This is a genomic window from Actinokineospora sp. NBRC 105648 (genome assembly GCF_030269645.1).
In the GTDB taxonomy this organism is placed as follows: Bacteria; Actinomycetota; Actinomycetes; order Mycobacteriales; family Pseudonocardiaceae; genus Actinokineospora.
This window is the reverse complement of the sequence record NZ_BSTR01000012.1, coordinates 112379-166795: the sequence shown is the minus strand read 5'-3', so window position 1 is coordinate 166795 and position 54417 is coordinate 112379. Positions and strand designations below refer to the sequence as shown.

57 protein-coding genes (1 of these 57 running past the window's edge) are annotated in these 54417 nt (G+C 69.9%); 29 read left to right on the top strand and 28 right to left on the bottom strand.

All coding sequences use genetic code 11. From position 1 onward, the window contains the following. The first annotated feature begins 140 nt into the window (after positions 1 to 140). Both QSK30_RS14255 and QSK30_RS14250 read left to right on the top strand, forming a co-directional pair. Positions 141 to 305, top strand: coding sequence for a hypothetical protein (locus QSK30_RS14255; protein ID WP_285503044.1), 165 nt, complete (start codon positions 141 to 143; stop codon positions 303 to 305). A 33-nt stretch (positions 306 to 338) separates the two neighbouring features. After that, positions 339 to 620 carry a hypothetical protein gene (locus tag QSK30_RS14250; RefSeq protein ID WP_285503042.1) on the top strand — a complete coding sequence of 94 codons (282 nt, stop codon included), beginning with the start codon at positions 339 to 341 and terminating at the stop codon, positions 618 to 620. Between the two features lie 40 nt (positions 621 to 660). Here the strand turns inward: QSK30_RS14250 and QSK30_RS14245 are convergent, their stop codons facing one another. Next, the gene (locus tag QSK30_RS14245) at positions 661 to 1407 is read right to left on the bottom strand and encodes a hypothetical protein (RefSeq protein ID WP_285503041.1); all 747 of its coding nucleotides are present in this window, start codon (positions 1405 to 1407) and stop codon (positions 661 to 663) included. A gap of 397 nt (positions 1408 to 1804) precedes the next feature. Then, on the bottom strand, positions 1805 to 2428 hold the full coding sequence (gene upp / locus QSK30_RS14240) for a uracil phosphoribosyltransferase (RefSeq protein WP_285503039.1): 624 nt from the start codon (positions 2426 to 2428) through the stop codon (positions 1805 to 1807). A gap of 924 nt (positions 2429 to 3352) precedes the next feature. Between upp and QSK30_RS14235 the strand changes: the two genes are divergently transcribed. Next, complete coding sequence (locus QSK30_RS14235; RefSeq protein ID WP_285503037.1) at positions 3353 to 4030, top strand: DUF1707 SHOCT-like domain-containing protein; 678 nt, start codon at positions 3353 to 3355, stop codon at positions 4028 to 4030. A gap of 861 nt (positions 4031 to 4891) precedes the next feature. Here QSK30_RS14235 and QSK30_RS14230 read toward each other — a convergent pair. Then, positions 4892 to 5539, bottom strand: a complete 648-nt coding sequence (locus tag QSK30_RS14230) for a TetR/AcrR family transcriptional regulator C-terminal domain-containing protein (protein ID WP_285503035.1) — start codon at positions 5537 to 5539, stop codon at positions 4892 to 4894. A 56-nt stretch (positions 5540 to 5595) separates the two neighbouring features. On the opposite strand from QSK30_RS14230, the gene QSK30_RS14225 reads away from it, so the two are divergent. The 4 genes from QSK30_RS14225 to QSK30_RS14210 all read left to right on the top strand — a co-directional run bounded on the left by QSK30_RS14225 (position 5596) and on the right by QSK30_RS14210 (position 9897). After that, positions 5596 to 6210 carry a DUF4386 domain-containing protein gene (locus QSK30_RS14225; RefSeq protein WP_285503033.1) on the top strand — a complete coding sequence of 205 codons (615 nt, stop codon included), beginning with the start codon at positions 5596 to 5598 and terminating at the stop codon, positions 6208 to 6210. A 443-nt stretch (positions 6211 to 6653) separates the two neighbouring features. Further along, positions 6654 to 7607, top strand: a complete 954-nt coding sequence (gene deoC / locus QSK30_RS14220) for a deoxyribose-phosphate aldolase (protein WP_285503031.1) — start codon at positions 6654 to 6656, stop codon at positions 7605 to 7607. Then, complete coding sequence (locus tag QSK30_RS14215; RefSeq protein ID WP_285503029.1) at positions 7608 to 9038, top strand: aldehyde dehydrogenase family protein; 1431 nt, start codon at positions 7608 to 7610, stop codon at positions 9036 to 9038. Then, on the top strand, positions 9031 to 9897 hold the full coding sequence (locus tag QSK30_RS14210) for an aldehyde dehydrogenase family protein (protein ID WP_285503027.1): 867 nt from the start codon (positions 9031 to 9033) through the stop codon (positions 9895 to 9897). The genes QSK30_RS14215 and QSK30_RS14210 overlap by 8 nt, the downstream gene beginning before the upstream one ends. Before the next feature lie 691 nt (positions 9898 to 10588). Here QSK30_RS14210 and QSK30_RS14205 read toward each other — a convergent pair. Together QSK30_RS14205 and QSK30_RS14200 are read right to left on the bottom strand one after the other, a co-directional pair. Beyond that, positions 10589 to 11167: a Fic/DOC family protein gene (locus QSK30_RS14205; protein WP_285503025.1), complete on the bottom strand. Its 579-nt coding sequence runs from the start codon at positions 11165 to 11167 to the stop codon at positions 10589 to 10591. Between the two features lie 27 nt (positions 11168 to 11194). Beyond that, positions 11195 to 11785, bottom strand: a complete 591-nt coding sequence (locus QSK30_RS14200) for a type II toxin-antitoxin system antitoxin SocA domain-containing protein (RefSeq protein WP_285503023.1) — start codon at positions 11783 to 11785, stop codon at positions 11195 to 11197. Between the two features lie 223 nt (positions 11786 to 12008). Between QSK30_RS14200 and QSK30_RS14195 the strand changes: the two genes are divergently transcribed. The 5 genes from QSK30_RS14195 (at position 12009) to QSK30_RS14175 (ending at position 16140) form a co-directional block, all read left to right on the top strand. Continuing rightward, a complete protein-coding gene (locus QSK30_RS14195) occupies positions 12009 to 12347 on the top strand; it encodes a hypothetical protein (protein ID WP_285503021.1) in 339 nt (112 codons plus the stop codon). Next, complete coding sequence (locus QSK30_RS14190) at positions 12344 to 13480, top strand: C40 family peptidase (protein ID WP_285503019.1); 1137 nt, start codon at positions 12344 to 12346, stop codon at positions 13478 to 13480. Before QSK30_RS14195 ends, QSK30_RS14190 begins: the two co-directional genes overlap by 4 nt. Then, a complete protein-coding gene (locus QSK30_RS14185) occupies positions 13480 to 13890 on the top strand; it encodes a YbaB/EbfC family nucleoid-associated protein (protein ID WP_352231574.1) in 411 nt (136 codons plus the stop codon). The genes QSK30_RS14190 and QSK30_RS14185 overlap by 1 nt, the downstream gene beginning before the upstream one ends. Before the next feature lie 238 nt (positions 13891 to 14128). Continuing rightward, a complete protein-coding gene (locus QSK30_RS14180) occupies positions 14129 to 14809 on the top strand; it encodes a YbaB/EbfC family nucleoid-associated protein (protein ID WP_285503017.1) in 681 nt (226 codons plus the stop codon). Positions 14810 to 14892: 83 nt separating this feature from the next. Further along, the gene (locus tag QSK30_RS14175; protein ID WP_285503015.1) at positions 14893 to 16140 is read left to right on the top strand and encodes a SatS C-terminal domain-containing protein; all 1248 of its coding nucleotides are present in this window, start codon (positions 14893 to 14895) and stop codon (positions 16138 to 16140) included. 73 nt (positions 16141 to 16213) lie between these two features. On the opposite strand, the gene QSK30_RS14170 is transcribed toward QSK30_RS14175, so the two are convergent. Continuing rightward, positions 16214 to 17335, bottom strand: a complete 1122-nt coding sequence (locus QSK30_RS14170) for an adenosine deaminase (protein ID WP_285503013.1) — start codon at positions 17333 to 17335, stop codon at positions 16214 to 16216. Between the two features lie 227 nt (positions 17336 to 17562). Here QSK30_RS14170 and QSK30_RS14165 point away from each other — a divergent pair, with 227 nt between their 5' ends. Further along, the gene (locus tag QSK30_RS14165; RefSeq protein WP_285503011.1) at positions 17563 to 18996 is read left to right on the top strand and encodes a coiled-coil domain-containing protein; all 1434 of its coding nucleotides are present in this window, start codon (positions 17563 to 17565) and stop codon (positions 18994 to 18996) included. 66 nt (positions 18997 to 19062) lie between these two features. Here QSK30_RS14165 and QSK30_RS14160 read toward each other — a convergent pair whose 3' ends face one another. Next, a complete protein-coding gene (locus QSK30_RS14160) occupies positions 19063 to 19194 on the bottom strand; it encodes a hypothetical protein (RefSeq protein ID WP_285503009.1) in 132 nt (43 codons plus the stop codon). Between the two features lie 141 nt (positions 19195 to 19335). Here QSK30_RS14160 and QSK30_RS14155 point away from each other — a divergent pair, with 141 nt between their 5' ends. Continuing rightward, positions 19336 to 19623, top strand: coding sequence for a hypothetical protein (locus QSK30_RS14155; protein WP_285503007.1), 288 nt, complete (start codon positions 19336 to 19338; stop codon positions 19621 to 19623). On the opposite strand, the gene QSK30_RS14150 is transcribed toward QSK30_RS14155, so the two are convergent. The 6 genes from QSK30_RS14150 to QSK30_RS14125 all read right to left on the bottom strand — a co-directional run bounded on the left by QSK30_RS14150 (position 19620) and on the right by QSK30_RS14125 (position 26373). Then, a complete protein-coding gene (locus QSK30_RS14150; RefSeq protein ID WP_285503006.1) occupies positions 19620 to 20900 on the bottom strand; it encodes a thymidine phosphorylase in 1281 nt (426 codons plus the stop codon). The two genes, QSK30_RS14155 and QSK30_RS14150, sit on opposite strands and share 4 nt — an antisense overlap. Position 20901: 1 nt before the next feature. Then, positions 20902 to 21297 carry a cytidine deaminase gene (locus QSK30_RS14145; RefSeq protein ID WP_285503004.1) on the bottom strand — a complete coding sequence of 132 codons (396 nt, stop codon included), beginning with the start codon at positions 21295 to 21297 and terminating at the stop codon, positions 20902 to 20904. Further along, complete coding sequence (locus QSK30_RS14140) at positions 21294 to 22550, bottom strand: ABC transporter permease (protein WP_285503002.1); 1257 nt, start codon at positions 22548 to 22550, stop codon at positions 21294 to 21296. Before QSK30_RS14140 ends, QSK30_RS14145 begins: the two co-directional genes overlap by 4 nt. Next, positions 22547 to 23665 carry an ABC transporter permease gene (locus QSK30_RS14135; protein ID WP_285503001.1) on the bottom strand — a complete coding sequence of 373 codons (1119 nt, stop codon included), beginning with the start codon at positions 23663 to 23665 and terminating at the stop codon, positions 22547 to 22549. The genes QSK30_RS14140 and QSK30_RS14135 overlap by 4 nt, the downstream gene beginning before the upstream one ends. Beyond that, positions 23665 to 25200, bottom strand: coding sequence for an ABC transporter ATP-binding protein (locus QSK30_RS14130; RefSeq protein WP_285502999.1), 1536 nt, complete (start codon positions 25198 to 25200; stop codon positions 23665 to 23667). Before QSK30_RS14130 ends, QSK30_RS14135 begins: the two co-directional genes overlap by 1 nt. 96 nt (positions 25201 to 25296) lie before the next feature. Then, on the bottom strand, positions 25297 to 26373 hold the full coding sequence (locus QSK30_RS14125) for a BMP family lipoprotein (RefSeq protein WP_285503088.1): 1077 nt from the start codon (positions 26371 to 26373) through the stop codon (positions 25297 to 25299). A gap of 589 nt (positions 26374 to 26962) precedes the next feature. Here QSK30_RS14125 and sdhC point away from each other — a divergent pair. Genes sdhC through QSK30_RS14105 form a run of 4 tightly spaced genes read left to right on the top strand, consistent with a single transcriptional unit; the run spans position 26963 to position 30409 of the window. Beyond that, the gene (sdhC, locus tag QSK30_RS14120; RefSeq protein WP_285502997.1) at positions 26963 to 27394 is read left to right on the top strand and encodes a succinate dehydrogenase, cytochrome b556 subunit; all 432 of its coding nucleotides are present in this window, start codon (positions 26963 to 26965) and stop codon (positions 27392 to 27394) included. A 2-nt stretch (positions 27395 to 27396) separates the two neighbouring features. After that, positions 27397 to 27807 (top strand): succinate dehydrogenase hydrophobic membrane anchor subunit, encoded by a 411-nt coding sequence (locus tag QSK30_RS14115; protein WP_285502995.1) that lies wholly within the window; start codon positions 27397 to 27399, stop codon positions 27805 to 27807. A 53-nt stretch (positions 27808 to 27860) separates the two neighbouring features. Continuing rightward, on the top strand, positions 27861 to 29624 hold the full coding sequence (gene sdhA / locus QSK30_RS14110; RefSeq protein ID WP_285502993.1) for a succinate dehydrogenase flavoprotein subunit: 1764 nt from the start codon (positions 27861 to 27863) through the stop codon (positions 29622 to 29624). Next, complete coding sequence (locus tag QSK30_RS14105) at positions 29624 to 30409, top strand: succinate dehydrogenase iron-sulfur subunit (protein WP_285502992.1); 786 nt, start codon at positions 29624 to 29626, stop codon at positions 30407 to 30409. The genes sdhA and QSK30_RS14105 overlap by 1 nt, the downstream gene beginning before the upstream one ends. Positions 30410 to 30545: 136 nt before the next feature. Here the strand turns inward: QSK30_RS14105 and QSK30_RS14100 are convergent, their stop codons facing one another. Further along, positions 30546 to 30911: a hypothetical protein gene (locus QSK30_RS14100; protein ID WP_285502991.1), complete on the bottom strand. Its 366-nt coding sequence runs from the start codon at positions 30909 to 30911 to the stop codon at positions 30546 to 30548. Between the two features lie 92 nt (positions 30912 to 31003). Here QSK30_RS14100 and QSK30_RS14095 point away from each other — a divergent pair, with 92 nt between their 5' ends. Beyond that, positions 31004 to 31852 (top strand): helix-turn-helix domain-containing protein, encoded by an 849-nt coding sequence (locus tag QSK30_RS14095; RefSeq protein WP_285502989.1) that lies wholly within the window; start codon positions 31004 to 31006, stop codon positions 31850 to 31852. Positions 31853 to 31854: 2 nt separating this feature from the next. Beyond that, positions 31855 to 32088, top strand: a complete 234-nt coding sequence (locus QSK30_RS14090) for a DUF397 domain-containing protein (protein ID WP_285502987.1) — start codon at positions 31855 to 31857, stop codon at positions 32086 to 32088. Positions 32089 to 32146: 58 nt separating this feature from the next. On the opposite strand, the gene QSK30_RS14085 is transcribed toward QSK30_RS14090, so the two are convergent. From QSK30_RS14085 to QSK30_RS14075, 3 genes are all read right to left on the bottom strand, one after another. Beyond that, positions 32147 to 32272 carry a hypothetical protein gene (locus tag QSK30_RS14085; RefSeq protein ID WP_285502985.1) on the bottom strand — a complete coding sequence of 42 codons (126 nt, stop codon included), beginning with the start codon at positions 32270 to 32272 and terminating at the stop codon, positions 32147 to 32149. A gap of 779 nt (positions 32273 to 33051) precedes the next feature. Beyond that, positions 33052 to 33246 carry a hypothetical protein gene (locus QSK30_RS14080; protein WP_285502984.1) on the bottom strand — a complete coding sequence of 65 codons (195 nt, stop codon included), beginning with the start codon at positions 33244 to 33246 and terminating at the stop codon, positions 33052 to 33054. Positions 33247 to 33437: 191 nt separating this feature from the next. After that, entirely contained in the window at positions 33438 to 34223 is a 786-nt protein-coding gene (locus tag QSK30_RS14075) for a helix-turn-helix transcriptional regulator (protein WP_285502982.1), read from the bottom strand. Between the two features lie 54 nt (positions 34224 to 34277). Between QSK30_RS14075 and QSK30_RS14070 the strand changes: the two genes are divergently transcribed. From QSK30_RS14070 to QSK30_RS14060, 3 genes are all read left to right on the top strand, one after another. After that, the gene (locus tag QSK30_RS14070; protein WP_285502979.1) at positions 34278 to 35150 is read left to right on the top strand and encodes an alpha/beta fold hydrolase; all 873 of its coding nucleotides are present in this window, start codon (positions 34278 to 34280) and stop codon (positions 35148 to 35150) included. Between the two features lie 75 nt (positions 35151 to 35225). Next, positions 35226 to 35876 carry a hypothetical protein gene (locus QSK30_RS14065; protein ID WP_285502978.1) on the top strand — a complete coding sequence of 217 codons (651 nt, stop codon included), beginning with the start codon at positions 35226 to 35228 and terminating at the stop codon, positions 35874 to 35876. An 85-nt stretch (positions 35877 to 35961) separates the two neighbouring features. After that, complete coding sequence (locus QSK30_RS14060) at positions 35962 to 36786, top strand: thioredoxin family protein (RefSeq protein WP_285502976.1); 825 nt, start codon at positions 35962 to 35964, stop codon at positions 36784 to 36786. Between the two features lie 284 nt (positions 36787 to 37070). On the opposite strand, the gene QSK30_RS14055 is transcribed toward QSK30_RS14060, so the two are convergent. The 6 genes from QSK30_RS14055 to fabI form a co-directional block, all read right to left on the bottom strand. Further along, positions 37071 to 37445 (bottom strand): hypothetical protein, encoded by a 375-nt coding sequence (locus QSK30_RS14055; RefSeq protein ID WP_285502974.1) that lies wholly within the window; start codon positions 37443 to 37445, stop codon positions 37071 to 37073. A gap of 398 nt (positions 37446 to 37843) precedes the next feature. Beyond that, entirely contained in the window at positions 37844 to 39106 is a 1263-nt protein-coding gene (gene serS, locus QSK30_RS14050) for a serine--tRNA ligase (protein ID WP_285502972.1), read from the bottom strand. A gap of 14 nt (positions 39107 to 39120) precedes the next feature. Beyond that, a complete protein-coding gene (locus QSK30_RS14045; RefSeq protein ID WP_285502971.1) occupies positions 39121 to 40158 on the bottom strand; it encodes a beta-ketoacyl-ACP synthase III in 1038 nt (345 codons plus the stop codon). After that, positions 40155 to 40724, bottom strand: coding sequence for a flavin reductase family protein (locus QSK30_RS14040; protein WP_285502969.1), 570 nt, complete (start codon positions 40722 to 40724; stop codon positions 40155 to 40157). The genes QSK30_RS14045 and QSK30_RS14040 overlap by 4 nt, the downstream gene beginning before the upstream one ends. A gap of 3 nt (positions 40725 to 40727) precedes the next feature. Then, entirely contained in the window at positions 40728 to 41207 is a 480-nt protein-coding gene (locus tag QSK30_RS14035) for a MaoC family dehydratase (RefSeq protein ID WP_285502967.1), read from the bottom strand. Continuing rightward, the gene (gene fabI, locus QSK30_RS14030) at positions 41204 to 42025 is read right to left on the bottom strand and encodes an enoyl-ACP reductase FabI (RefSeq protein WP_285502966.1); all 822 of its coding nucleotides are present in this window, start codon (positions 42023 to 42025) and stop codon (positions 41204 to 41206) included. The genes QSK30_RS14035 and fabI overlap by 4 nt, the downstream gene beginning before the upstream one ends. A 207-nt stretch (positions 42026 to 42232) precedes the next feature. Here fabI and QSK30_RS14025 point away from each other — a divergent pair, with 207 nt between their 5' ends. Then, entirely contained in the window at positions 42233 to 43018 is a 786-nt protein-coding gene (locus QSK30_RS14025; protein ID WP_285502964.1) for an AfsR/SARP family transcriptional regulator, read from the top strand. A gap of 304 nt (positions 43019 to 43322) precedes the next feature. Here QSK30_RS14025 and QSK30_RS14020 read toward each other — a convergent pair whose 3' ends face one another. The 3 genes from QSK30_RS14020 to QSK30_RS14010 all read right to left on the bottom strand — a co-directional run bounded on the left by QSK30_RS14020 (position 43323) and on the right by QSK30_RS14010 (position 46785). After that, positions 43323 to 44024, bottom strand: coding sequence for an HAD family hydrolase (locus QSK30_RS14020; protein ID WP_285502962.1), 702 nt, complete (start codon positions 44022 to 44024; stop codon positions 43323 to 43325). Positions 44025 to 44028: 4 nt separating this feature from the next. Beyond that, entirely contained in the window at positions 44029 to 44862 is an 834-nt protein-coding gene (locus tag QSK30_RS14015) for an AfsA-related hotdog domain-containing protein (protein WP_285502961.1), read from the bottom strand. Positions 44863 to 45192: 330 nt separating this feature from the next. Continuing rightward, positions 45193 to 46785: an FAD-dependent monooxygenase gene (locus QSK30_RS14010; RefSeq protein ID WP_285502960.1), complete on the bottom strand. Its 1593-nt coding sequence runs from the start codon at positions 46783 to 46785 to the stop codon at positions 45193 to 45195. A 237-nt stretch (positions 46786 to 47022) separates the two neighbouring features. On the opposite strand from QSK30_RS14010, the gene QSK30_RS14005 reads away from it, so the two are divergent. Then, a complete protein-coding gene (locus QSK30_RS14005; protein WP_285502958.1) occupies positions 47023 to 47463 on the top strand; it encodes a MarR family winged helix-turn-helix transcriptional regulator in 441 nt (146 codons plus the stop codon). 221 nt (positions 47464 to 47684) lie between these two features. Continuing rightward, positions 47685 to 48146: a MarR family winged helix-turn-helix transcriptional regulator gene (locus tag QSK30_RS14000; protein ID WP_285502956.1), complete on the top strand. Its 462-nt coding sequence runs from the start codon at positions 47685 to 47687 to the stop codon at positions 48144 to 48146. A gap of 202 nt (positions 48147 to 48348) precedes the next feature. Here QSK30_RS14000 and QSK30_RS13995 read toward each other — a convergent pair whose 3' ends face one another. Further along, on the bottom strand, positions 48349 to 49731 hold the full coding sequence (locus QSK30_RS13995) for a phenylacetate--CoA ligase family protein (protein ID WP_285502954.1): 1383 nt from the start codon (positions 49729 to 49731) through the stop codon (positions 48349 to 48351). Positions 49732 to 49744: 13 nt separating this feature from the next. Further along, entirely contained in the window at positions 49745 to 51109 is a 1365-nt protein-coding gene (locus QSK30_RS13990; protein WP_285502953.1) for an MFS transporter, read from the bottom strand. Between the two features lie 162 nt (positions 51110 to 51271). Here QSK30_RS13990 and QSK30_RS13985 point away from each other — a divergent pair, with 162 nt between their 5' ends. The 3 genes from QSK30_RS13985 to QSK30_RS13975 all read left to right on the top strand — a co-directional run. Then, on the top strand, positions 51272 to 52291 hold the full coding sequence (locus tag QSK30_RS13985; RefSeq protein WP_285502951.1) for a ketoacyl-ACP synthase III family protein: 1020 nt from the start codon (positions 51272 to 51274) through the stop codon (positions 52289 to 52291). A 256-nt stretch (positions 52292 to 52547) separates the two neighbouring features. Next, positions 52548 to 53765 (top strand): cytochrome P450, encoded by a 1218-nt coding sequence (locus QSK30_RS13980; RefSeq protein ID WP_285502950.1) that lies wholly within the window; start codon positions 52548 to 52550, stop codon positions 53763 to 53765. Between the two features lie 573 nt (positions 53766 to 54338). Beyond that, positions 54339 to 54417 carry the 5' end (the start) of an MFS transporter gene (locus QSK30_RS13975; RefSeq protein ID WP_285502949.1) on the top strand. It continues 1280 nt past the right edge of the window, so 79 of the gene's 1359 nt are visible here — the first part of the coding sequence; it begins with the start codon at positions 54339 to 54341; its stop codon lies off the right edge, out of view.

The window sequence follows — 54417 nt, the reverse complement described above, 5'->3', positions numbered from 1 at the left end:
ATGACGAGCTACATCGGCGCTAGACCTGCATGTGCTGGCTGCGTGAGCGCTTTCTGACCCGCAGAAGAAGCTTCAGCCTGGATGAAATGATCTTGCTCACGCCGAGGGCTCCTCGGCGGGGTGAAGCTGCGGGGTGCGAGTTGGCGCTAGCGCTGGTGCACGACCTGCGCGAGCAGCGGACGCCGTGGGACAAGGACGACTTGGCCGCGTTATACACCGACGTGCTGTCGGAGTTCGTGCTCGCGCGCGCGTCGGCGGGACTGACGACAGCACCATTCGCAACGACACCAGCCACTTGGAGTTGATGCGGGACTGGTTCCGGCCAGCCGTTGTGGGAGATGGAGCCCACCGACGCCGATGCCTACTTCTGCTGCGCGCTGCGCAGCGTCGCGCTGTGGACCCGTGTGGGACGAGCCAGCGTGCCCACGCTCTACGTCGACGCCCTCAAACTGCGCTACCGCGCCGAGATCTACAACCTGACCGGGCGGCCGGTGGAATGCCCGCTCGACGAGGTGAACCGACCGCGCCGCTCGGTCGAGCCGCGGCTGAGCATCCGCCGACCGAGGTCGAGATCGAGCAACTGTTGTCAGTGGTGCGCGGCAGCCGAACGGGTTCGATGACAAGCAAGAAGACTACTCATTGGGGACGTCGCGATGCCTGTCATCTAGTGGTACTTGGGCGCAATGGAGGCCGCTGCTTCAACCGGACTCGCAGCCTGATACCAGGCTTGATTCCTATCGCCGACAATTGGCGGTCGTCGCCTTTCTTGCCCTGTCGTTCCGCCCACTGCCATCCCATGTCAGGCAGTGGTTGGCCGGTGTGAGCCGACACCAGTTCCCACTTCTCGCCGTAGCTGAAGGCTGGAACCACAGATGCAAGGCCAAGCCAGAGTTCGTCCAGGAACTCCTGCACACTGGTGTGCGGGAAGGCGGGGACCGCGATGCCCTTCGGGAGTGGGCTGTCTTCGCGTAGCGGGCCGGTCTCAACGAACACCAGTGCCTTCTCGATGCTCTCGTGTGCGATGTCGAGGGCAGCCTGGACACTCTCCTCGATGGCCGAGCCTGGGAGCCTGTCGCGCAGTACCTCTTCGATCGTGGTCTGAACGACCGCATCGAGGCTGCGGAGTCTGCTGGCCCGCGCGACCGAGACCGCGTCGACGAAGTCGGCGACTCGCGTTCCGTCCGGGTAGTCGTTCGGGGCGTACAGCACGTACGGGCGAAACCACAGGATCAGGAAGAACGCGACCGCGATCCCGACCGGGAACGCCACTGAGAACACCGCAAGCAGTCCTTGGATCCAGCCCTCAGATTGGGTCGCGACAATCCCGACGGTCACCTCGGCCACGCCCAGGAAAGCCGCGATCACCCACAACGGGTTCATGCCATGGGAAGGCTCCAGTGCGGTCACCCTTGCCCCCTTCGAGATCGAGTGGGGGCTAACCATATCGCTTGAGGGGTGGCAGCCCGGCTGGATAGCAACCATGCGGGCGGCGGTCTGGGTCTGGTGACCGGCTCCGCGATCGTACTGACCGAGGTGGAGCGCTGTAGCGCCTGCGGCGGCGGTGTCTGCACGAGGGTGCGAGCAGCGCGGCCGCGGACACTTCGTTGACGTTCATCACCACTGATCTTCAAGCCGTTGGCACACAACGGGCTGACCGACCGCCACCAGCATCCAGCCGAAAGGCCCGACGTGATCTTGCACGTCACGTTCCCAAAGTCGCGAGTTCAACCCCGGTCACTTTCAGTCACACTAAGGTCATGCAGGACACTTGTTGGGTGTCACGAGGCGCATGGAATGTTGAGTATCAGACCGCGCCGTACTGGCGGTCGCCTGCGTCGCCGAGGCCGGGGACGATGAAGCCGGAGTCGTTGAGCCGGTCGTCGATGCTGGCGGTGACCAGGCGGACCGGCAGGTTGGCGCCGCTGAGCCGCTCGATGCCTTCCGGCGCCGCCAGCGCGCAGATCGCGGTGACGTCGGTGGCCCCGCGGTCGGTGAGCAGTTTGATCGTGTAGACCATCGAACCACCGGTGGCCAGCATCGGGTCCAGGACGAACACCGGCCGCCCGGACAAATCCTCCGGCAACGACTCCATGTACGGAGTCGGCTGCAACGTCTCCTCGTCGCGGGCCAACCCGACAAACCCCATCTGCGCATCCGGGATGAGCTTGTGCGCCTGGTCGGCCATCCCCAACCCCGCCCGCAACACCGGCACCAACAGCGGCGGATTGGCCAGCCAATACCCGTCCGTCCGCGCCACCGGCGTATGAATCCGCTCCACCCGCACCGGCGCACTGCGCATGGCCTCGTAGGTGAGCATCACCGTGAGCTCCTGCAACGCCGCCCGAAAGGTAGCGCTGTCGGTCCGGGCATCGCGCATGACGGTGAGCCGGGCCTTGGCCAGCGGGTGGTCCACGGTGAGCACGTCCATGGACCGAAACCGTAGCCCAGCGGTACGCGAGCGCGACGACCATCGTCACGGACATGGGGAAGTCCATGCGGGAAGTCGCCCAGGCGGGCGCCCTCGACGGGGGTGGATTTCCCCAGGTCCGTGACACCACTTGTCCGCGACGCCCCCGGCCCTATGGTCGACACCCACGGCCCGTGACACCGCAGGCCCGTGACGTCGCAGGCCCGTGACCCCGCACGGGCCTACGAGGCGGCGAGGTCGACAAGGGTCGGCATCGACAGGGGCAAGGGTTGGCGAGGATCGGCAAAGCCCGGAGGTCTGGGAGACCGCGACGCCACAAGGCCGGAGAGCGTGACGTCCGGGGGGCTGCCGGGGAGGGTCTACCCGGGGGGGCTGCCGCCGGGGTTTGCACCGCCGCGCGGCCGCGGACCCGCCGCAGGGATCACGGACCCTTCCGATCCGACACGGGGCATCTCACGCCACGGGGCATCGGCGGACCAGGTCCGGGCAGGTCCGGGCAGGTCCGGTCTACCCTGTCGGTCCAGATCGGGGGAAGGTCCAGATCGAGCGTGGGTCCGTACCTGGGTAGACCGAGTAAAGATCGTGAACCTGGGACTCATGTCATCGCCGGGTCTGGTCTATCGCCGGGTCCGGTCTTCTGTCATCGCCGGGTCTGGTCTTCGCCTCTCCCGCTCGCACCGACTTCTTGAGCAACGAATCGAACAGGCGTGCTAGTTCCGCATCCACATGGCTCGTTCGAGTGAATGCCTCGTACCCTGCCGGGTCGCCGGGGTGCGTGATCTCTGTTCGAACCGTGGCCGGTGAGCATCCGCTGGTCGGCGGCGTCGAACCGGAACTGCCTCGTCGCTACTCGCTACCATAGTCCGTTTACGCTGGTTGGGCTTCTGACCCATTAGGGGGTGCGATGGCGCTACCCTCGTGTGCGTGAGTGAGCAGCCCAGCCTTCCCGGCCCATACGAGATGCGTGCGTCGAACGACGACCGGGAGCGGTTCGCCAAGGTCCTGCACGATGCGATGGCCGAGGGCAGGCTGACGGTCGCCGAGCTCGAAGAGCGGCTCGACATCGTCTACGCGGCCAAGACCTTCGGTGAGCTCGAACCGCTCGTCCGCGACATCCCCGGCCAGCAGGTCGTCCCCCGCGCGGTGGCCCAGCCCGCGCTGTCGCCTGTCACCTCCACCTCCCCCCGGGTCGGTGGTCGGGGTACTTCCGCGAGTGCCATCGCCGTGCTGTCCGGTTCCGAGCGCAAGGGCATCTGGACGGTTCCCCCCACCTTCAACGCCGTCGCGATCCTGGGTGGCGTGGAGATCGACCTGACCCAGGCGACCTTCGAGGCGGGCGAAACGGTCATCCAGGCGTTCGCGCTGATGGGTGGCATCGAGATCACGGTTCCCCCGGACGTGACGGTCCACGTGACCGGATCCGGTTTCATGGGCGGCTTCGGCAACTCGATCCGCACCCAGGCACCGCCGGGGAGCCCGGTTGTCCGGATCACCGGGCTCGCGGTGATGGGCGGGGTAGAGGTCCGGCCGCCCAAGAAGACCAAGGAAGAGAAGAAGAAGCTCAAGGAGCAGAAGGAGGAGCAGAAGGAGATCACGGACTGACCTCCGTGGACACCTCCGCTCACACCAACCGAACACTCACGGATCCGCACGCACTCAGCCGCCCGATGCCTCAACCCAGCCGAAACGCTCGCTGACCTACCGGCCAGAACACCGCAGGCTCCACCAGAGCACGTTTGCAGATGTCGATGGCAAGGCTGTCGCCACCGGGCGGACGGCCGGACGCGCTGACGCGACCGGGGCCTTGCAGTCCAGCGCCACCAATATTGTCCTATTTGGACAGCCGAGCTGTGGGCGATCTGGACTCAGCACCGGTCGCGACCAGGGCAAACGTCAACTTGGCGGCAGGGAACCAAGGCCCGCTGCGGATGATCGACCTAATGCACCGGCTGAACCGCAGCAGAGAGGCCAACCACGCTGGTCCAGCAGCGGAGAAGCCAACCACGCTGACACCCGGCAGGATCCCGACCCCGCTGGTCCAGCAGCGGAGAGGCCGCCTCCCTGGTTCCGCAGAGGAAAAGCCGCCCCTCCCTGGTTCCGCAGAGGAGAAGCCACCCTCGCTGGTCCCGCAGCAGGGAAGCCGTCCTCGCTGGTTCCGCAGCGGTGAGGCCGCCCCGCTGGAAAGCAAGTCCCGCTACGGATGCTCGATCTAGTGGACTCGCTTCGTGTGAGGGGAGAGCACCGCTAAACTTGCCTGGTAGTGGGGATGCCCTTCACCCCACGCTCTTTCCCCACCGCGGTGCTCTAGGGGCCCCACACGAAGCGAGTTCACTAGATCGAGCCCAGGCTTCTAACCCGGGCAACCCAGGGCAGCAAAACCCACCAGACCGAGCCCACACCCGCGACCCGGACAACGAAGACGGCAACACCGAAGCGAGCCCACTCGGGCAAGAAGAACCAGCATCAAGCAGAACCGGCGCACCCGACCAGCAAAACCTGCAGCGACCACCGGAATTGATCTTCGGTGTTCCACCGGGCCACCACCGGCCAAGTAGCCGCGGTCAGCGGAAAGTACTGCGCGTCCATCTGGATCGCCATGCGCTCCGCGACCACCGCCTCCTCCCCGCGCCCGTTCAAGTCCGCCGCAGTAAGCGTCGCCGAGCCCAGCACGTGCACGATCACCACATAGGTAGCGCGGGCGGCGTCATCCGGCGCCAGCCCGGCCGCGACGAAGATTGCCAAGAGGCGCTCGCCGACAAGAGCCGCCGTAGGGCCGTCCATTGGCGCGGTGTGCAAGAGCGCCGCGGCACCTCGGCGACCCAAGAGCACCCCTCTTAGCGCGCACGCGTAATCCTCTACGCGCTTGCGCCATCCCTTGCGCCCCAACAACAAGTCCGGGTCTGCTTCGGCCAAGAGTCTGTCCACCAACGCGCGCTCCAAGGCAGCGCGGTCGGGTAGGTACGTGTACAGCGTGTTCGGCCGCACCCCCAGGTGTGCCGCCACCCCCCGGATCGAGGGGCTCTCCCCGTCGAACAGCTCCATGGCCGCGTCGACGATGCGGGTGGCCGACAGGCTGCGTTTGGGGCCTGGGCGTTGGGGCTTCTCTTCCACGGGGCATCACTGTACAGTGTGCAATATTGCACGCCGTACAGAGATAGGACTCGATCATGCTCCCCTTCCTCCTCGTCGCCGGTGCCGTCGGCGCCAACCTCGCCTTCGTGGGTCTCGGGGTGGTCTTCGGCTACCCGGACGTCCTGGCCAGACCCGCGCCGGAGGTCCTGGACCTGTTCGCGCAGCACCAGTTCGCCGTCTCGGCCCTGTTCGTGCTGCTGGCCGCCAGCGCGGGCCTGCTCGCCCCGATCTCCACCCGGCTCGCGGCCCGCGCCGCCAACCCCGCCAACCCCGCCGGGCTCGTGGTGGTCGGCACGGCGGCCGCCGCCGTGCAGGTCATCGGGCTGGTGCGGTGGCCGCTGATTGTGCCGTTCGTCGACGACCCGGACACCTTCCGCACCCTGTCCACCGTGCTCGGGACGAGCATCGGCGAGACCCTCGGCTACGCCCTCACCGCCGTCTGGACCATCCTGGTCGCGCGCCAGTTCGGCCTCCGCCCGCTCGCCTGGCCCGCCGCCGCGCTGGTGGCCCTCGGCGTGCTCATCCCGCTCGGCGTCCCGGGCACCGACCTGGCCAACTTCGTCGGCTATGTCCTGTGGACGGTCTGGCTGGTCGCCATGGCGGTCCGGGTGTGGCAGCCGAGCCGCGCCACGGTGTCGTCAGGGGCGTGATCAGCAGTCCTCTTGACGCTTGACGACGGTTAGCACTACCGCCTGCCCGGTTAGCGGCACCCCCGCGCGGGGGTCTTGGTCGCAGACCTTCCAGTTGGGCGGCCAGAACACGTACCGCCCTTGCCCGGTCCCATCCTCAGTGCTTATCCGTTGGTGGTAGTCGAACAGCTCGTACGCCGCGCTAAGACTCTTCCCAGCCACATGCGGCATCCGCGGCGGCGGCGCGGCAAGAGCTGGAACCGCCACACCGACCGTCGCAACGGTGCTCACAGCAGCTGCCAAGAGGAATCGCTCAAGAGGGCTCATGGCTCAGGCGTACTGAGCAGGTCTTAGCAGGTAAAGCGGTTGTCCCCCGGCAGCACGTGGTGGTCGTCCGTGTGGGTGGCCACCAACCTGGTCCTGTCAGAGCAAGGGAACAGCCCAAGACACCTAGACTCGGGGGCATGGCTGAGACGACGACCCGCGAGTCCCCGCCCGAGTTCGCCGACGCCGCTCGGGACGAGGCGTCGCTGCGGCGGTTCCTGCACGGGCTGCCCGGGGTGGACGCGGTCGGCGTCGAGCAGCGCAGCGCCGGGTTGGCGACCCGCAGCATCAAGAAGGACAGCAAGCTGTGGGCGATCGACCTGGCCATCTCCATGGTCGACCTGACCACCCTCGAAGGCTCCGACACCCCCGGCAAGGTCCGCTCGCTCTGCGCGAAGGCGCGGCGCCCGGAGCCCGGCGTGCCGTCGGTGGCGGCCGTGTGCGTCTACCCCGACATGGTCGCCACGGCGGTCGAAGAGGTCCGCGGTAGCGGTGTCGGGGTCGCCAGCGTGGCCACGGCCTTCCCGTCCGGCCGGTCCAGCCTGCGGATCAAGGTCGCGGACACCGAGCTGGCCGTCGAGGCCGGGGCCACCGAGATCGACATGGTGATCGACCGGGGCGCGTTCCTGTCCGGCCGCTACGGCAAGGTGTTCGACGAGATCCGCACCATCAAGGCCGCCTGCGGCAACACCCACCTCAAGGTCATCCTGGAGACCGGCGAGCTGGCCACCTACGACAACGTCCGGCGCGCGTCCTGGCTGGCGCTGCTCGCGGGGGGCGACTTCATCAAGACCTCCACGGGCAAGGTCTCCCCCGCCGCGACGCTCCCGGTCACCAACGTGATGTTGCAGGCCGTGCACGACTGGCACGCGGCGACGGGGGAACTGCGCGGGGTGAAACCGGCAGGGGGCATCCGTACGACCAAAGACGCCATCCGGCACCTGGTAGCGGTGCACGAGGTCGCGGGCGAGCAGTGGCTCGACCCGCACCTCTTCCGCTTCGGCGCCTCGAGCCTGCTCAACGACCTGCTGATGCAGCGCCGTACCCAGCTGGAGGGCCACTACAGCGGCCCGGACTACGTGACGGTGGACTAGATGACCTGGGAATATGCCCCCGCGCCGGAATCGCGCGCGATCGCCAACCTCAAGCCGAGCTACCGGATGTTCGTAGACGGTCAGTTCGTCGAGGGGGGTGGAGAACCGCTTAAGAGCATCAACCCCGCCACCGAAGAGGTCTTGGCCGAGGTAAGCACCGCGAGCGCGGCCGACGTCGACACCGCGGTCAAAGCCGCGCGGCGCGCGCAAGACAAGTTGTGGGGCAAGATGCCCGGCGCGGAGCGGGCGAAGTACATCTTCCGGATCGCGCGGATGATCGCCGAGCGCGGTCGTGAGCTGGCGGTCCTGGAGAGCCTGGACAACGGCAAGCCGATCCGCGAGTCGCGCGACACGGACATCCCCACGGCGTCCGCGCACTTCTTCTACCACGCGGGATGGGCCGACAAGCTGGACCACGCGGGCTTCGGCCCCGACCCGCGCCCGCTGGGCGTGGCCGGGCAGGTGATCCCGTGGAACTTCCCGCTGCTGATGGCGGCGTGGAAGATCGCACCGGCGCTGGCCTGCGGGAACACCGTCGTGCTCAAGCCCGCCGAGACCACGCCGCTCACCGCGCTGGTGCTGGCGGAGATCATCCAGCAGGCCGAGCTCCCGCCCGGCGTGGTCAACATCCTGCCTGGCGCGGGCGAGGTGGGTGCGGGGCTGGTGAACCACCCCGGCGTGCAGAAAGTGGCGTTCACCGGGTCCACCGAGGTCGGCAAGCTCATCCAGGCGTCACTGGCGGGCACCGGCAAGAAGCTGACGCTGGAGCTGGGGGGCAAGGCCGCGAACATCGTGTTCGACGACGCGCCGCTCGACCAGGCGGTCGAGGGGATCGTCAACGGGATCTTCTTCAACCAAGGGCACGTTTGCTGCGCGGGGTCGCGGTTGCTCGTGCAGGAGTCGGTAGCCGAAGAGCTGCTCGCGAAGCTGCACAAGCGGGTAGCGACGTTGCGCGTCGGCGACCCCTTGGACAAGAACACCGATGTGGGCGCGATCAACTCCCGGGAGCAGTTGACCAAGATCCAGGAACTGGTCGCTTCGGGCGAAGAGGAAGGCGCGGAACGGTGGACGAGCTCTTGTCCGTTGCCGGATAAGGGGTTCTTCTTCGCACCCACCGTGTTCGCCAACGTCAGCCAGGCGATGCGCATCGCGCGTGAGGAGATCTTCGGGCCGGTCCTGTCGGTCCTGACGTTCCGCACGCCCGACGAGGCCGTGGCCAAGGCGAACAACACCCCGTACGGCCTGTCGGCCGGGGTGTGGACCGAGAAGGGCTCGCGCATCCTGTGGATGGCCAACCGGCTGCGCTCGGGTGTGGTGTGGGCCAACACGTTCAACCGCTTCGACCCCGCGGCGCCGTTCGGCGGCTACCAGGAGTCGGGCTTCGGCCGCGAAGGCGGCCGCACCGGGCTGGAGGCGTACCTCGATGTCTGATCGCGTGACGGTGTCCAAGACCTACAAGCTCTACCTCGGGGGTGCCTTCCCGCGCTCGGAGTCCGGGCGGACCTACCCGGTGACGGACTCCCGCGGGAAGTTCTTGGCCAACGCCGCCCAGGCGTCCCGCAAGGACGCCCGCGACGCCGTTGTCGCGGCCCGCTCGGCCTTCGGCAAGTGGTCTGGCGCGACGGCCTACAACCGCGGCCAAGTCCTCTACCGGGTGGCGGAGGTCCTGGAGGGCCGACGCGACCAGTTCACCGCCGAGGTGGCCGCGGGCGAGGGCGTCCCGACCAAGCGCGCGCAGTCCCTTGTGGACGCCGCGATCGACCGATGGGTCTGGTACGCGGGTTGGACCGACAAGATCGCCACGGTGCTGGGCGCGGCAAACCCGGTGGCCGGGCCGTACTTCTCATTCTCGGTCCCGGAACCGACCGGGGTGGTCGCGGTGCTTGCACCACAGCAGTCGTCCCTGCTCGGCTTGGTGAGCGTCCTGGCCCCGGTCCTGGCAGTCGGCTCCACGGCCGTGGTGGTCACCAGCCAGGAGCGGCCACTACCGGCGATCACGCTGTCCGAGGTCCTGGCCACTTCCGATGTCCCCGGCGGGGTGGTGAACCTGCTCACTGGTCACACAGCGGAATTGGCTCCGTGGCTGGCTTCACACGCTGATGTGAACGCGCTTGATTTGGGCGGTGCACCGGCGGAGTTGCGCACGGACCTGGAGCGCTCGGCGGCGGGAACGGTTAAGAGGGTTCTGCGCAATCCGGCAGCAGAACCGGACTGGACGAACCGTCCGGACATCTCCCGCCTGCGCGCGTATGTGGAGACGAAGACGGTCTGGCACCCGATGGGGGTCTAGGTCGGTTCTCAAGCCGGATGAATATGAACCTACCCAAGAATTGCAACGGAATCCCGGCCCCGCTGGAACGCAAGGGAATCCCGACCCCGCCGGTACCGCAGCGGATAGGCCGACCCGGCTGGTACAGCAGCGGATAGACCGACCCCGCTGGTACCGCAACGGACAGACCAAGCACGCTGGTACCGCAACGGACAGGCCGACCCCGCTGGAACGCAACGCCCGCTACGAATGCTCGATCTAGTGGACTCGCTTCGTGTGGGGGGAGAGTACCGCTAAACTTGCCGTGGGTGGGGATGCCCTTACCCTGCCCTTTTCTCTCCACCGCGGTGCTCTAGGGGCCCCGCACGAAGCGAGTTCACTAGATCGAGCCCCCTATCTTTTCCTCGGGCAGCCCACACGATGAGCCGCCGAAGACGGTCGACCGTAGGTCGGTGTGCGGCACACCCTCCGAGCTGCCCGAGTAAAGCGGAGGCTCGATCGGGTGGAATGCCTTCGCGCGGGGCCCCTAGAGCACCGCGGTGGTGAAAAAAGGGCGGGTGAAGGGCATCCCCACCACACGGCAAGTTTAGCGGTGCTCTCCCCCCACACGAAGGCATTCCACCCAATCGAGCACAAACGTAACGGGTGTTGCGTACCAGTGGGCTCGGCTTCTAAAGACTTAAAGATTTAGAGCCAAGTGACCTAACCTGGTCTATGCGGGGCCGACCATGGCGTGGGCGAATTGGGTGGCGAGGGTGTCCAGGTGGCCGACCATCGCGTCTACGCAGCCTGCGACGTAGTCGTCTCGGTCGAGTCTGGTGAAGTCGAGGCGCCAGCCTGCGTAGAGGGCCAACTGCCTGAAGAAGGCCCGCTGTGCGCGTCCGTTGCCCTCTCGGAATGGGTGGACCACGTTGACCTCGGCGAAGAAGTACGTGAACCGCGTGAGGAACTCCGTGCGGTCAAGGCCCGTCAGTAGACGTTCCGCACGGAGTTTGCCTAAGAGGTCCGCGAGAGCAGGCTCCACGTGGCGCCAGTGGGCGAACGGGGAGTGGCCGCGTGACAGGTCGACGCGGCGGTGTTCGCCTGCCCACGGGTAGATGTCGCCGAAGAGGTGGCGGTGGAAGGCTCTTAGGTGCGCGGTGTCGTAGATACCCGGTAGGGGTAATCGCTTCAGTTCGTCGTCGCGGAGGAAGGCGAGGTCTCGTTCGGCTGCCGCCAAGATGTCCGGGTCGGTGAAGCCGTGCAGGTTTCGGAGCACGCCGGTGTCGGGGTCCAGGTACGGGTCAGTCACCAGGCTGCCTAGTAGTGGGAACGACGGTCAGGCTCCGAGCAGTTCCCGCAGGCGCCGTTGGACGGCCTCGTCGGTGCTGATCCGGCCGTCGGCGACCTCTGCTGAGGCGGCCAGGGCGTCGGCGGAGACCGCCAAGCCCTCCAACCTCGCGTTCGCACAGGCTTCGGCGGTGGCCGTGCCCGGGTCGGTCATCATCCTGCCGAAGAAGCGGGCCATCACCGTCTCCGACAGCCTGGCGCTGCTGCGCGCGGTGTCGGGCAGGGTGCCGCGGGCGGTGCGCCAGGGCTCTTCCTCGTGGCTCATCGCGCTCAACTCGTGCCGGTCGAACCCGCCGTAGCGGGCCACCACGGTGCCGACCAGGTCGCTGTCCGCCCCGCTGAGCCTGCCGGGGTCACCCTCCGGCCACTCCGCGACCTCGCGGCTGCCCTCGTGCCGCCGGTAGACCTCCGGGACGACGGGGCCGGCCGTCCAGGCCTCGATCCGGTCTGGGAAGAGCGGCTCGCCGAAGAGCCCCAGGTGCCAGCCCTGCGCGTAGTACAGGAGTTTCTGCAGCTTCATCGGCGACTCGGGACCGGTGCGCTCGAGGATCGCGGCAGCGACGTCGTGTACGGAGGCCACACCTGCTCCCGTCGGTCGAAACTGCCGGTCAACACCATCGAACCACAGGTCAGCGCCCTGTTCTCGGCTCAGGTACAGCATACCGGTTCCCGGCGGGCAAGGGTACGGACAGCACCTGTGGACAACTGCCCGCCCAGCCCGCTCATCTGTTCTAGCCTGATTCGGACTTGAGGGAGCGATCGGCACCGGTACAGCGTCCGAGTGCCGAACGAGAGGGGAGAACATGGGCGAGTCGGACGTCGGTGGCTACCACGGCGAGGAAGACGCGTTCCGCGCGTACACGGCCGGGGTCGATCCCCTGGCCGAGCAACTGCGCGGTGTGGCGGACAAGGACCTGCGGGGGCCAGCCGAGTTCGGCGAACACGCCTTCTCCAAGATCGGCAGCGAGGTCGGGCTGGCCGAAGCGCTGCGCACGGCCACGCGGCGGCAGGTTGAAGGTGTGCGCGGGCTGGCGGACAGCCTCGGCGGCACCGCGCAGGCGGTCCGCAACACCTGGACCAACCTGGAGAGCACCGAGCACGACGCCGAGGCGGCGCTGCGCCGCGCGGCAGGTGGGTCATGACCACGGCTTCCGCTGCCTCCGTGCGCGACCTGCTGGACCCGATGATCCAGCCCGCCGCCACCGCCCAGCAGCACCTCGCCACCGACGACGACGCCATCGACCGGCTCGGCCGAGCGCACGCCTCGGTCACCAACACGCTCACCACCGCGGGGTACGACGCCGACCGGTACGCGGTGGGCCTGCGCGAGGGCTGGACCGGTCAGGGTTCGGGGCGCCACCAGCAGGACGTGGTGGCCCAGCGGGCGGCGGGGGCCGACCTGAGCCAGTACAGCGCCGAGGTGCGGCAGGCGGTACGCGAGGCGGGCGAGGTCCTCAAGGTGGGCCAGAAGGTCAACCAGGACCAGATCGACGAGTTCAACCGGCGGGCCGCCGAGCTGTTGCAGGCCGCCGCCGCGCTGCGCCGGGCGGGCGACCCGGCGGGCGCGCAGCAGAAGCTCACCGAGCTGGCCCGCTACGCCGCGCAGCTGACCGGGGACACCTCGACCAACCTCGACTCGGTGATGACCCAGCTCAACGGGGTCGTCACCAGGCTGACCGGGGGCGACGCGGGCGCCACGTCCGCGGCGAGCGCGCCGGTCGCGGCGGCACCGCCGCCCGCCGCGTACAACCAGCGGCACAGCGGTGGTGGCGGGGGCGGCGGCGGTGGGGGCGGCGGCTACAGCGGGGGTGGTGGCGGCGGGGGCGGTCGGGCGACCAAGCGCAGGCTGCCGATGGCCATCCCGCCGCAGCCGGGCACCGGGGTCGCGGTCAACCTGCCCGACGGCAGCACGGTGATGGCCCCGAACGAGACCGCGGCCCGCGCGGTCCGAGCGGCTCTCGGCCAGTTGGGCGTGCCGTATGTGTGGGGCGGGACCACCCCGGGCGTGGGGCTCGACTGCAGCGGGCTGACCCAGTACGCCTACGGCGAGGGCGGGCTGGAGCTGCCGCGCACGTCGCGGGAGCAGGACATCGGCGCCGAGGTGCCCTCGGCCGACCAGTTGCAGCCGGGCGACCTGGTGTGCTGGGAGGGCCACGTGGCGATGTACATCGGCAACGGCCAGATCGTCGAGGCGGGCGACCCGGTGCAGGTGGGTCCGCTGCGCACCACGAACTCGGGGATGCCGTTCGTCGGCTTCTACCGGCCGACGGGCTGATGGCCGTGGAGATCGACATCGAGCACGAGCTCGACACCGTGGCCCACCGGGTCGACCGCGCCGACGCCGACGCCGCCGAGCGGGTGCGCCAGACCGGCCCGATCACCGGCACCGCCGCCAGCGGCGACGGGGCGGTCACGGTGCAGGTGCGGCCGGGCGGTCTGCTGTCCGAGGTCACGCTCACCCCGGCGGCGCTGGCCAGCGGGTCGCAGGCCCTGGCGGCCCAGATCATGGCCTTGGCCGAGCGCGCGACCCGGCGCGCGGGGGCGAACATGCACCAGGCGCTGGCGCCGGTGCTGGGCCCCGGCGGCGAGAAACACCTGGCGTCACTGGGTTACGAACCGCTCGACGACGACGAGGACGAGTCCTTCGACAGTCCGCTGGGCGCCCAACCGAGGCGGCGGCGATGAGGGTGGGACCGGCGCTGGTCTTAGGTGGCGACGGAGCAGGCGGGCACCGAGTACGACCCGTGGTCAGGGCAGCGGGCATGACTGAGCGGCGGCTGTTGGGCCGAGGTGGGCGGGTCAGCGGGATCGCGGCGCCGGGGCAGCGATCTCGACCGCCCGGATCAGCGCGGCGCAACAAGGGCGGGAACTCGCGGAGCGCGGGCAGCTGGACCGGCGCGTCGGGCGGCAGGGAGTGGGGGCGATGACTGAGCGGGAGCCGTTGGAGCGGAGTACTCAGCAGCTCATCGAGGACGGGCGGGCGCGGCAGGAGGCGTTGGCCGGTATCGACACGGTGTTGCAAGGGGTGCACGGGACCGCTTACGACAACCACGCCAGCATCCGGGTCACCGTGGACGGGCGCGGGAAGCTGGTCGAGCTGTGGTTGCGGGAGGACGCCGTCCGGTGGGGTGCCGACCAGCTCGGGCGGTTGATCGTCATGGTCGCCGAGGCGGCCATGGCGCAGGCCACCCAGGCCGGCTACAACAAGCTGGGGCCGCTGCTCGGCGACAACCTGACCCAGGCGGTCGAGCTGATCTCCGGTCGGGCCGCGCCCGCGCGGCGGGACACCGGGCCGGGCATCACGGCCGAGGAGTTCCAGCGCAGGCGCGACGAACGGGTGCGGGCGGCGGAGGGCGGGTCCGAGCGGGCTGGAAGTGGACAGGGGGATCACCACGGGTCGGCACCCGGTGGCGGCCAGTCCGGGGATCGCTTGCGCGGCAACGAGAACCAGCCTGGCGAGCAGCTGAAGCCGGCAATGGGAAGCGGACAGCGCGGCCCCGGCGGCACCGCGGGGCGGCGCCCCGGGGCTCCCGTCGACGACGACGGGTTCGACCCCGACGACCCGCTCTCGTTCGACCTGTCCTCCCTACGTTCGGACCGGTGATCCGCACCCCGTAGGCTGCCGTCGCTCGCGTGTGTTCGCGCGAGCGCCGTACGCCGATGGCTGCGCGACCAGGAGGACCTCCAATGGCCCAGGACATCGTCCCGATCGAGCTGGGGTTGCCGCAGGGTGACGTCGTCACGCTGTGGGCACCGCGGTGGCGGGAAGACGGTGAGGAGTGGGAGGCGTTCCTCGGGCACGAGGACGACCTCTACGCCTTCCCGGACGCCGCGCACCTGGCGGCGTTCGTGCGGACGGCCGAGGAGCACGACCTGTCCGACCACCCCGCGTGGCACCTGGTGCCCGCGCTTTCGGTGGCCGAGCTGATGCCGGACGAGGCCCACCAGTACGACCTGGTCGGCGTCCCGGAGCTGGCCGCCGAGGAGCCGGACACCTGGACCGTCGGCGAGCTCGCCGACATCGTCACCATCGTGCGGGCGCTGGCCGACGTGTGCGAGCTCGACGAGGTGCACGAGGTGCTCAACTCCGCGGACGGCTTCGCGGTCCTCGAGCAGGGCACGTTCCCGTTCACCGGGCGCGACGGCGAGCGGCTGTGGACCGACATGGCCGAGACCATCTCCCAGCGCTGGGACGAGGTGCTCGACGCCCTCGACTCGGTGGTCGCGGTGCCCGAGGTGGACGAGGTGGCGCTGGAGAAGAGCGCCGAGGAGCTGGCCGCGTTCCACGCCGAGGCGGCTGAGGCGGCCAAGACCGGGGACGGCGAGGAGCTCGACGTCGTCGAGGACGACGAGGAGGCCGAGGCCGAGGTCGCGGCACCGGTGGGCTTCTGGGCCGAGGTCGGCATCGACCCGATCAAGATCATCACCGATGGCGCCGAGTACTACACGCTGCGCTGCTACCTCGACGACGAGCCGGTGTTCCTCGGGTCCGAGGGCAAGATCGACGTGGCCGGTTCGCCGCGCGCGCTGGCGAAGTTCCTGGCCACCGAGGACCTGGCGGACAACGACCTGACCGAGGTCTCCACCTGGTCGGAGGTCGCCACCAAGGCGACCGACGGCACCCTGGAGATCGAGGTGCACACCGACAACACCTACGTCCTGCAGGGCCTGGGCGACGACCTGGGCGAGGGCGTCGACGCGGTCGACCCGGTGCAGCTCGACCTGGCCGTGGAGCTGCTCAACGACGCCGCCGACTGGGCGGGCGACGAGACGGTGACCGCCGCGCTCAACCAGTCCGAGAGCCTGGGCTGGCTGGTCAGCTTCATCCTGGCCCCGGACCCGACCCGGCTCGCCCCCAGCGCCCCGTTCGACGCCGAGGCGGCGTCGTGGAACAAGCTGGTGCAGAACCTGGAAGACCGGCTCACCGCGCACTAGGTCCACCGCGTGCACGAAGGCCGCCACCCCGAGGGGTGGCGGCCTTCGTCGTCGCGCGGTCGGTCGGCGGCGGTCAGCGCTCGGCGGGGGCCTCGCCGGCGAGCAGTGCCGCGTAGCCCGGCTTGATCGTGTCGTTGATGATCGCCAGCCGCTCCTCGAAGCCGATGAACGCCGACTTCATCGCGTTGATGGTGAACCACCGCAGGTCGGTCCAGTCGTACCCGAAGGTGTCGACCAGCGCGGCCAGCTCGCTGCTCACCGTGCAGCCGCTCATCAACCGGTTGTCGGTGTTGACCGTCACCCGGAACCGCAGCCGGGTGAGCAGCCCGATCGGGTGCTCGGCGATCGACGGCGCGGCCCCGGTCTGCAGGTTGGACGTGGGGCACATCTCCAGCGGGATGCGGCGGTCGCGCACGTAGCTCGCGAGCCTGCCGAGGTGGACGGTGCCGTCCGGGTCGACCTTGATGTCGTCGACGACGCGCACGCCATGACCGAGCCGCTCGGCGCCGCAGTGCTGGATGGCCTCCCAGATCGACGGCAGCCCGAACGCCTCGCCCGCGTGGATGGTGAAGTGCGCGTTCTGCTGGCGCAGGTACTCGAAGGCGTCGAGGTTGCGGGTGGGCGGGAACCCCGCCTCCGGGCCCGCGATGTCGAAGCCGACCACGCCCGCGTCGCGGTAGCGCACCGCCAGTTCGGCGATCTCCAGCGAGCGCGCGTTCTGGCGCATCGCGCACAGCAGCGTGCCGACGCGGATGGTGCGGCCCGCCGCGGCGGCCCGGCGCTCGCCCTCGCGGAAGCCCGCCTGGACGGCCTCGACGATCGCGTCGAGGCCGAGCCCCTTCTCGGTGAAGAGCTCGGGTGCGTACCGCACCTCGGCGTAGACGACTCCGTCTGCAGCAAGGTCTTCCGCGCATTCGGCTGCCACCCGAACGAGTGCATTTTCGTCCTGCATGACACCGCAGGTGTGCGCGAAGGTCTCCAGGTAGCGGACCAGCGAGCCGGAGTCGGCGGCCGCGCGGAACCAGGCGCCGAGCTCGGCCGGATCGGTCGTGGGGAGGTCGCCGTACCCCGCCGCGGCGGCCAGGTCGACCACCGTGCCGGGGCGCAGACCACCGTCGAGGTGGTCGTGCAGCAGGACTTTGGGCGCGGAGCGGATGGCCTCCGGGGTCACCGGCACCGGGGTGGGGGTCGACATGGGGTCACGGTACTCACCCGGTGGCAGGCACCCGTTCGGGTAGCCAAGCGGTCACGTAAGGTGGAAACGAGCCGCCGGATTGACCTGGATGGCTGTCCACCGAACGGACTAATCGTTCGTGTCTGGACCGACGAACGAGCAACGGGTGGTGTATGGACGCCTTCTGGGACTGGCTAGGCTCCCCTGCGTCTCCACCACATCCCCTCCCCAGGACGAAGGTCACCTCCGTGAACGAAAACAACCCCACGGTGTCGTTCGACCGGATGCGCAACATGCTCACCCGAGCGGCCGAGATCCGTGAGAGCGAACAGCAGCAGATCTTCGACGCCCTGGACGAGATCCACGCCCGGCTCTCGCCCCTGGAGTCCATCGGGTCGGTGCGCAAGCGGTTGTCGGAGATGCCCGACCGGACCGAGGTCGGCGTGCTCGCCGAGCGGCTGGACGAGGCGATGACCAAGCTGGAGGCGCAGGACACCGCGATCGCGGCCATCGGTCGCGCGGTGGAGAGCATCGTGGACAAGCTGGCGACGCCGTTCGCCCAGCTCGACGGCAGGCTCGACGGGGTGGCGGGCCGGTTCGAGGGCGTGGCGGGCCGGATGGACGGCCTGGAGGACAAGCTCTCCAGCATCCACCGGCGCATCGACGAGCTCGACCACCACCTGGACAAGCAGGACGGCAAGATCGACCTGGTGCCCAGCTCGGTGCACGGCCCGGTGCGCGAGCGGATCGAGATCATGGAGACCGCGCTGCGCGGGCGGCTCGACGAGGTCGACGAGGGCGTGCACGAGCACCTCGACGGGACCAAGGACGCCCTGGCGCGCGCGGTCGGCGAGAGCGCGGACGCGGTGCAGGGCAAGGTGGGCGCCTCGGCGGACCTGGTGCAGGGCAAGGTCGCGGAGACCGCGAGCGCGCTGCAGGACAAGGTCGCCGAGTCCGCGAACACGCTGCAGGGCAAGGTCGCCGAGGTGCACGGCAAGGTCGTCGAGGCCGCGGGCGTGCTGCAGGACCGGATCGCCGAGACCACCGGTGTGGTGACCGAGACCACCAACGCGCTACACGGCCGGTTCACCGAGACCTCGGACTCGTTGCACGGCAAGCACGACGCCGCCGCCGAGGCGCTCTCCGGCCTGCACGCGGCCGTCGGCGAGTCCCGCGAAGCGGTGTACGGCAAGCTCGACGAGGCCACCGGCGCGCTGCGCGAGGCGCTGCGCGAGACCCAGGAGACGGTCGACGCGAGCGACCGCCTGGAGTCGCTGGCGCAGCGGCTGGAGAAGGTCACCGCGCGGCTGGACGAGATGGCCACCCGGCTCGACACCGTCGAGGACGGCTTCACCGCCAAGCTGGGCGACCTGGGCGGCTCGATCGAGCGCGGCCTGAGCAAGGTCGAGGTCACGCTGTCCAACCGCCCGGACTCCGACTCGGTCGAGTCCCTGGTGCGCCGGGGCAACGACGAGTCGGTCCGGCGGATCGGCGGTCACCTGGACGAGGCCATGGCCACCTTCGCCGAGCTCATGCTCGGTGGCGGCCAGCCCACCCCGCCGCCGCCCACCACGCTGCCGCGGCAGGGCAACCGGCGCCGCACCAACGGCAAGGGCCCGAAGTCGGCCGACAAGGTGCGCGACGAGAACGGCGAGGACAGCGACATCGCCGCGGGCGCCTGAGGCACGCGCTTGACGCAGGTCTGACGAGTCGGGCCCGCCTCCCACCGGAGGCGGGCCCGACTCTTGTCAGAGCACCAGCAGCACGACGCACAACGCGGTGGCCACCATGATCGTGACCAGGCGCAGGGTGGGGCCCCACCCCCCGATCGCCGCCCGCACCAACCTGATGATCTTCCGCCACACCGACTCCGGCAGCACAGCGCACCTCCGCGACCGGCGCCTCGGTCATCCCCGGTGGACCCGATCGGCGCAGTGCGCAGCCAACCGCCGGGGGGCGGTTGCGTACCCCCACGCACGCGCAACGGCTGCGTGGTTCCGGGACGTGGCAAGGTGATCACCATGAACACGCCGTCCTTCGCCGACGAACTGCTGGCCACACCAGGGGCGGGCATCTACTGGTTCGCCGACCAGCGCCCCGACCTGGCCAGGACCGCCCTGGTCTGGCTGCTGGAGGTGGTGGTGCGGCGCCTCGCCGAGGGACGCGAGCCGGTTGGGCGGATCGGCGACGTGGAGTGGTGGGTGGACCGGTACGGCCACCAGTTGACCGTGGCCGAGGTCTCCAGCCTGCGCCGCGGCCTCACGACGAGGCACGCGGCGCTGCGACAGGCGCTGACAGCAGGCCCCTAGCCGCGGATGGTGTCCAGCACCAGGGGCCTGCGCTCGGGGGCCGAGTCGCCGATGGCGTAGGCACCGTCCAAAGCGGACAGTGCGGCCGGGATCGCCTCGGGGGTGTCGGTGTGCAGTTCGAGGATGGTGTCGCCCGCGGCGACCGGCTCCCCCGGCTTGCGGTGGCAGAGGATGCCCGCCGCGGCCTGCACCGGGTCTTCCTTGCGGGCCCGACCAGCGCCGAGACGCCAAGCGGCCACACCGACGGCGTAGGCGTCCAAGTGGGACACCACGCCTGATTCCGAGGCCGTCACCAGGTGCGTGTGGGTCGGCGTGGGCAGAGGCACCTCGGGGTCGCCGCCCTGGGCGCGGATCATGCGGGACCACGTCTCGTACGCGGCGCCGGAGGACAACACCCCCGCCGGGTCCACATCGGACAGTCCGGCCAGTGCCAGCATCTCCCGCGCCAGTGCCAAGGTCAGGTCCACGACGTCCGAGGGCCCGCCGCCACGCAGGACCTCCACGGATTCGGCCACCTCCAAGGCGTTCCCGACGGCCCGGCCCAGCGGGACCGACATGTCGGTGAGCAGGGCCGAGGTGCGCAGGCCCGCCGCCACGCCGATGTCCACCAGGGCCTTGGCGAGCGCGCGGGCGTCGGGCTCGGTCTTCATGAAAGCGCCCGAACCGAACTTGACGTCGAGGACCAGGGCGCCCGCGCCCTCGGCGATCTTCTTGCTCATGATCGAGCTGGCGATCAGCGGGATGGACTCGACCGTCCCGGTCACGTCCCGCAGCGCGTAGAGCTTGCGGTCGGCCGGTGCCAGGCCCTCGGTCGCCGCGCACACCACGGCGCCCACGTCGGCGAGCTGGGCGCGGATCTCGGGCAGGGTCAGCTGGGCGCGCCAGCCGGGGATGGACTCGAGCTTGTCCAGGGTGCCGCCGGTGTGGCCGAGGCCGCGGCCGGAGAGCTGCGGCACGGCCGCGCCGCACGCGGCCACCAGCGGCGCCAGCGGGAGGGTGATCTTGTCGCCGACGCCGCCGGTGGAGTGCTTGTCCACGGTGGGGCGGTCGACGTCTAGCGAGAGCGTTTCCCCGGACGACACCATCGCCTCCGTCCAGCGGGCGGTCTCGGTGGCGTCCATGCCGTTGAGGAAGATCGCCATCGCCAGCGCGGACATCTGCTCGTCGGCGACCGCGCCGCGGGTGTAGGCGTCGACGACCCAGGCGATCTGGTCGTCGGGCAGGCGCAGACCGTCCCGCTTGGCGCGGATGACGTCGACGGCGCTGAACGGCTCCATGTCAGCTCTCCCCGGGCAGGTCGGCGGGTCCGAACGCGTGCGGCAGGACCTCGGTCATCGGCGCGGGCCCGGTGGGGGTGTCGACCAGGCAGTCCGGGCCGCCGAGCTCGTAGATCACCTGGCGGCAGCGGCCGCACGGCATGAGCAGCTCCCCCTTGCCACTCCGACAGGCCAGGGCGACGAGCCTGCCGCCGCCGGTCAACCGCAGTTGGCCCGCCAAGGTGCACTCGGCGCACAGGGCCAAACCGTAGGAGGCGTTCTCCACGTTGCACCCGGTGATCACGCGGCCGTCGTCGACCACCGCGGCGGCGCCGACCTGCAAACCGGAGTACGGGCAGTAGGCCAGCGCGGCGGCCTCGACCGCCGCCGAACGCAAGGCGTCCCAGTCGACGCTCATACGCCCTGCCCCCGCCGGTAGGGCTCCCCCGCGTGTCGCGGCGGTCGAAGTCGTTGCGCGGCAAGGCCGAGCACCAGCAGCGTCACCACGTACGGCGCGGCGCCGACCAGCTCCGGCGGGACCTCGTCGGTGCTGAAGTACCAGTAGCCGAACAGCACGCCCAGGGCCGCCGCGACGCCGGAGAGCAGTTGGTGGCCCGACCGGTACTGGATCACCGCGACCACCACCAGCGCGATCCCCAGCAGCAGGAGCAGCGCGTGCACCGCGCTGGACCCGCGCAGCGCCATGGCGTCGGTGTACCCGAACAGGCCCGCGCCGGTGGCCAACCCGCCCGGCCGCCAGTTGCCGAAGATCATGGCCGCCAGGCCGATGAAGCCGCGCCCGCCGGTCTGCCCGTCGCGGTACTGCCCCGAGCTGACCGCCAGGAACGCCCCGCCCAGCCCGGCGAACGCGCCGGAGGCGACCAGCGCGAGGTACTTGTACTTGTAGACGTTGACGCCCAACGACTCCGCGGCCGCGGGCGACTCGCCGCAGGAGCGCAGCCGCAGGCCGAACGGGGTGCGCCAGAGCACCCACGCGGTGCCCACGATCACCAGCACGGCCAGCAGCGTCAGCAGCGAGACCTCGGTGGTGAGCCCGCGCAGCACGCCCGCCAGGTCGGAGACGAAGAACCAGCGCTTGGCCTCGATGTCGGCCAGCAGGCTGGACAGACCGGGGATGGTGACCTTGGGTGCGTCGGAGATGCGCGGCGACTGCTTCTGCCCGCCGCCGGGCGCGTCGGAGAAGTACAGCTTCGACAGGAACAGCGCCGCGCCCGGGGCGAGCAGGTTGATCGCCACGCCGGAGATGATGTGGTCGACGCCGAAGGTCACCGTGGCGACCGCGTGCAGCAGGCCGCCGACCACGCCGAGCAGCAGGCCGAACACCACCCCCGCCCACGGACCCCACTGGTAGCCCGCGTAACCCGCGCCGAAGGTGCCCAGCACCATCATGCCCTCGAGGCCGATGTTGACCACGCCCGCGCGCTCGGCCCACAGCCCGGCCAGACCGGCCATGGCCAGCGGCACCGCGGCGGTCAGCGCGGCCTGCACGGTGCCCGCCGAGGTCAGGTCCGTCGCGCCGCTGAGCAGCCGCACCACGCTGAGAACGACCAGCGCGGCCACCGCGACCAGCGCGTACACCCACGGGGACAGGCGCTTGCCGCGGTCGGCGGGCGCGACCTCCAGCCCGACGGCCAGTCCGCCGACACTCATGAGGACACCTCTTCCAGCGTCTTGGTGCGGCCCAGGGCCCGACCGACCTCTTGCTGCTCGGCCCGGACCCGGTAGCGGCGGACCAACTCGTAGGCCGCCACCACCGAGAGCACGATCACGCCCTGCATGATCGCCACGATCTCGCGCGGGATGCCCGCCACGTCGAGGGAGTTGGCCGTGTTGTCCAGGTAGCCCCACAGCAGCGCGGAGACCGCCATGCCGACCGGGTGGTTGCGACCGAGCAGGGCGACCGCGATGCCGATGAAACCGAGGCCCGGTGGGAAGTCCAGCGCGTAGCCGTAGGACGAGCCGAGCAGCTGCGGCATGCCGACCAGCCCGGCGACCGCGCCGGAGATCAGCATCGAGTAGACGACCATCCGCTTCACGCTGACGCCGCTGGCCACCGCCGCGGACTCCGACAGACCGGTCGCCTTGAGCTCGAAGCCGAAGCGGGTGCGGGAGAGCACGAACCAGTACAGGACGCCGACCAGCACCGCCAGGAAGATCAGCCCGAAGACCTTCGACGTCGAGCCCGGGTAGGGCAGGCCGGGGACCTGGCCGCCCGCGTCGATGCGCCGGGTCGAGATGTTGTTGCTGCCCGCGGTGGCCTGCGCGAGGCGGGCCGGGTTGAGCAGGTAGGACACCAGGTAGGTGGCGATGGCGTTGAGCATGATCGTGGAGATCACCTCGGACACGCCGCGGGTCACCTTGAGCAGCGCGGCCAGACCGGCCCACGCGGCGCCGACCAGCATGGCTGCGACGATGGTCATGGCGATCCGCAGGAACTGCGGGACCCCCGACATGAACGTCGCGCCGGCGAGCGCCGCGGAGAGCATCGCGGCCATCCGGTACTGGCCGTCGACGCCGATGTTGAACAGCTTCATCTTGAAGCCGATCGCCACCGCGACCGCGGCCAGGTAGTAGGTGGTGGCGCTGTTGATCGAGTTGGCGATGGTGCGCGGGCGCTGGGTGGCCGTGGCCATCGCGTCGATGGTGTCGGCAGGCGACTTGCCGGTCAGCGCGAGGATCGCCGCGCACACCAGCAGCGCGAACACCAGCGCACCCACCGGGGCGGCTAGTCCTAACAGGACGGACCGTGGCGAGAGCTTGCGCATCAGTCTTCCCTCCCCGCGCCGGTCATCGCGGAGCCGAGCTGCTCCGGGGTCACGGTGGCCGGGTCGTGGTCGGCGACGAGCCTGCCGCGCAGGATCACCGCGAGGGTGTCGGACATGCCGATCAGCTCGTCGAGGTCGGCGGAGATGAGCAGCACGGCCAGCCGGTCGGCGCGGGCGCGGCGGATGTGCTCCCAGATCGCGGCCTGCGCGCCGACGTCGACGCCGCGGGTCGGGTGCGAGGCGATGAGCACGACCGGGTCGCCGCTCATCTCGCGGCCGACGATCAGCTTCTGCTGGTTGCCACCGGAGAGCGCCGCGGCGTTGACCTCGATGCCGGGCGTGCGCACGTCGTACTCCTCGACGATGCGCCGGGTGTCGGCCTTGGCGCCGCGCCGGTCGAGCAGCGGCCCGCGCGCGTTGGGCGGCCGGGTCTGGTGGCCCAGGACGCGGTTCTCCCACAGCGTCGCCTCGAGCAGCACGCCCTGGCGGTGCCGGTCCTCGGGGACGTAGCCCATGCCCGCCTCGCGGCGGTGCCGGGTGCTGGCGCGGGTGATGTCCCGGTCGGCCAGGGTGATCTTGCCCGCGGTCGGCACCCGGATGCCCATCAGCGCCTCGACCAGCTCGGCCTGGCCGTTGCCCTCCACCCCCGCGATGCCGAGCACCTCGCCCGCGTGGATGGTGAAGGAGACGTCGTCGAGGACCGTGCGCCCGTCGGCACCGACCACGGTGAGCCCGCGCACGTCGAGCACGGCCTGGTCGGTGACGGTGGACTCGCGCAGCTCCGGCACCGGCAGCTCGCTGCCGACCATCAGCTCGGCCAGCTTGCGCGCGGTGACCCCGCTGGGCGAGACGCTGGCGACCGTGGTGCCCCGGCGCATGACGGTGATGTCGTCGGCGACCGAGAGCACCTCGTCGAGCTTGTGCGAGATGAACAGGATCGTCAGGCCCTCGGCCTTGAGGTCGCGCAGGTTGCCGAAGAGCTCGTCGACCTCCTGCGGCACCAGCACCGCGGTCGGTTCGTCGAGGATCAGCGTGCGGGCGCCGCGGTAGAGGACCTTGAGGATCTCCACCCGCTGCCGCTCGCCGACACCGAGGTCGTCGACCAGGCGGTCCGGCCGCACACCGAGCCCGTAGGCGTCGGAGATCTGCCGGATCTTGGCTCGGGCGGCGGCGAAGTCGAGCCCGAGGCCCTTGCGCGGTTCGCTGCCGAGGACCACGTTCTCCAGTACGGTGAGGTTGTCGGCGAGCATGAAGTGCTGGTGCACCATGCCGATGCCCGCGCGGATGGCGTCGGCGGGCGAGCCGAAGGACACCGGGTGGCCGTCGACGGCGATGGTGCCCTCGTCCGGCGGCTGCATGCCGTAGAGGATCTTCATCAGGGTCGACTTGCCCGCACCGTTCTCACCGACCAGGGCGTGCACGGTCCCGGCCCGGACGGTGATGTTCACGTCCGAGTTCGCGATCACGCCCGGGAAGCGCTTGGTGATCCCGGACAGTTCGACGGCGGGCGCTGGGGTGTCGGCTTGGTGGGGCACGGGCGGATCCTTCCCGATCTGGCCGTCGGCTGGAAGCCGGACGGGCCCGGTCCGCGCGGATCGCGCTGGACCGAGCCCGTCGGCGCGGGAGCCGGACTACTTCTTCTCCGGGACCTTGATCTCGCCGGAGACGATCTTCGTCTTGGCCTCGTCGACCTTGGCCTTGATGTCGTCGATCTTGCCGCCGCTGGTGGCGTAGTCGATGCCACCGGCCTTGAGGTCGTAGACCTTCTGGCCCGCGACGAACTTGTTGTCCTTGATCGAGGTGACGAAGTCGACCACCGCGACGTCCACCTGCTTGATCATCGAGGTGAGGATGACGTCCTTGACGTCGGTCAGCGAGGGCAGCGTGTACTGGTCGGAGTCCACGCCGATGCCCAGCTTGCCCTTGGCCTTGGCGGCCTTGAACACGCCGTTGCCCGAGCCGCCCGCGGCCGCGTAGACCACGTCCACACCGGCGTCGAACATGCCGTTCGCGGCGGTCTCGCCCTTGGCCGGGTCGTTGAAGCCGGTGAAGTCCGGCGGCTGGGTGAGGTACTTGACGTCCACGGTCGCCTCGGCCTTGGTGGCCTTGACCCCCGCGGTGAAGCCGACCTCGAACTTCTGGATCAGCGGGGTGTTGACGCCGCCGACGAAACCGATCTTGCCGGTCTGGCTCTTGAGCGCCGCGGCCACGCCGACCAGGTAGGAGCCCTCGTTCTCGGCGAAGGTCAGGTTGGCGATGTTGGCGCCGGTGTCGGTGCCCTCGGTGAAGTCGTCGACGATCGCGAACTTCACGTCGCTGAAGTCCTTGGCGACCTTGCCGACCGACTCGGCGTAGGAGAACCCGACCGCGATGATCGGGTTGTAGCCGCCCTCGGCGAGCTGGCGGAGCCGGTCCTCCTTCTGCGCCTCGGTCTCGCCCGCGGCCGCCTCGAGCTCCTTGGCCTCGACCCCGAGGTCGGCCTTGAGCTTGTCCAGACCGCGCGCGGCGGAGTCGTTGAACGACTGGTCGCCGCGACCGCCGATGTCGTAGGCCAGCCCGACCTTGATCGCCGGCGACGTCGAGCCCCCGGTTGAGCCGGGGCTGCTGGTCCCGCCGCTGCCGGTGGTCGCGGTGTCCGAACCGCATGCCGCCAGGACGAGTCCGGCGGCGAGCAGGCTCGCGACCAGTCCTGTCGTCTTCCCTCGCATCAGGCGCAAGGCCCTGCTCCCTTCGTGCGCTCACGTCCACCGCGGTTCGAACGCCGTATGGCGCGCTCGACCTGGCGTTGTGTTCGGTGTGGAACGTACCCCGATGGGTAGAATTCGCTACCGCAGCGGAGTCTCGTAACCCAATCGTTGATCGCGACACTTCCTTGCACGATTCAGACACCGGTAGTGAAGAATCCACGGCCCCGGCCGCCACCGGGCCGCTGAACACCGCGATCGTCGATCGTCCGTCCACACAGGACCCCTTGATCGGCCCCGGGAGGCGTGAACTGGGGTGGACAGGGGTTGCCCGGCGAGCGGGCAGGGGTCGACCGGGCGGTGACGCCCGACGAGGGGCGCCGCCCGGCCCCATTCGCGACGCAGAGTCACCACCGTGCCGATCCCGCGGCCCGGCACGGGCTCCACCAGCGGGGGACGGGTGGTGAGGGCGTGTCTCGTCCGTCACAGAGGGGATCGGCGGGTTGGGTGCGCTCGACTTGTCGGGTCTAGCATCCGTTGGGTCAAGTCCCGTTTCGTGTGGATCCCCGCATGGGCGGCGAAGTCCATCAGCGACGTTGGAGGCCATCCAGCGATGTCCGCCTCGGTCAACGCCACCGAGAAGGTGGCGGCGCGCCGTTCCCGGCGCAACGGGACCCTCTACCGGGGCGACCCGGGCATGTGGTCGTGGGTCGCCCACCGGATCACCGGGGTGCTCACGTTCTTCTTCCTCTTCGCGCACGTGCTCGACACCGCGCTCGTGCGGGTCTCGCCGAACGCCTACGACGAGATCATCGAGACCTACAAGACGCCGATCGTCAACCTGATCGAGGTCGGTCTGGTCGGCGCCGTGCTCTACCACGCGCTCAACGGCCTGCGGGTCATGCTGGTGGACTTCTGGTCGCAGGGGCCGCGGTTCCAGAAGCCGATGCTCTGGACGATCCTGGGCATCTGGGTCGTGGTGATGCTCCCCGGTGCGTACTTCATGTTGGAGCGCACCGTGCGCGAGATGTTCGGGGGTAACTGACCATGGCGCTCGCACTGGACAAGCCGCGCGCGCCGCGGCGACCGGCCGCCCGGCGCAGCAACTTCGAGCTCGTCAGCTGGCTGTTCATGCGGATCTCCGGGCTGGCGCTGATCGTGCTGGTGCTCGGCCACCTGCTGATCATGAACATCCTCGACGGCGGCGTGCACCGGATCAACTTCGCCTTCGTCGCGGGCCGCTGGTCCAGCCCGTTCTGGCAGTTCTGGGACCTGTCGATGCTCTGGCTCGCCGAGATCCACGGCGGCAACGGCCTGCGCACGGTCATCAACGACTACGCGCGCAAGGACAGCACCCGGTTCTGGCTGAAGATCATGCTCTACGTCTCGATGGTGCTGATCCTGGCCCTCGGCTCGTACGTGATCTTCACCTTCGACGCGACCATCCCGGCGAACTGAGCCCATCCCGGCCACCGCCCTGTGCCCACCACACCCGGAAGAAGCGGTAACCCATGCAGTTCCACAAGTACGACGTGGTGATCGTCGGGGCGGGGGGCGCGGGCATGCGCGCGGCCCTGGCCGCGGCCACCGAGGCCGGGCACGCCCCGCGAACGGCGGTGCTCACCAAGCTCTACCCGACGCGCTCGCACACCGGTGCGGCCCAGGGCGGCATGTGCGCCGCGCTGGCCAACGTCGAGGAGGACAACTGGGAGTGGCACACCTTCGACACGATCAAGGGCGGCGACTACCTGGTCGACCAGGACGCCGCCGAGGTCATGGCGAAGGAGGCCATCGACGCGGTCCTGGACCTGGAGAAGATGGGTCTGCCGTTCAACCGCACGCCCGAGGGCAAGATCGACCAGCGCCGGTTCGGCGGGCACACCCGCAACCACGGTGAGGCCGCCGTGCGCCGGGCCTGCTACGCCGCGGACCGCACCGGCCACATGATCCTGCAGACGCTGTACCAGAACTGCGTCAAGCACGGCATCGAGTTCTTCAACGAGTACTACGTGCTCGACATCTGCCTGACCGAGACCGAGAACGGCCCGGTGTGCACCGGCGCGGTGGCCTACGAGCTGGCCACCGGCGAGCTGCACGTGTTCCAGGCCAAGGCGATCGTGTTCGCCACCGGCGGTTTCGGCAAGGTCTTCAAGACCACCTCCAACGCGCACACGCTCACCGGCGACGGCATGGGCATCGTGTACCGCAAGGGGCTCCCGCTGGAGGACATGGAGTTCTACCAGTTCCACCCGACCGGTCTGGCGGGCCTGGGCATCCTGCTCACCGAGGGCGCCCGCGGCGAGGGCGCGATCCTGCGCAACGCCTCGGGTGAGCGGTTCATGGAGCGCTACGCCCCCACCATCAAGGACCTCGCGCCACGCGACATCGTCGCCCGGTCGATGGCCCTGGAAGTGCTGGAGGGCCGGGGCGCGGGCCCGAACAAGGACTACGTGCTGCTCGACTGCACGCACCTGGGCGCCGAGGTTCTGGAGACCAAGCTGCCCGACATCACCGAGTTCGCCCGCACCTACCTCGCGGTCGACCCGGTGACCGAACCGGTGCCGGTGTACCCGACCGCGCACTACGCGATGGGCGGCATCCCGACCAACATCCACGGCGAAGTGCTGCGGGACAACGACAACGTCGTCCCCGGCCTGTACGCCGCGGGCGAGTGCGCGTGCGTCTCGGTGCACGGCGCGAACCGGTTGGGCACGAACTCGCTGCTGGACATCAACGTCTTCGGGCGGCGCGCGGGCTTGGCGGCGGCGGAGTACGCGGCCAACCACGAGCAGCTGGAGCTGCCCGCGGAGCCGACCCGGCTGGTCGAGGAGCAGGTCGCGCTCGTGCTCTCCGAGCACGGCAAGGAGCGGGTCGCCGACATCCGCACCGAGCTGCAGGCCACAATGGACGCCAACGCCTCGGTGTACCGCACCGAGGAGACGCTCAAGCAGGCGCTGCACGACGTGCAGGCGCTCAAGGACCGGTACGCGCACATCTCCGTGCAGGACAAGGGGAAGCGCTTCAACACCGACCTGCTGGAGGCCGTGGAGCTCGGGTTCCTGCTGGAGCTGGCCGAGGTCCTGGTCGTGGGCGCCCTGGAGCGCAAGGAGTCCCGCGGCGGGCACGCCCGCGAGGACTACCCGAACCGCGACGACACGAACTTCATGCGGCACAGCATGTTCTACAAGCAGGGCGACGGGCTCAAGGGCGACATCCGGCTCGACTACAAGCCCGTCACCTTCACCCGGTACAAGCCGATGGAGCGCAAGTACTGATGAGCACTGCGACTGTTGTGGAAGAGAAGTCCGGCGCCCGCAGCGGCCAGCCGCCGGTGGCCGACGGCGCGGTGACCGTCACGGTGAAGATCCTGCGCTTCAACCCCGAGGTCGACTCGGAGCCGCGCTGGGAGTCCTTCGGCGTGCCCGCGCTGCCGACCGACCGGGTGCTCAACCTGCTGCACTACGTGAAGTGGTACCTGGACGGGACGCTGACGTTCCGCCGGTCCTGCGCGCACGGCATCTGCGGCTCGGACGCCATGCAGATCAACGGCGTGAACCGGTTGGCGTGCAAGGTCCTGGTCAAGGACCTGATGTCCAAGGGCGACAAGCAGACCACGATCACCGTCGCGCCGATCAAGGGCCTGCCGGTGAACAAGGACCTGCTGGTCGACATGGAACCGTTCATGGAGGCGTTCAAGGCGGTCAAGCCGTTCCTGATCACCTACGGGAACGAGCCGACCCGCGAGCGCATCCAGTCGGCCGCCGACCGCGAGCGCTTCGACGACACCACCAAGTGCATCCTGTGCGCCTGCTGCACGACCTCGTGCCCGGTGTTCTGGAACGAGGGCAGCTACTTCGGGCCCGCGGCGATCGTCAACGCGCACCGGTTCATCTTCGACTCCCGCGACGAGGGTGCCGAGGAACGCCTGGACATCCTCAACGACGCGGAGGGCGTTTGGCGCTGCCGCACCACGTTCAACTGCACGGACGCCTGCCCGCGCGGTATCCAGGTGACCAAGGCGATCCAGGAAGTCAAGCGCGCACTGCTCTTCCGCCGCTGAGGCGGTTTCAAGCGCCGTTGTCCGAGGCCGTGTCGACCCGCTGGGTCGGCGCGGCCTCGGGCTTTTCCCGCGCTCTGTGGCGCCACACCGGGACCCTTTGTCCGTGCGCTCGCACTTCGAGCGAACCGGCGTGGCGCTAGGAGTTGGTGCAGGAAGCCAGCGAGGGCCGCGGGAAGGGGAAGTAGTCGCGGCAGTCGACGGTGGTGCCGGTGGGTACGGTGTCGCCCTCGTGCAGGAGCCGGTAGGTCTCGGCGAGGGTGCGGTCGGCGTCGCCCTCCTCGTCGACGGTGGCGAGGGAAATGTGGAAAAGCGCGTAGTGGTCCCGATTTTCAGCCAATTGAGTGAGCGCCCACGGCACCATGCCGTCGATCGCGGCGGTAGTCTCGGCGCTGTCCAACGCGTTCTGATCAAGCGGCACAGGTTTGATGGCCACCGGCAGCCAGTCGACCCTCGAGCTTGACCGCGTTGCGACCACCTGGTGCAAGAAGTACCCGAACTCCATCTAGTCCTCCTCTATCGGTTGGTTGCAGCATAGGTTATGCGCTGTCATGATGGATGACGGATGGGATGAAATCACCCGAACGGAGGGCCGACATGCCCAAGCCCCGCCAGAAACCCCAGGCCCGCGGCCTGGCCGCCGGCCTGCGCGCCGCCCGGCGGGTCACCCCGCTCTCGGCGATGGACGTCTCGGCGAAGCTGGGCTGGTCGCAGTCCACGATCAGCCGCATCGAGACCGGCAAGCGCAACGCGGCACCGGAGGAGGTGATCGCGATGCTGGCGCTCTACGGCGTCACCGGCGACGAACGCGAACGCCTGGTCGCCCTGGCCCGCGACGCCGACCGGACCACCTGGCTGGAGACCAAATACCGAATGGTTCCCGAACAAGCCAAGACGATGGCTCTGTACGAGCGCGAAGCTAGCGAGATCGTCGATTTCGGGTTGATCCTGATGCCCGGCCTGCTGCAGACACCGGCCTATGTCCGAGCACTGATGAACTCGGGCGGAGTACCGGTTGCCTCCATCGAACCTCGTGTGCAACTGCGGCTGGAACGGCAGACCGTGCTCGACCGGCCGAAACCGCCGAAGTTGTTGGCAATCATGGATGAAGCCGTGCTCCACCGGCGCTTCGGCGGCCGTCGAGTGATGGCGGAGCAGCTGCAGCACTTGCTCGCGATGGCAAGGAACCCGGACATCGACCTCCGGGTGATTCCCTTCGACCACGGTGGCCACGCGGGTGTCGACGGCGGCTTCCACTTGGTTCGGTTCGAGGATGCTTCGCCAGTCGTGCACCTGGAGCACACTCGCTCCGGGTTGTTCCTCGACGAGCGGGATGACGTTGCTCCATATGAGGCCGCGATCGCTAGTATGGCAACAGTTGCCCTTGATGCCGAGCAGTCGGCACGACTGGTGACAGAGGTCCTGGCCACCTACCAGCAGGAGTGACCATGCCGATCCCCACCGGCTCTTGGCGCAAGTCCAGCTTCAGCGGCACCGAGTCGAACTGTGTCGAGCTGGCTTGGCGCAAGTCCAGCTTCAGCGGCACCCAGTCCGCCTGCGTCGAGCTGGCCTGGCAGGACACCACCCTCATGATCCGCGACTCCAAGGCGCCTGCCGGTCCCACCCTGGAATTCACCGGCTCCGCCATCACCGCCCTGCTCACCACTACCCGCACCCGCTGACCCGACCACATGGCGAAGCAGGCCCGCCGGAGGTACCGACGGGCCTGCCTGTTGTAGGTCAACCTGCCTTGCCGTCCTGGTCGCCGTGATCACGCTTGTGGCTGTGCCATGCGGCGACGATGAGTCCGCCAGTGAGTCCGCCGATCGCACCGCCGATACCGGGCACCCGGTCGTGCAGGGTCATGATGGCGAGAGCCGCCAACGCGGCGTCCCGTTCACAGCGCACCGACCGTGGCAAGCGATCTCGCCCCGGCCCTACCCCGCCAGTCGGCAGCCCCTGCTGGGCAAGAGGACTGGCGGGGCAGGAGCCGGGTCAATCGCCAGGTGTTCCTGAGCGCAAGGCCGAGCGCAATGCGAGCGCCGCCAAGATCACCAACACTACGCCCAGAAAGATGGCGAAGACTCTACTGGTGGTGATGTAGAGGACCGTCCCACCCACTACCGCAGCCGCCAGCATGGCGGTCGCCCAGCGAAGTGTTCTGCGGTCGAAGCCGTCAGACATCTAATGGTCGACTCGGAATTGGTTTATCGGCAGCATGGATCTGCTTGCCGATTTCCTGCTCCTTGCTCATTCTCTCACCTCATGCAACGGACGTGGACCAATCGCGACTACCGCCGGAACTCCTCCCTGGCCAACCTGCCCCGAGCGCACCGCCACCGATCGCGGCCCCGAGGCCCGCGCCAAATGACCCGATAGCCGCGCCCGCGACGAACCGGGCCAGTGGTCCGACCGCCTCCGTGTGGTCGTTGACGTCATGAACTGCTCCGCTCAGGTGCCTGGCAGATAACCGTCAATCCGCGGCTCGTGACCACACGATCGTGGGTTGAGCCCGGGGCGAAGATCGCTGGAGCTCGGACGGAAAGCCCTTGCCCGCACACGGTCGAGGGCGTGGCCAGACCCATCCACACCCTCGACCGCGTCCGTGCTCTAGCCCCCTGTGCGTGTATTCAGTCAGTATCGCGCTATTTGGCCTTGCGATGTTTCGACCAATCCATCATCGCATCGAAAATAAACCCGCCCGTCACTGCGCCAAGCCCAGCCATGGCCCACGTGGCCCGTTCGAGCACAAAGATCACGAGAAGGGAAGCAGTTGTCAGGATTGCAAAGACAACAACGTAGTAACGTAAACCGTGTGGAGCCCATCCATCGTCGGTCATCCGAGAATCTTACCTAGGAGGCCACCGAGTTCGGATCCGCCCTGGTCGGGGGTCGGGCGCACCCGCCGAGCGGGAGTGATGACGTTCACCCGGGGTCACCGGACTGCCAGGTTTATCGGCGCAGGGTCAGCGGCAATGCGCCATCGGTGCGCGGGCACGCGGGCAAACTACGTCGATGGTGTGGTTCTCGGCTACGCGATCTCGGTGGGGGTGCTGCCGGTGAGGGCGCGGAAGTCGCGGTTGAGGTGGGACTGGTCCGCGTAGCCGCAGAGGGTGGCGATTGTGCTGCGGGACAACGGTTCTTTGGCGGTGAGCAACGTGGTCGCCCGGTGCAGGCGGGCGATTCGGGCGATGGTCTTCGGTGGTAGGCCGATGTGGGCCTGGAACCTCGTGCGCAGGTGTTGGCGGGTCCAGCCGAGTTCCTCGGCGAGGGAATCGATGCGGATCTGGCCCCCGGTGGTGGTGATGCGGTGCCAGGCGCCGTGGAGTTCTCGGGGGAGGGCGTGGGTGAACCAGGTCGCGAGGTGGGTGTCGAGGAGGGTGAAGCGGGTCGGCCAGTCCGGGGCCTCGGACAATTGCTCGGTGAGCAGTCCGACCCGGCGGCCCAGCAGGGTTTCCAGGGGGACGGTGGTGTTGGCCAGGTCGCGGAGCGGGCCGAAGAGGGCCACGGCACCGAGCGGGGTGAGGCCGATGGTGATGGCGCGGCTGCGACCCGCAGGGGTGTCGAGGCGGAAAGGGGTGTCGCGCAGGCCGAACACCGGTGATTCAAGCGTCCAATGTGGACTGTCCAGTTCGAGCACTACGAGGACCGCGCCGAGTGGGGCCATCAGCCAGGACATGGACTCCGGCTGGACGAAGTCGTGCGCGGTGTAGGTGTGCACGTGGGCGGCGAGGGCCGGGTGCGGGCCGCCGAAGACCCGGGTGGTGGGCACCTGGTCGATCTCGCGCTGGGGGACGACCAGGGACCAACCTGCCATCGTGGTTTCCATTCGTCCAAGACGCCCGGGGCTCGGGTGCCTACCGTCAGGGTCATGATCGGGGAGTTCAAGAGCGAGGCCGAGCGGATTCGGTACTTCGAGTACTACCAGCGGGCGATGGACCTGTGCCCACCGCCCGCCGCCACGCTCGACGTGGAGTCGCGGCACGGGGTGACGCGGGTGTACCGGTTCGGCTCGGGGGACGGACAACCGGTGCTGGCGGTGCACCCGCTGTCGGGGACGGCGCTGTCGATGCGGCCGCACCTGGACCTCGGCCGTCCCGTCTACGCGATGGACCGCCTCGGGGAGCCGGGGCGCAGCGTGCAGACGGCGCCGATCAGGTCGTTGGCGGAGCGGGCGGCGTGGGCGGACGAGGTGTTGGGCCTCCTCGACCTGGACGGCGTGCACCTGCTCGGGGTGTCGTCTGGCGCGTGGCACGCGGCGATCCACGCCGTGCACCGGCCGGAGCGGGTGTTGTCGCTGTCGCTGGTGGAGCCGACCACGACGTTCGGGCGGTACTCGGCAGGCGTGCTGTGGCGGGGCCTGCTCGCGGCGGTCGTGCGGCGGCCGTGGACGTGGCGGCTGTTCATGCGCTGGGCGATGGACACCGACGACCTCGACCGCGCGGACGTGCGACTGGTGCTGGCGGGGGTTGACGCGTACCGGTCCAGGCCGCTGCCGATGGTGCCGCCGTCGGACGAGCAGCTGCGAGCGCTGGCGATGCCGGTTTTGGCGCTCTTCGGTGGGCGCAGCAGGGTGCACAACCCGAACGCGGCGGCGGCCAAGGCCCGGCGGCTGCTGTCGAACGCGGAGGTGGAGGTGTGGCCGGAGGCTACGCACGACATGTCGGCCGCCGCGGTGAACGTCCGGGTAATGGCGTTCATCGAGGCGGTGGACCGGGCTGGGAAAGATCACTCGATCGAGTGAGCGCGGGGGAAATCCGCCGGAAGTTGTCAGACCTGCCCGGCAGACTCCGCGTCGAGTTGTGACCAAGGGGGATGCATGGGGTGGAGAACCCAGCCACGGGCGGCCAACGGGCAGTGGGGCAAGAAGTCGGCGGGAGCGGCGGCAGTGGTGACCGCCGGGGCGTTGGTGATCGGCGGCGCGAGCGGAACCGGTGCGGGAGCCGGGGCCGCGGTCGAGGCGAGTGGGGCCGCGGACAGTGTCGCGGCGCGGGTGAAGCAGGGGAAGGAACCGGCGCGTAAGGGCAAGTCGGACGAGGCGTGGCGCAAGGCGAAGCTGCGGAAGGTCAAGCAGGAGGCCAAGAACGCGGTCAACTGCGCGGTCAACTCGTACGGGCGGGTACAGGAGTACTTCGTCCAGCACCCGTGCAAGTCGCTCGACCGGACGCTGTTCACCCTGGCCGACCCGGCGGGCGGCACCTTCGTGGTGTCCGTGTCCTGGCTGCGCCTGCACGACCGCGACGACGTGCGGCCGCTGGAGGCACTGGTCACCAAGGACGGGACGGGCAGCGTGAAGTCGCTCGGGTTCGACGCCCTGCGCAGCCAAGGGGTGCGGTTCACCGGGACCCCGTTCGACGCGCGCTCGGACGGCAAGCTGCTGGTGGTCGCCGAAGGTGCGGTCGTGTCCGGGAAACCCGATCCCGACCTGGTCAAGGGCGCGGTGGAGATCGCGGTGGAGCTACCCGGCTGAGCGCGATGCCGGCATACCGGTTCGGCATTACCAGGCGCGGGCCCGCCGCCATAGCGTCACGGGAATGGGAGCCAATCCGAGAACAGTGAACAGGTTCAGGGCAGGCAGACGGGCGTTCGCCGCACTGCTCGCCGCAACCGGGCTGATGGTGGCCGGGGTCGGTACCCCCGCCACCGGGCAGACGGGACCCCGAGCGGACCCGCTGGAGATGGACGTGACCGCCGCGACCTGGAACCAGGCGGTGGCGGTCTCGCGGGACAAGCCGGTCGTCCTGGACTTCGGCGGCAAGATGTGCCAGGGGTGCGAGGAGATCAACGCGGCCCTGCGCCAGATGGTCACCACGGACCGGGGTGCGTGGATCATCGGGCACGTCGACCGCGAGGCGGCGCCCGAACTGCTGGACCAGTTCGGCGTCTTCGAACTGCCGACACTGGTGGTGCTGCGCAACGGGATCGACCAGACGCAGGTGGTGCCGCGCAAGGTCGGGTACACCGCGAACAACCAGGAATGGCTGGCGCTGTACCGGTGGGTGCAGAGCGTGCGAAACGGCGACTACCCGCCCGCGGTGCCGCCGGACCCGAACGTCGAGGTGACGGTGACGACGGAGAACATCGACTCGGTGCTCGCGATTTCCCGGGACAAGCCAGTGGTGCTGGAGTTCGGGGCGCCGTGGTGTTCGGCCTGCAAGGAACTCAAGCCCCACATGCAGAAGTTCGCGGCCGCGGACGGGGGTCGGTGGTTGCTGGGGCAGGTCAACGGCGACAAGTACCCGCAGTTCAACACGCGGTTCGCGGTGAAGGGGTACCCGACGTTGGTCGCCTTGCGGAACGGGGTGGAGGTTTCGCGGAAGTTCGCCTACAACGGGGATCCTGCTACGTATCGGAAGTGGGTTAACACGTTGCTGCGGTGAAGCTTAGTTGCTTGGCTTGGGTTGGGGTGCTCGATTGGGTGGAGTGGTTTGCCTGGGGCCCCTAAAGAAATGAGGCGCGGTGGGCAGGGCGGGTGGGGAAGGGATCCACCCACTCGCGGGTCAGCTTAGCGCCTCATTTCTTCCCCAGACAAACCACTCCACCCAATCGAGCAGATTGATGAGGCCCTGGCGGTATGCGGGTGCTGGGCGACGAGGCTGCCCAGGGCTTGGGGGCTCGGTGGCCTCGATGCGTTGTGCTGCAACGGGTACGGTGCGGGGGAAGGTCACAGTGCGGCGAAGCTCTTGATGCCTGCGATCTTGTACACCTGCTCGGCGACATCGGGGCAGTTCTTCTGCGCGTTGGCTTCGATCTCGAGGCCGTTGGGGACCTTGCCCTGCTTGTCGTAGAAGTCGTAGAGGCCGATGGTCAGTTGGGCCATCGCACCGACGTCGGAGCCGACAGCCTTCAAGGCTGGGATCTGCCCGCGCAGGTATCCGCAGACGTCGACGCCGGAGGACTCCGCCGGGGTACCCGCCTTCGCCGCCGGGGTGGCCGGTACGACCGGGTTGGGGTTGCTGGAGCTGGACGTCGCCGGACCACAGGCGGTGAGGGCCACGGCGCAGGCTGCGATCAGGGCGAGTCCGGCGGTGCGGTTCATGGGAGGCCCGTCCTACTGGCACCACCCCGGACTGGGGCGGTTCGTGCCACTAGAGACGCACCGTCGGGCATAGCGTTGCCTGGGCACATGGCCCCGGTGAGCACATGCCTCACTGACACCCGAGCCTCCCGCGACAACCGACCCTCAGCAACACCCAGACCCCCAGCACCACCCGAGTTTCCAGCACCACCTGAGTCCCAGAGGCTTAGTCGCCCCCGCTTCCTCGCACAGGCCATCTTTAACGCTGGGAGGGTGCTGTCAAGGGTGGAGCGCAGCGGAATCGCGCAGCGACGCCGCAGGCGCCCTTGACAGCACCCTCCCAGCGTTAAACAATTTCAGCGAGAGAAAGCCGCCTCACAATGAAGCCCGGGGCGCTACAAGATTCGGGGCGACAAAGGTCAGCGAACAACGCTCCCATCAGCCGCGATCCGCCGGAACCCGGTATACGGCACCAGGGCCGCCGGAATGTCCACACCGCCATCAGCGGTCTGGTGCTGCTCCAGCAGCGCCAACAACGTCCGGCCGACCGGCAACCCGGACCCGTTGAGCGTGGCCGGGAACCCTCTTTCCTTGCCGCGCAACCGGATCCCGGCCCGTCGGGCCTGGAACGTGCCGGTGTCCGAACAGGACGAGATCTCCCGGTACCGGTCCTGCCCGGGCAGCCACACCTCGATGTCGTAGGTGTAGGTGGCCGAGAAGCCCAAGTCGCCCGCGGCCAACGCGACCACCCGGTAGGCGAGTTCGAGCCGCTTGAGGCATTCCTCCGCGTGGCTGACCATCAATTCCAGCTCAGCCCGGGAGGACTCCGCGTTCACGATGCGCACCAGCTCGACCTTGGTGAACTCGTGCATGCGCAGGATCCCACGGGTATCGCGCCCGTAAGACCCGGCCTCGGCCCGGAAGCACTGCGTCCGCGCGGTGAGCGCCAGCGGCAGGGCACCTGCGTCGATGCTCTCGCCCGCGTACAGGTTCGTCAGCGGGACCTCGGCAGTCGGGATCAGGAACAGCTCCCGGCCGCCCACCGCCGTCTTGAACAGGTCGTCCTCGAACTTCGGCAGCTGGCCCGTCCCGGTCATGGTCTCCCGGGTGACCAGGGTCGGCACCGAGTACTCGGTGTAGCCGTGCTCACGCGTGTGCAGGTCGAGGAAGAACGACGCCAGCGCGCGCTCCAGCACCGCGCCCGCGCCGGAGGTGACCGCGAAGCGCGCGCCGGACAGCTTGGCCGCGCGGCCCAGGTCGAGGATGCCGGTGGACTCGCCGATGTCGGCGTGGTGGCGGGGTTCGAAGTCGTAGGTCCTCGGCTCCCCCACCCGGCGCACCTCGACGGCGTCCTCATCGGACTTCCCGTCGGGGGCGTCGGCGGACGGCAGGTTGGGGATGGTGAGCAGCAGGTCGTGCAGCCGGGTCTGGACCTCCTTCTGGCCGACCTCCAACTCCTGGATCTGCTCCTTGACCTCCTTGGCCCGCGCCCGCACGGCCTCGCCGCCGGTGCGGCCCTCCTTGGCCAGCCGGTTGCTCTCGCCGCGCAGCTTCTGCGTGGCCTCCATCAGTTCCTTGCGCTCGCGGGCCAGCTCGGCCAGGGCCGCGACGTCGAGGTCGTAGCCGCGGCGGTGCAGGGCCGCCGCGGCCTCGGGCTCGAGCAGTGTCTTCGCCTCGTGCACGGTGGTCCTCCTGCTCAGCCCGCCAGCGCGACGGCGGGCCGCGCGGGCGAGGAGATGTGCGCGGTCACGTCCGGCCAGACCATGGTGGTGGCGCCCCAGGTCAGGCCGCCGCCGAAGGCGGTGAGCAGCAGCCGCTGGCCGCCGCGCAGTTCGCCGGTGGCGGTCGCCTCGGCCAGCAGCAGGCCGATCGAGGCCGCCGCGGTGTTGCCCACTCGCTCCACATTGGACACGGTCTGCTCCGGCCGGATGCCCAGCCGTTCACCGACCGCGACCGAGATCCGCGCGTTGGCCTGGTGCGGGACGAACTTGTCCACATCGGACATCGTCAAACCCGCGCGCAGCAACGCCTCCTGCGCCGAGCCCGCCATCCGCTCGACGGCGTGCCGGTAGACCTCGCGGCCGCGCATGCGGAAGTAGTAGTCCTCCGGCGCCGCCTCCTCGCCCGAGGAGCGCTGCCGCGAGCCGCCCGCCGGGATCTGGATCAGGTCGGCGAGGCTGCCGTCGCTGCCCAGCACCAACGGGCCCACCGCGCCCGGCTCGTCGGCCGAGCCCGCGCGCAGCACCAGGGCGCCCGCGCCGTCGGCGAAGATCACCGCGGTGCCGCGGTCCTTCGGGTCGATGATCGTGGAGAACGTCTCGGCGCCGATCATCAGCACCGAGGACGCGTTGCCCGCCGCGATCAGGCCGACCGCGCTGGCCAGGCCGTAGAGGAAGCCGGTGCACACGGCGTTGACGTCGTGCGCGGAGATGCCGGTCAGGCCCAGGCGGGTGGCCACCTCGGGCGCGGTGGCCGGGCAGAGCCGGTCGGGGGTGGTGGTGGCGACCACGACCGCGTCGACCCGGTCGACCCCGGCCGAGCGCAGCGCCAGCTCACCGGCCTGGGTGGCCAGGTCGCCGGTGGACACCCCGGTGTCGACCCAGCGCCGGGTGCCGATGCCGGTGCGGCTGCGGATCCACTCGTCGGAGGTGTCCAGGTACCCGGCGAGCTCCTCGTTGGTGACCACGCGCTGGGGCAGCGAGGCGCCGACCCCCGTGACGACGGCCGCGGTCATCGCACGGCCTCGGTTTCGGGCATGAGGTGTCCTTCCTGGGGCGAACCCGGGTGCGCCTGCCGCTCGGGCAGGCTGCGCAGCGTTCCGTCGTGCAGTTGGCCCGCGTAGCTCAGCAGCGGGGCGCCCTCGCCGGGCACCCCGGCGAAGACCTCGGCGACGAGCAGGTGGTGGTCGCCCGCCGGGGTGTGCGAGCGCAGCCCGCACCCCAGCCCGGCGAGCGACCCGGCGATCAGCGGCGCGCCGCTGTAGGGGTCGGGGGTCCAGTCGACGCAGTCGAACTGGGCCAGTCCGCGCGGTCGGCGCGGGTCGGCGAACCAGCTGGCGAAGGCCGCCTGGTGGGCGCCGAGGATGTTGACCGCGAACCGGGCGCCCGGCTCGCGGACCAGGTCGGCGAAGACCGAGCCGACGCGCAGGCAGGTGCCCAGCAGCAGCGGGTCCCGGGAGACCGCGGTGACCGAGCTGACGGTGGCCGCGTGCGCCCGGTCGCCGTCGCGGAAGGTCAGCACCGCGACCCCGGAGGCCAGCTTGCGCAGCGCGACCCGGCTGCTGGTCTGTTCGGTGATCATCGCTCAGCCCGCCGCGAGGAGTTCGGCCTGGCGGTAGAGGAAGATCGTCTCGGCCTTGAGCGCCGCCCCGGCCTGGTCCTCGACCTCGACGGTGACCTGCAGCCGGACCTCGTGGAACGAGCGCGGCCGGGGGGTGGCCGAGCCCAGCTTGACGGTGCCGCGGACCCGGCTGCCGACCTTGACCGGGTTGGCCAGCCGGACCTTGTCGAAGCCCTTGTTGACGATCACGTCCGCGCCCTCGACGGAGAACGCCTCGGTGATCATCGACGGCAGCAGCGCCAGGGTCAGCAGGCCGTGCGCGACCGGCGCGCCCCACGGGCCCTCGGCGGCGGCGCGCACCGGGTCGGTGTGGATCCACTGGTAGTCGCCGGTGGCGGCGGCGAACTGGTTCACCGTCGCCTGGGTCACCCGGTGCCAGCTGCTGACCCCGAGCACCTCGCCGACCAGTCCGTCGAGCTCGTCGACGCGCACGGTGCGGCTCATCGGACGGCCGCCAGCTCGGGTTCGGCCTCGGCGGCCGGGGCGGGCTTGGGCACCGTGCCGCCGATGGCGTGCACGCCGCCGTCGACGTGGATGACCTCACCGGTCACCCCGGGCAGCCACTCCGACCACAGCGCGCAGATCGCGCGGCCGACGGCGGTGGCGTCGCGGTCGTCCCAGCCCAGCGGCGCGCGCTCCTGCCAGACCGACTCGAACACCTCGAAGCTCTTGATCGCGCCCGCGGCCACCGTGCGCAGCGGACCGGCGGCGATCAGGTTGACCCGGGTGCCCGCCGGGCCCAGGGCGTGCGCGAGGTAGCGGGCGCAGCTCTCCAGGCCCGCCTTGGCCACGCCCATCCAATCGTAGCCGGGCCAGACGACCTCGGCGTCGAAGTCCAGGCCGACGATCGAGCCGCCACCGGCCGCGGCCAGCAGCGGGGCGAACTCGCGGCCCAGGGCGGCGAAGGAGTAGGTGGACACGTGCAGGGCGGTGGCCACGTCCTCCCACGGCGCGGTCAGGAACCCGCCGTCGAGGGCGTTGGCCGGGGCGTAGGCGACGGCGTGCAGGAGGCCGTCGAGCGCACCCCACTTGGCACCGAGGTGGGTGACCACGGCGCTGACCTGCTCGGGCGCGGTGACGTCCATCTCGAGCACCTCGCAGCCCAGCGACTCGCCGAGCCGTTCGGTGATCCGCAGGCCGCGGCCGAAGCCGGTGAGCACCACCTCGGCGCCCTCGGCGAGCGCGAGGCGGGCGGCGGCGTGGGCGATCGACTTGGTCGACACCACGCCGGTGACGAGCAGTCGCTTTCGTTCAAGGAGCATCGCTACCTCATCGCGTAGACGGTTCGGCTGCAGGCCCTGACGATGCTCACCCCTGCGCCTGACAGCGGGTTGATGGCCGCCTGACCATCTGCGCCGTTCGGCCGCATTGAGGCAGGATTCTGCTTATCATCGGTGCTCGTACTTGCATCAGACTTCTGATTCATGGAAGCATCCTGCTTGTCAGACACAGCCAGCCGGGGAGCGCGCATGCTGACCTATCGAATACTCGGTCCGATCGAGATCCAGGCGGCGGGTGAGCCGGTGGAGATCAACGGGACCTTCCAGCGAACCCTGTTGGCCGCCCTGCTGGTCAACCACGACCGCCTGGTGCTGACCGAGTCGTTGATCGGCGAGCTGTGGGAGCACAACCCGCCGCGCAACGCCGAGAACGCCTTACAGGCACACATAAGCAGGCTCCGCAGGCGGTTACGCTCGGTCGACCCGGAGCAGCGCGGCGGGCGCTTCCTGAGCATGCCCTCGGGCTACCGGCTCTGCCTGGGCACCGACGACTTCGACGCCGACATCTTCACCCACGCCCTGCTCGAGGTGCGGGCCAACCAGTCGCACACCCCGCTGGAGATGATCGACAAGCTGCGCGACGCGCTCACCCTGTGGCGCGGCCCGACCTTCGGCGGCAACCTGGGCGGCTTCATCTGCCAGGCCGCGGCGGTGCGCTACAAGGAGTACCGGGCGGCGGCGCTGGAGCGGCTGTTCGAGGCCGAGCTGGTCATCGGGCGGCACAACGAGATCGTCGCCGAGCTCTCCGAGCTGGTGGAGTCCGAGTCGCTCAACGAGCGGCTCTGCCAGCAGCTGATGGTGGCGCTCTACCGCTGCGGTCGGCAGCGCGACGCGCTGGCGGTCTACCAGCGGATGCGCGCCCGGCTGATGGACGAGCTGGGCGTCGAGCCGTCCCCGGTGCTGCAGAAGTGCCAGATGGCGATCCTGGCGCACGACCCGGTCCTGCAGCCGCGGCCGGTGCCCGCGCACCTGTAGGTCCCCGAAACACGAGACCGGCGCCACCCCGATGCGGGGTGGCGCCGGTTTTGCTTTGACCGCAGGGTAAATACCCGCTCAAGAAAGTGAAAACACCGGGTACGGCCAATGCCGCTCCCGGTGTCCGCATTTCCTTTGTCGGATAAGCATGTCGGACAAGCATGACGATGCCCGTGCAGGTGAACTCGGCGAGTGCGCGCGCCATTCGGGGCCATTGCCCCGGCCCGGGTAGTCGGCCCCGGCCGGGGTTCACCAGCCCCATCGTGGCTCGCGCGCTCCAGCCGTCAGGCGCAGGGGCACGGGCTCACAGCGACGGCACGCCCGCGGTGGTCAGGAACCGGGACACGGTCTCGCGGTAGGGCGCCGTACCCGGCACGGTGCGCCAGCCGCGGCGGCGGGCGAGCAGGGTCAGCACCGGGTCGGCACCGACGACAACAGGGGTCCCGACCTCGCTCAGTAGGGGTAGGTCGGAGGCGTGGTCGCCGTAGGCGTGGCAGTCGGCGGCGGAGATCCCGTGCGCGCGCAGGTACGCCCGGACCGCCAGGACCTTGGTGGGGCCGATCATCGAGCGGGCGGTGGCGCCGGTGTAGACACCGCACACCGCCTCGGGTTCGGTGCACAGCACGGTGTCGGCGCCGACCGCCTCGGCGATCGGGTCCAGGCACGGGGCGAACGAGCCGGACACCAGCACGACGCGGGTGCCGCGCTCGGCGTGCGCGCGCAGCTCGGCCAGCACCGGCGGGTGGAACAGGCCCCCGGCGGCCGCCAGCTCGGCGAACCAGGCCCGACCCTGCGCGGTGGCGTCAGCGACGGAAACGCCCGCGTAGAGGGCGAAGTACGCGCGGTTGGCCGCGGTGCGCTCCAGCCGGGCGGCAGGGGCCAGCAACCGCCAGGCGCTGGTGCGCGGGTCGCGCGACCGGCCCATCCGGTAGTCCAGGAAGTCGACCGCGCTGCTGACGGTGATCAGGGTCTCGTCGACGTCGAAGAACGCCGCCTGGGCCGCCATCGGGTCAGGCGCCCTGGGGAACGCGCGCGGCGGCGCGGCGGGCCGGGGCCGAGGAGCACTGCCGCGCGGGGGCGCCCACGGGCTGCTCGGCGGTGAACCCGCAGGCCTCGATGGCCTTGGTCGCCAGCATCTCCTCCTGGCGGGCCAGGCCGCGGGTGCGGACCACCTGGAACTCCGCGCTGATCCGCGCGGCGACCTCGCCGGACTGGGTGACCTCCACCTCGGCGGTGAACTCCAGCCTCGCGGGCTTGGAGCTGGGCAGCTTGGTCAGCCGCAGGGCCAGCTCGGCGCCGATCGGGAAGACGTAGCGCTCGAAGGCGACGCTGAGCGAGCCGAGCACGAAGGAGAAGTCCGGCTCGGTGTCCGGGGTGAGCACGAACTCGTGCGTGCCCGCCAGGATCATCTGCCGACCGGCCTCGATGAGCACCATGCCGGACAGGTGCTGGCCGGTGACGTGGTCGGTCACCAGCTCGTTGCGGTCGGAGAGCCGCAGCCGGGCGGTCAGCGCGAGCGGGCCGCTGGCCGCCACGTCGGCGAGCAGCACGTTCTCCTCCTGCTGCTTGTGCACGTCGGCGGCGGGCACGGCAGCGGGCAGGCGGGCCGGGAGGACGAAGCGGTCCAGCAGGCCGCGCCGGGACAGCTCGGTGCGGACGGTGTCCCAGTCGGAGGCGTCGACCCCTTGGCCCGCCACCAGTCTCATCGGGTCGACGAGGCGGTCGAATAACCCGCTGCGCACGTTCCCCACGAACCGGTTGACCGTCTCGACCCGGTCCTTGCGCGCGAACGTCTCGAACCGGTCGCCCACGAGGTAGGTGGTGGGCAAGAGCTGTGCGTCCATTGTTCGTCCCCTCGTCACAGCGGTCTGGTCTGACCAGGTCACCTTCTCAGCATCCTGACCTGTATCAGTGTTCGAAGCTATCTACGGGTAATTGATGCTCATCAGCATGATGTCGACTGCCTGTGCTCGAAGTCAAGGATCTGCCCTGACGGGCAATGTGTGTCCGCACAACGGTTTCCCGGGCACGCCGACGGGGACCATCCGACCAATGGGCGACGGTTGTTGGACCGTTCGGCCGCATTTTCGGCGAAACCGTCACGGCGGCGCGGGACACTGGGATAACAGTGCGGGAAGGACTGACCTACGCCTGATGGCGCGGTGACACGAAGACTATTCGCGCTCGGGCGAGACCGAATCACGTTGTGGCAACAGTGATTCCAGTCGGGACAGTACGTCGTACGCACGTGCGGCCGGGGCGTGCGCCAGCACGTGCTGGTCCGGACGGACCAGCACGACCCGGGTGCCGCGCGCGGTTCGACCCTCCACAGAGGACAGTCCGGATCGGAGGACCCGGCCGTGCAGCGCGCGCATGTCGACCTCGTCGGACCACTGGCGCGCGACCCGGTCGAGCAGCGCGCGCAGCTGCGCCCCGCGGGCGGGACCGTCCACCAGGACGGTGAACCGGTGCCTGCACAGCGCCGCGCGCAGCGGCGTGCGGACACCGTCCACCAGGACCGGCCAGTTGGGCACCAGGGCGCCGGGGCGGTACGGGGACAGCCGGGAGCCCCCCGCGCCGGGCTCGGCGGCGTAGCGGACGCGCAGGCCCGCCAGCCGGGGCACGTAGTCCAGGTCGGCCAGCCGGGTGGCCGAGACCACCCGCGCGGCCAGGTCGCGGACCACCCGGTGCCAGCGCTTGCGCACCAGCCACGCCTTGGTCTGCAGGTCGGCGTCGCGCACCACGGCGGCCACCGCGGCCATCCGCTCCGGCTGGTAGCTCGCCAGCAGGTCGGCCGCGGCCCGGCCGTGCCAGACCATGGCCAGCTTCCAGGCGAGGTTGTGCGCGTCGCCGATACCGGTGTTGAGCCCCTGCCCGCCCGCCGGGCTGTGGATGTGCGCGGCGTCGCCCATCAGGAAGACCCGCCCGTCGCGCATCCGCTCGGCGTGCCGGGCGTGCACGGCGAACGCGGTCAGCCACAGCGGGTCCGACATGGTGAGCCCGCCGGGGCCGCGGTCGTCGAGCAGCCGCTGGACGTCGTCGAGGGTGACGTTGTCCCGGTCGAGCCCCGGCGGCGCGGAGGTGAACACCCGGTAGCGGCCGTGCGGCATGCCGACGAGCGCGAGCATCCCCTTGTCGCTGACGTAGTAGTAGGCCTGGTCCGGGGCGAGCCCGCCGTGCAGCCGGACGTCGGCGAGCACGAACCCGACCGGGTAGGTGCTGCCCTCGAACGGCACGCCGAGCAGCTTGCGGACCGTGCTGCTCGCGCCGTCGGCACCGATGACGTAGGAGTACTCGGCCCACTCGGTGCCGCCGTCGGCGAGCTCGAACCGCGCGCGGACCGCGTCCGGGCGCCGCTCCAGCTCGACCAGCCTGGTCCGCCAGCGCACGGCGCCGCCTCGGGCGTGCAGGCCATCGAGCAGCAGCCGCTCGATCGCGGGCTGGCCCACGACCATCGGCCGGGTGTGCGCGCGCAGGCCCAGGGTGAGGATCGGGCGGTTGCCGGAGAAGTAGTGCAGGGCGCCGAGCGGGTGCCCCAGCGCCGGGTCGCGCAGCTCGACGCCGAGCCCGCGCAGGATCTCCATCATCCGCGGCCAGGCGGCCAGCGAGCGGGTGAACGGGTACTGCCCCGCAGCCGCGTCCACGCAGTGGACCGCGACCCCCTTGTCGAGCAGGTCGGCCGCGGCGGCGAGCCCGACCGGACCGGCCCCGACCACCAGTACCGGCAGCTGGCGGGGGGTCGCCCCCGACTCCGACTGATCCGTCATGAGCGTCCTTCGCGTTGCCCGACAACGACTGTGCACCAGCGGAGCGGCATCAGTTTCCTGCCTCAGGTGAGGAACCTTACACGTCTCAGGAGATCATGGGAACCGCTCCCGCGGCGGCCGGGGCGACTACGCTGGGCGGCGCCCCGACACTGTCAGCACTCGTTTGATATCCAGCACCGGTGGACATATCATGGGTCGATTGCAAAACAGGAGGCTGACTTGAGTACACGTTCTGGTATGGCAGGGCTGGAGGCGGAGATCGCCCGCCGTCCGGGCCACGTGATCAAGCGCGCCGAGCAGGCCCTCATGTCGGCCAAGAGCGGCGTACTCCGCGAGTTCGACCTGACCGTCCCGCAGTACGGCGGTCTGCTCGTGCTCTCCTACCTGCCCGGCGCCTCCGGGGCGCAGCTGGCGCGCATCCTCGCGGTGACCCCGCAGACGATGGCGACCGTGCTGTCGAACCTCGAAGCCAAGGGCCTGATCACCCGCACTCCCTCCGCGGTGCACCAGAAGGTGTTCGTCACCAAGCTCACCCGCGTGGGCGGCGCGCTGCTCAAGCGGGCCGACGTCAAGGCGCACGCGGTCGAGGAACGGCTCTCCGCCGAGTTCACCGACGATGAGCGCCGCACGCTCACCACGCTCCTCGAACGGGCGATCAAGGTGCTCCACGACGAGTAGCCCGTACCCGCCAGCACAACCGGCCGTACCCTCATGGGGGTGCGGCCGGTTCTCGTTGGGCCAGCGGTGGTCCCCGGCAGCCGCACAGCTGTATACGAGTACTGATAACTACAAGAACTCTGTTACGATGGGGACGGCTCACCGAACCGGCGCCGCCGGTCTGGTCGCGCCGTGCCGATCGCCGCGCCACCCCGCCACCCGACGTCATGCTAGGGGGGACATTGAAGACCGGATTCCCCAGTCAGCGCCCGGATCCCGGTATCCAGGAGCTCGGCGCCACGATCCGCAGCGCCGACCACGCCCTCTCCGGCGAGACCGCCGCGCTGCTGCGGGAGATCGACCTGACCGTGCGCCAGTACTCCACCCTGCTCGTGCTGGCCAACTCACCCGGGCTCTCCGGCGCGCACCTGGCGCGGTTGTGCCTGGTCACCCCGCAGAGCATGGCCGCGATCCTGGCCAAGCTCAGCGCCCGCAACCTGATCGAGCGCGAACCCTCGCAGGTGCACGAACGAGTGCTGCTCGCCAAGCTGAGCGGCGAGGGCTGGGCGCTGCTGCGCAAGGCCGAGACGCTGATCAAGTCCGCCGACGAGAAGCTGGCCGACACCCTGCACCCGGACGAGCGCAAGCAGTTGCAGGACTTCCTGCGGCGCATCGTGGATGCCTTCGCCGACACCGGTTCCTAGTCCAATGGTCGAAAAGTCCGAATTGGTCAGTGACCGATTACCCTGGCAGTCATGGGACAGGTGACCGACCGCGGGTGGACTCCAGTCCACTTCGGTCCACGGACCCGAACGGCCGCCGACGGATGACGGGCCCGCGCCCGTCCCCGGCCCGCCCGCCGCGGCCGGCTCGCGGGTGGGCACCGCGAGCCGGCCGCCGCGCCCGCTACCCGGGCAGCGAGATGAAGGACTTGATCTTGCCGGAGATCCGGTTGCGCGGGATCCGCTCCACCGCGGCGATCGAGACCACCGGATCGGCCAGCCCGGCCTCGCGCATCGCCGAGACCAGCGCCGCGCGCACCGGACCGAGGTCGCAGGCCGCGCGCAGCTCCACCACCACGTCGGCGCCCGCGGCGGTCTGGCGAACCTGGTACTGGGCGATCCGCGAGTCCCACAGCGGGGTCCAGAACACGTACGGGTGCACGTAGACCCCACCCGGGTACTCGAAGACGTCGTCGTGCCTGCCCGCCACCGGGGCGATCCGGCGACCGGTCCACGGTCCGGGGTTGTCGCCGCCGGTGTGGTCGTCGAGGACGAGCACCTCGTCGGCGATCTCGTAGCGGATCAGCGGGAAGACCTTGTTGATCACGTTGGTGACCAGCAGCTTGGCCGCCCGGGTGCCCGCCGGGACCGGCTCGTGCGCGGCGTCGACCGGCTCGTAGACCGCCAGGTCCTCGCCCAGGTGCAGCTCGGTGCGCCCGGGCATCGAGCAGGCCAGCATCCAGGTCTCGGAGGTGCCGTAGAAGTCGATCACCGGCGCACCGAAGGCGTTCTCGATGGTCTCGCGCATGTGCGGGAACAGCGGCTCCGCGCCGCCGAGCATGACCTCGGGCTTGATGTCGAGCCTGCCCTCCTGCTGCTCGAGCGCCAGCCGCCAGAGGATCGACGGGTAGGCCAGGATCTGGTTGGGCTGGAAGCGGTTGAGCGCCTCGACGATCTCATCCAGTGGGCGGGTCACCGGCACCTTGCAGCTGTCCTCGCCGGTGTCGAAGGTGGCCCGGATGGCGTCGGACATGTGCGAGGCGTGCGCCGCGCCGACGAACGCCCCGCGCGGCGGCGAGAGCTCCAGGTCCTTGATCACCCACGGCATCAGCCGCCAGGCGCCCAGACCGGCCTGCAGCCAGCCCTCGTAGTCCCACGGGAAGAGCCCGGTGAGGCCGGAGGAGCCGCCGGTGGTCACGATGTGGAACTCGTCGAACAGGTACTCCGGCCCGTTCTCGGTGACCTTGTCCAGGTGCGCCTGGGCGATCTCCAGGTTCAACCGGGGGTCGGTGACGATGTGGTCCCAGTTGGCCATCACGTCGGCCTTGTTCATCGTCGGCAGGTGCCGGATGTCGTCGCCGGTCAGGCCATCGGGGTCGACGTCGCGCAGCCGCTCCCGGTGCCACGGCGAGTTCTCCTTGGCGTGGCGCACCATCGCGCGCAGCCGCTCGTCGCGCAGGTGGTGCAGGCGGGCCAGCGGCCAGGTCAGCTTCTCGGCCTCGGCGCTCATCTGGCCGAGCACGGCTCTCAGGTGCGGCTGCCGGGCCTCGTCGTAGGTTCTCGCCATCGGGTTCGCGACCTCACTGTTCGGATCTGGTTTGGGGCAGTCGCCGCAGCAGCGCGGCGAGGACGAGGCCGACGACCACCAGGGTCACCAGGGCGGGGACGAAGCCGGAGCGCGCGCCGTAGAAGACGATGCCGATCAGCGCGACCCCCAGGGCGCTGCCGATCTGCACCGCGGTGTTCAGCACGCCGGAGCCCGCGCCCGCCAGCCGGGCCGGGACGCCCGCCAGGGTGCGCGCGGTCAGCTGGCTCATGATCAGGCCCATGCCGAGCCCGCAGACCAGCAGCGCGGGCGCCAGCCAGACCACCGGCAGGTCGGTGAGCAGGGTCAGCAGCGCCCAGCCCGCGGTGAGGACCAGCGCCCCGACCGACACCATCCGGACACCGATCCGGCCGGCCAGCGCGGCGCCGCGGATGGTCATCACGAAGAAGCCGACCCCGATGGCGGTGTAGAGCACGCCGGAGCCGACCGGGCTCATGCCGCGCTCGTCCTGCAGGTAGACGGCCAGGACCAGCAGGAACGCGCCCATCGCGGCGAAGTAGAGCGCGGTCGAGGCCACGCCGACGGCGAAGGCGCGGTCGCGGAAGAGGGCCGGGTCGACCAGCGGGGTGCTCGCGGTGCGCTGGCGGGCGACGAACGCGGTCAGCAGCACCACGGCGACCGCCAGGCTCACCCAGGTCCACAGCGGCCAGCCGTGCTCGCGGCCCTCGACCAGCGGCAGCACCAGGGCGATCAGGGCGACCGCGGCCAGCACCGAGCTCCAGCCGTCGAGCCGGGTGTCGCCACCGGCGCGCGACTCGGGCACCGCGCGGCGGGTGAACGCCAGGGCGACCAGGCCGATCGGCAGGTTGACCAGGAAGCAGAGCCGCCAGCCCAGGCCACCGGAGTCCGCCGCGATCAGCAGGCCGCCGATGAGCTGGCCGAACACCCCGGCGACGCCCTTGGACAGCCCGGAGATGGCGAACACCTTGGCCCGCTGGGCACCGGTGTAGGTGGTGCCGAGGATCGCCAGCACCTGCGGGGCCATCACACCCGCGGCCAAGCCCTGCGCGACGCGGGCCAAGATGAGCATGTCGGCGTTCCCCGCGAGTCCACAAGCGACAGACGCGGCGGTGAACACGCCCAGTCCGATCGCGAACAGCCGCCTGCGACCGTGGATGTCGCCCAGCCTACCCCAGGTGATCAGGCCCGCGGCGTAGGCGAGCGCGTAGCCGACCACGATCAGCTGCACCTGCGCGGCACTGGCGTGCAGGTCGCGGCGGATGGCCGGAATGGCCACGTTGGACACGAAGAAGTCCAGTGTGATCATGAAGTCACAGGAGAGCAACACGGCCAGCGCGCCCCGGTTGGTCACCGGTCGCCGGACAGCCTGGTCCACCACGTCCTACCCCTTTCCCCCGACAGTGCCGAAAGTGGAGCCCGCGGCGCTGACGAGTCGCTGACCCGGTCCTGACTGGACGGTGATCAGCCCTGGGTCATCGGGATATCAGTCGCGCGGAAGAGATTGTGCGCGTCTCGACTGTCCACATGAGAGGAGTTTGACGTGCGCTGCACGAGAGAGATCTTCGTCGCGGGCACCGCCACCGCACTGCCGCCGACGGTGTCGGTCGCCGAGGCCGAGGCGGCCGGGCTGGTCGGGGAGGGGCACACCGGACTGGGCTACGAGCGGATCGCGGTGTCCGACGGGGTGACCGGCCCGGAGCTGGCGATCGAGGCGGGCCGGGCCGCGGTGGCCCGCGCGGGCGTCCCGGCGGGCGAGTACGACCTGCTGCTGCACAGCAGCCTGTGGTTCCAGGGCCTGGACATGTGGGGCACGGCGAGCTTCGTGGCCAACCAGACGGTGGGGCCGCAGGCGGTGTCGATGGACCTGCAGCAGCGCTCCAACGGCGGCATGGCCGCGTTCCACACCGCGACCGCCTACCTGCTCGGCGGGCTGGCCGACACCGCGCTGCTGACCACCGGGGACAACTTCGCCGCCCCCGCGTTCGACCGCTGGAACTCGCAGATGTACACCGTCTTCGGCGACGGCGGCACCGCGCTGGCGCTGTCCACCCGGGGCGGGGTCGCCCAGGTGCTGTCCACCGCGGCCTTCGCCGACAACTCGCTCGAGGGCTTCGGCCGGGGCACCGAGCCGTTCCGGTTCGCCCCCGGCACCGAGGCCCCGGTGCCGGTGCTGCGCAGGCTCGCCCAGCACATGGCCACCCCGGCCGCGGCCAACGGCTGGGACCGCATCGAGGCCGCCATGTTCAAGACCCGCGACCAGGTGCTCGCCGACGCGGGCATCGAGCAGGACCAGGTCGTCCGCGCGGTGCTGCCGTTCATCCACCGCGGCCAGGGGCAGGCGGAGAACTTCGACGCGCTCGGCTTCACCGAGGCCCAGTCGCTCTGGGGCTTCGGCTCCGGGGTGGGCCACCTCGGCGCGGGCGACCAGTTCGCCGGGCTCGACCACCTGCTGTCGAACGGGCTGGTCACCGAGGGTGACCACGTGCTGGTGTTCGGCGTCGGGGTCGGCTTCAACTTCGCCGCCACCGTGCTGCGGATCGTCGGGCCGACCGGCTGGTGAGCGCGGCGTCAGCACCTGGTCAGCCGGTGCTGCCACCGTCTGCGGAACACCCGCGGCACCCCGCGGGCGCCGGGCTGGGACCACGCGGTCGCAGTCCGGCGCCGCCGTGTCCGGGGTCCGCCGTGCTCGCAGTTATCGGACTCCATTCAGCTGCTTGATATGTCACAGGGCACTGATATCGTGGCGTGGACTGCTACAGCACCCGGGTGCTCAGGCCGGGATCGCTTGACCTGAAACAGCTACGGAAGAGACAGCCATGACTGTGACAGCCGAACCCTCCCTGGCGACCCTGTTCGACCCCGCCAACCGCGCCGACCCGTACCCGGTTCTCGCAGGTCTGCGGTCCGCGCCGCGCACCGAGCTCGACGGTGCCCTGGTCGTGGTGGGGGACTACCGGAACTGCGCCACCATCCTGCGCGACCCGACGGTCAGCGCGGACCGGCGGAACTCGCTGCTGGGCGCCACCTTCGGCGACACCCCCGACGAGGTCCCGTTCGACTCGTTCCTGTCGATGGACGCCCCGGACCACACCCGCCTGCGCGGGCTGGTGTCCAAGGCGTTCACCCCCCGGGTGATCGCGAACCTGGAGCCGCGCATCCGCGAGATCGTCGCCGACCAGCTGACCAAGGCGGGCGAGGCGAACGCGATCGAGGTGGTCTCCCAGCTGGCGAACATCCTGCCGGTCACCATCATCAACGACCTGCTCGGCGTCCCGGCCCGCGACCACGACATCCTCCAGGACTGGTCGCACCGCCTGGTGCGCGGCCTGGACCCGGCGACCGACCTGGGCGACCCGGTCGTGCTGGCCGACATCGAGCTGGCCAAGGAGGGTTTCCGGCTCTACTTCGCCGACCTGGTCGCCTTCCGCCGCGAGAAGCCCGCCGACGACCTGCTCTCGCACCTGGTGCGGATCGAGCAGGACGGCGAGGTGCTCACCGAGGCCGAGCTGCTGGCGACCTGCGCCCTTCTGCTGGTCGGCGGGTACGAGTCGACGGCCAACCTGATCGCGAACGGCGTGCTGGCCCTGCTCCGCCACCCGGACCAGCTCCAGGCGCTGCGCGAGAACCCGGGCCTGGCCTCGGCGGCGGTCGACGAGGTCCTGCGCTACGACACCCCGGCCCAGATGGTCACCCGAGTGGCCCGCCGGGAGATGTCGGTGGAGGGTGTGACGGTCCCCAACAACGGCGTGATCATGCTCCTGCTGGCCGCCGCCAACCGCGACCCGGCCGTCTTCTCCGACCCCGACCGCTTCGACCTCCGCCGCGGCGCCAACCACCACCTGGCCTTCGCGGCCGGACCGCACTTCTGCATCGGCTCGAGCCTGGCCAAGCTGGAAACCTCCATCGCCCTGTCCGAGTTCGCCCGGCGGGTGCAGGCACCGGAGCTGGACGAGAGCCTGCTGACCTACCGCCCGCACGTGAACCTCCGGGGCCCGGAGCGGATGTTCGTCCGCTTCGACAACATCACCAACTAGCCCCACACCGCACCCGAGGCATCGCGCAGGCGGCAGAGCCACACCCACACACAGCCCGCCCCGGCGCGAGCCAGCCCACCAGGCCACGCCCAACCCAGCCAGGCTCTCCCGGTCACCCCCAACCCAGCCAGGCCAGCCTGGTCACCCCCAACCGAGCCAGGCCAACCCGGCCACACCCACCCCAGCCGGGCCAGTCCTGCCCAACCCAGCTGGAACGCAAGCCCCACAACACACTGCTCGATCTGGTGGACCTGCTTTGTCTGGGGAGAAAAGAGGCGCTAGCCTGGTTCGGCGGTGGGTATCCCTTTCCCACCCGCTCTACCCACGGCGCCTCTTTTCTTAGGGGCCCCAGACAAAGCAGGTCCACCAGATCGAGCCCACCCACGGTCCCGGGCACCCACCAATCGCCCAGCGTCCCCGGGCACCCACCAACACCCATCGAGGCAGCACCGAGCACAGCGATACCCACCGCGACACACCTCGAAACCGGCGCAGGGCAACAGATCAGCCGAGCATCAGCACAGCATCAGCCGATCAGGACACAGTGGACACAAAAACTCCCCCGGAGATGAGATGTCCACAACCCTCGCCCCGCCAACAAGAGCCTCGATCAGCGACCGCCTGGAGCGCCTGCCGCTCGGGCGCACGCACC

Excerpts from the sequence above, each read along its gene's own strand:
- QSK30_RS14015 (WP_285502961.1), bottom strand. The coding sequence starts at position 44,862 with ATGGACGCACAGCTCTTGCCCACCACCTACCTCGTGGGCGACCGGTTC.
- QSK30_RS14145 (WP_285503004.1), bottom strand. The coding sequence starts at position 21,297 with ATGAGCGTCGACTGGGACGCCTTGCGTTCGGCGGCGGTCGAGGCCGCC.
- QSK30_RS14040 (WP_285502969.1), bottom strand. The coding sequence starts at position 40,724 with ATGATCACCGAACAGACCAGCAGCCGGGTCGCGCTGCGCAAGCTGGCC.
- QSK30_RS14140 (WP_285503002.1), bottom strand. The coding sequence starts at position 22,550 with ATGAGTGTCGGCGGACTGGCCGTCGGGCTGGAGGTCGCGCCCGCCGAC.
- QSK30_RS14025 (WP_285502964.1), top strand. The coding sequence starts at position 42,233 with ATGCTGACCTATCGAATACTCGGTCCGATCGAGATCCAGGCGGCGGGT.
- QSK30_RS14075 (WP_285502982.1), bottom strand. The coding sequence starts at position 34,223 with ATGGCAGGTTGGTCCCTGGTCGTCCCCCAGCGCGAGATCGACCAGGTG.
- QSK30_RS14225 (WP_285503033.1), top strand. The coding sequence starts at position 5,596 with ATGCTCCCCTTCCTCCTCGTCGCCGGTGCCGTCGGCGCCAACCTCGCC.
- QSK30_RS14080 (WP_285502984.1), bottom strand. The coding sequence starts at position 33,246 with ATGACCGACGATGGATGGGCTCCACACGGTTTACGTTACTACGTTGTT.
- deoC (WP_285503031.1), top strand. The coding sequence starts at position 6,654 with ATGGCTGAGACGACGACCCGCGAGTCCCCGCCCGAGTTCGCCGACGCC.
- QSK30_RS14065 (WP_285502978.1), top strand. The coding sequence starts at position 35,226 with ATGGGGTGGAGAACCCAGCCACGGGCGGCCAACGGGCAGTGGGGCAAG.
- QSK30_RS14085 (WP_285502985.1), bottom strand. The coding sequence starts at position 32,272 with ATGACCCTGCACGACCGGGTGCCCGGTATCGGCGGTGCGATCGGCGGA.
- QSK30_RS14020 (WP_285502962.1), bottom strand. The coding sequence starts at position 44,024 with ATGGCGGCCCAGGCGGCGTTCTTCGACGTCGACGAGACCCTGATCACC.
- QSK30_RS13995 (WP_285502954.1), bottom strand. The coding sequence starts at position 49,731 with ATGGCGAGAACCTACGACGAGGCCCGGCAGCCGCACCTGAGAGCCGTG.
- QSK30_RS14055 (WP_285502974.1), bottom strand. The coding sequence starts at position 37,445 with ATGAACCGCACCGCCGGACTCGCCCTGATCGCAGCCTGCGCCGTGGCC.
- QSK30_RS14095 (WP_285502989.1), top strand. The coding sequence starts at position 31,004 with ATGCCCAAGCCCCGCCAGAAACCCCAGGCCCGCGGCCTGGCCGCCGGC.
- QSK30_RS14010 (WP_285502960.1), bottom strand. The coding sequence starts at position 46,785 with ATGACGGATCAGTCGGAGTCGGGGGCGACCCCCCGCCAGCTGCCGGTA.
- QSK30_RS14210 (WP_285503027.1), top strand. The coding sequence starts at position 9,031 with ATGTCTGATCGCGTGACGGTGTCCAAGACCTACAAGCTCTACCTCGGG.
- QSK30_RS14035 (WP_285502967.1), bottom strand. The coding sequence starts at position 41,207 with ATGAGCCGCACCGTGCGCGTCGACGAGCTCGACGGACTGGTCGGCGAG.
- QSK30_RS14090 (WP_285502987.1), top strand. The coding sequence starts at position 31,855 with ATGCCGATCCCCACCGGCTCTTGGCGCAAGTCCAGCTTCAGCGGCACC.
- QSK30_RS14100 (WP_285502991.1), bottom strand. The coding sequence starts at position 30,911 with ATGGAGTTCGGGTACTTCTTGCACCAGGTGGTCGCAACGCGGTCAAGC.
- QSK30_RS14045 (WP_285502971.1), bottom strand. The coding sequence starts at position 40,158 with ATGACCGCGGCCGTCGTCACGGGGGTCGGCGCCTCGCTGCCCCAGCGC.
- QSK30_RS14175 (WP_285503015.1), top strand. The coding sequence starts at position 14,893 with ATGGCCCAGGACATCGTCCCGATCGAGCTGGGGTTGCCGCAGGGTGAC.
- QSK30_RS14125 (WP_285503088.1), bottom strand. The coding sequence starts at position 26,373 with ATGCGAGGGAAGACGACAGGACTGGTCGCGAGCCTGCTCGCCGCCGGA.
- QSK30_RS14135 (WP_285503001.1), bottom strand. The coding sequence starts at position 23,665 with ATGCGCAAGCTCTCGCCACGGTCCGTCCTGTTAGGACTAGCCGCCCCG.
- QSK30_RS14215 (WP_285503029.1), top strand. The coding sequence starts at position 7,608 with ATGACCTGGGAATATGCCCCCGCGCCGGAATCGCGCGCGATCGCCAAC.
- sdhC (WP_285502997.1), top strand. The coding sequence starts at position 26,963 with ATGTCCGCCTCGGTCAACGCCACCGAGAAGGTGGCGGCGCGCCGTTCC.
- QSK30_RS14180 (WP_285503017.1), top strand. The coding sequence starts at position 14,129 with ATGACTGAGCGGGAGCCGTTGGAGCGGAGTACTCAGCAGCTCATCGAG.
- QSK30_RS14155 (WP_285503007.1), top strand. The coding sequence starts at position 19,336 with ATGAACACGCCGTCCTTCGCCGACGAACTGCTGGCCACACCAGGGGCG.
- QSK30_RS14070 (WP_285502979.1), top strand. The coding sequence starts at position 34,278 with ATGATCGGGGAGTTCAAGAGCGAGGCCGAGCGGATTCGGTACTTCGAG.
- QSK30_RS14195 (WP_285503021.1), top strand. The coding sequence starts at position 12,009 with ATGGGCGAGTCGGACGTCGGTGGCTACCACGGCGAGGAAGACGCGTTC.
- QSK30_RS14250 (WP_285503042.1), top strand. The coding sequence starts at position 339 with ATGGAGCCCACCGACGCCGATGCCTACTTCTGCTGCGCGCTGCGCAGC.
- QSK30_RS14185 (WP_352231574.1), top strand. The coding sequence starts at position 13,480 with ATGGCCGTGGAGATCGACATCGAGCACGAGCTCGACACCGTGGCCCAC.
- QSK30_RS14150 (WP_285503006.1), bottom strand. The coding sequence starts at position 20,900 with ATGGAGCCGTTCAGCGCCGTCGACGTCATCCGCGCCAAGCGGGACGGT.
- sdhA (WP_285502993.1), top strand. The coding sequence starts at position 27,861 with ATGCAGTTCCACAAGTACGACGTGGTGATCGTCGGGGCGGGGGGCGCG.
- QSK30_RS14170 (WP_285503013.1), bottom strand. The coding sequence starts at position 17,335 with ATGTCGACCCCCACCCCGGTGCCGGTGACCCCGGAGGCCATCCGCTCC.
- QSK30_RS14105 (WP_285502992.1), top strand. The coding sequence starts at position 29,624 with ATGAGCACTGCGACTGTTGTGGAAGAGAAGTCCGGCGCCCGCAGCGGC.
- QSK30_RS14005 (WP_285502958.1), top strand. The coding sequence starts at position 47,023 with ATGGCAGGGCTGGAGGCGGAGATCGCCCGCCGTCCGGGCCACGTGATC.
- fabI (WP_285502966.1), bottom strand. The coding sequence starts at position 42,025 with ATGCTCCTTGAACGAAAGCGACTGCTCGTCACCGGCGTGGTGTCGACC.
- QSK30_RS14190 (WP_285503019.1), top strand. The coding sequence starts at position 12,344 with ATGACCACGGCTTCCGCTGCCTCCGTGCGCGACCTGCTGGACCCGATG.
- QSK30_RS14115 (WP_285502995.1), top strand. The coding sequence starts at position 27,397 with ATGGCGCTCGCACTGGACAAGCCGCGCGCGCCGCGGCGACCGGCCGCC.
- upp (WP_285503039.1), bottom strand. The coding sequence starts at position 2,428 with ATGGACGTGCTCACCGTGGACCACCCGCTGGCCAAGGCCCGGCTCACC.
- QSK30_RS13980 (WP_285502950.1), top strand. The coding sequence starts at position 52,548 with ATGACTGTGACAGCCGAACCCTCCCTGGCGACCCTGTTCGACCCCGCC.